48 protein-coding genes and 1 pseudogene (2 of these 49 cut by a window edge) are annotated in these 57671 nt (G+C 63.1%); 20 read left to right on the forward strand and 29 right to left on the reverse strand.

Annotated elements, in window-relative coordinates:
• Positions 1-379 carry the 3' portion of a TetR/AcrR family transcriptional regulator gene (locus GGD66_RS42535; RefSeq protein ID WP_409362402.1) on the forward strand. Its footprint begins 104 nt before the window's first position, so 379 of the gene's 483 nt are visible here — the last part of the coding sequence; its start codon lies off the left edge, out of view; it ends in the stop codon at positions 377-379.
• Between the two features lie 333 nt (positions 380-712).
• On the opposite strand, the gene GGD66_RS39455 is transcribed toward GGD66_RS42535, so the two are convergent.
• Positions 713-2380: a GMC family oxidoreductase gene (locus GGD66_RS39455; RefSeq protein ID WP_183234872.1), complete on the reverse strand. Its 1668-nt coding sequence runs from the start codon at positions 2378-2380 to the stop codon at positions 713-715.
• 156 nt (positions 2381-2536) lie between these two features.
• Here GGD66_RS39455 and GGD66_RS39460 point away from each other — a divergent pair, with 156 nt between their 5' ends.
• The 6 genes from GGD66_RS39460 (at position 2537) to GGD66_RS39485 (ending at position 11032) form a co-directional block, all read left to right on the forward strand.
• On the forward strand, positions 2537-4258 hold the full coding sequence (locus GGD66_RS39460) for an extracellular solute-binding protein (protein ID WP_183233412.1): 1722 nt from the start codon (positions 2537-2539) through the stop codon (positions 4256-4258).
• 386 nt (positions 4259-4644) lie between these two features.
• Complete coding sequence (locus GGD66_RS39465; RefSeq protein ID WP_183233413.1) at positions 4645-5136, forward strand: nuclear transport factor 2 family protein; 492 nt, start codon at positions 4645-4647, stop codon at positions 5134-5136.
• Positions 5137-5333: 197 nt separating this feature from the next.
• On the forward strand, positions 5334-6698 hold the full coding sequence (locus GGD66_RS39470) for an MFS transporter (protein ID WP_183234873.1): 1365 nt from the start codon (positions 5334-5336) through the stop codon (positions 6696-6698).
• Positions 6699-6749: 51 nt separating this feature from the next.
• Positions 6750-7487 (forward strand): EthD domain-containing protein, encoded by a 738-nt coding sequence (locus GGD66_RS39475; protein ID WP_183233415.1) that lies wholly within the window; start codon positions 6750-6752, stop codon positions 7485-7487.
• Positions 7488-7564: 77 nt separating this feature from the next.
• Positions 7565-8617, forward strand: coding sequence for an SMP-30/gluconolactonase/LRE family protein (locus GGD66_RS39480; RefSeq protein WP_183233416.1), 1053 nt, complete (start codon positions 7565-7567; stop codon positions 8615-8617).
• Between the two features lie 975 nt (positions 8618-9592).
• Complete coding sequence (locus GGD66_RS39485) at positions 9593-11032, forward strand: FAD-binding oxidoreductase (RefSeq protein WP_244550582.1); 1440 nt, start codon at positions 9593-9595, stop codon at positions 11030-11032.
• A gap of 246 nt (positions 11033-11278) precedes the next feature.
• Here the strand turns inward: GGD66_RS39485 and GGD66_RS39490 are convergent, their stop codons facing one another.
• The 11 genes from GGD66_RS39490 to GGD66_RS39540 all read right to left on the reverse strand — a co-directional run bounded on the left by GGD66_RS39490 (position 11279) and on the right by GGD66_RS39540 (position 25884).
• Positions 11279-12601 (reverse strand): FAD-binding oxidoreductase, encoded by a 1323-nt coding sequence (locus tag GGD66_RS39490; RefSeq protein WP_183233417.1) that lies wholly within the window; start codon positions 12599-12601, stop codon positions 11279-11281.
• A gap of 147 nt (positions 12602-12748) precedes the next feature.
• On the reverse strand, positions 12749-14221 hold the full coding sequence (locus GGD66_RS39495; RefSeq protein ID WP_183234875.1) for an aldehyde dehydrogenase family protein: 1473 nt from the start codon (positions 14219-14221) through the stop codon (positions 12749-12751).
• A 75-nt stretch (positions 14222-14296) separates the two neighbouring features.
• Positions 14297-15466: an alanine racemase gene (locus GGD66_RS39500; protein ID WP_183233467.1), complete on the reverse strand. Its 1170-nt coding sequence runs from the start codon at positions 15464-15466 to the stop codon at positions 14297-14299.
• Between the two features lie 26 nt (positions 15467-15492).
• Positions 15493-16365 carry a GNAT family N-acetyltransferase gene (locus GGD66_RS39505; RefSeq protein ID WP_183233419.1) on the reverse strand — a complete coding sequence of 291 codons (873 nt, stop codon included), beginning with the start codon at positions 16363-16365 and terminating at the stop codon, positions 15493-15495.
• A gap of 370 nt (positions 16366-16735) precedes the next feature.
• Complete coding sequence (locus tag GGD66_RS39510) at positions 16736-17704, reverse strand: homoserine kinase (RefSeq protein ID WP_183233420.1); 969 nt, start codon at positions 17702-17704, stop codon at positions 16736-16738.
• A gap of 34 nt (positions 17705-17738) precedes the next feature.
• Positions 17739-19166: a threonine synthase gene (gene thrC / locus GGD66_RS39515; protein ID WP_183234877.1), complete on the reverse strand. Its 1428-nt coding sequence runs from the start codon at positions 19164-19166 to the stop codon at positions 17739-17741.
• A gap of 72 nt (positions 19167-19238) precedes the next feature.
• Entirely contained in the window at positions 19239-20549 is a 1311-nt protein-coding gene (locus GGD66_RS39520) for an FAD-binding oxidoreductase (RefSeq protein WP_183233422.1), read from the reverse strand.
• Between the two features lie 53 nt (positions 20550-20602).
• Positions 20603-21481, reverse strand: a complete 879-nt coding sequence (locus GGD66_RS39525) for an ABC transporter permease (protein ID WP_018321788.1) — start codon at positions 21479-21481, stop codon at positions 20603-20605.
• Between the two features lie 38 nt (positions 21482-21519).
• A complete protein-coding gene (locus GGD66_RS39530) occupies positions 21520-22470 on the reverse strand; it encodes an ABC transporter permease (protein ID WP_183233423.1) in 951 nt (316 codons plus the stop codon).
• A 55-nt stretch (positions 22471-22525) separates the two neighbouring features.
• On the reverse strand, positions 22526-24196 hold the full coding sequence (locus GGD66_RS39535) for a peptide ABC transporter substrate-binding protein (protein ID WP_183233424.1): 1671 nt from the start codon (positions 24194-24196) through the stop codon (positions 22526-22528).
• Positions 24193-25884, reverse strand: coding sequence for an ABC transporter ATP-binding protein (locus GGD66_RS39540; RefSeq protein ID WP_183233468.1), 1692 nt, complete (start codon positions 25882-25884; stop codon positions 24193-24195). The genes GGD66_RS39535 and GGD66_RS39540 overlap by 4 nt, the downstream gene beginning before the upstream one ends.
• A gap of 640 nt (positions 25885-26524) precedes the next feature.
• On the opposite strand from GGD66_RS39540, the gene GGD66_RS39545 reads away from it, so the two are divergent.
• Entirely contained in the window at positions 26525-27850 is a 1326-nt protein-coding gene (locus GGD66_RS39545; protein ID WP_183233425.1) for an FAD-binding oxidoreductase, read from the forward strand.
• Positions 27851-27963: 113 nt separating this feature from the next.
• Complete coding sequence (locus tag GGD66_RS39550) at positions 27964-28440, forward strand: Lrp/AsnC family transcriptional regulator (protein ID WP_018321783.1); 477 nt, start codon at positions 27964-27966, stop codon at positions 28438-28440.
• Positions 28441-28468: 28 nt separating this feature from the next.
• On the opposite strand, the gene GGD66_RS39555 is transcribed toward GGD66_RS39550, so the two are convergent.
• On the reverse strand, positions 28469-29845 hold the full coding sequence (locus GGD66_RS39555; RefSeq protein WP_183233469.1) for an aspartate aminotransferase family protein: 1377 nt from the start codon (positions 29843-29845) through the stop codon (positions 28469-28471).
• 343 nt (positions 29846-30188) lie between these two features.
• Between GGD66_RS39555 and GGD66_RS39560 the strand changes: the two genes are divergently transcribed.
• Positions 30189-30878 carry a haloacid dehalogenase type II gene (locus GGD66_RS39560; protein ID WP_183233426.1) on the forward strand — a complete coding sequence of 230 codons (690 nt, stop codon included), beginning with the start codon at positions 30189-30191 and terminating at the stop codon, positions 30876-30878.
• A 112-nt stretch (positions 30879-30990) separates the two neighbouring features.
• On the opposite strand, the gene GGD66_RS39565 is transcribed toward GGD66_RS39560, so the two are convergent.
• The 3 genes from GGD66_RS39565 to GGD66_RS39575 all read right to left on the reverse strand — a co-directional run bounded on the left by GGD66_RS39565 (position 30991) and on the right by GGD66_RS39575 (position 33953).
• Positions 30991-32448: an NAD-dependent succinate-semialdehyde dehydrogenase gene (locus tag GGD66_RS39565; protein ID WP_183233427.1), complete on the reverse strand. Its 1458-nt coding sequence runs from the start codon at positions 32446-32448 to the stop codon at positions 30991-30993.
• Between the two features lie 211 nt (positions 32449-32659).
• Positions 32660-33016 carry a cupin domain-containing protein gene (locus tag GGD66_RS39570; protein ID WP_092252113.1) on the reverse strand — a complete coding sequence of 119 codons (357 nt, stop codon included), beginning with the start codon at positions 33014-33016 and terminating at the stop codon, positions 32660-32662.
• A gap of 13 nt (positions 33017-33029) precedes the next feature.
• On the reverse strand, positions 33030-33953 hold the full coding sequence (locus GGD66_RS39575; protein WP_183234879.1) for a glyoxylate/hydroxypyruvate reductase A: 924 nt from the start codon (positions 33951-33953) through the stop codon (positions 33030-33032).
• Positions 33954-34295: 342 nt separating this feature from the next.
• On the opposite strand from GGD66_RS39575, the gene GGD66_RS39580 reads away from it, so the two are divergent.
• Complete coding sequence (locus tag GGD66_RS39580; RefSeq protein ID WP_183261972.1) at positions 34296-35174, forward strand: GNAT family N-acetyltransferase; 879 nt, start codon at positions 34296-34298, stop codon at positions 35172-35174.
• 436 nt (positions 35175-35610) lie between these two features.
• Here GGD66_RS39580 and GGD66_RS39585 read toward each other — a convergent pair whose 3' ends face one another.
• From GGD66_RS39585 to GGD66_RS39610, 6 genes and pseudogenes are all read right to left on the reverse strand, one after another.
• A complete protein-coding gene (locus GGD66_RS39585) occupies positions 35611-35886 on the reverse strand; it encodes a hypothetical protein (RefSeq protein ID WP_183233429.1) in 276 nt (91 codons plus the stop codon).
• An 81-nt stretch (positions 35887-35967) separates the two neighbouring features.
• Positions 35968-37389 carry a dihydropyrimidinase gene (gene hydA, locus GGD66_RS39590; protein ID WP_183233470.1) on the reverse strand — a complete coding sequence of 474 codons (1422 nt, stop codon included), beginning with the start codon at positions 37387-37389 and terminating at the stop codon, positions 35968-35970.
• Positions 37389-38120: an aspartate/glutamate racemase family protein gene (locus GGD66_RS39595; RefSeq protein WP_183233430.1), complete on the reverse strand. Its 732-nt coding sequence runs from the start codon at positions 38118-38120 to the stop codon at positions 37389-37391. The genes hydA and GGD66_RS39595 overlap by 1 nt, the downstream gene beginning before the upstream one ends.
• 9 nt (positions 38121-38129) lie before the next feature.
• A complete protein-coding gene (locus tag GGD66_RS39600) occupies positions 38130-38906 on the reverse strand; it encodes an ABC transporter ATP-binding protein (RefSeq protein ID WP_183233431.1) in 777 nt (258 codons plus the stop codon).
• Positions 38906-39758 (reverse strand): annotated as a pseudogene (locus GGD66_RS39605) (ABC transporter permease). The gene GGD66_RS39600 and the pseudogene GGD66_RS39605 overlap by 1 nt, the downstream one beginning before the upstream one ends.
• The gene (locus tag GGD66_RS39610) at positions 39742-40746 is read right to left on the reverse strand and encodes an ABC transporter substrate-binding protein (protein ID WP_183233433.1); all 1005 of its coding nucleotides are present in this window, start codon (positions 40744-40746) and stop codon (positions 39742-39744) included. Before GGD66_RS39610 ends, GGD66_RS39605 begins: the two are co-directional and overlap by 17 nt.
• A 174-nt stretch (positions 40747-40920) precedes the next feature.
• Between GGD66_RS39610 and GGD66_RS39615 the strand changes: the two genes are divergently transcribed.
• Both GGD66_RS39615 and GGD66_RS39620 read left to right on the forward strand, forming a co-directional pair.
• The gene (locus tag GGD66_RS39615; RefSeq protein WP_210316766.1) at positions 40921-41652 is read left to right on the forward strand and encodes a GntR family transcriptional regulator; all 732 of its coding nucleotides are present in this window, start codon (positions 40921-40923) and stop codon (positions 41650-41652) included.
• 2 nt (positions 41653-41654) lie between these two features.
• Positions 41655-42404: an aspartate/glutamate racemase family protein gene (locus tag GGD66_RS39620; RefSeq protein WP_183233472.1), complete on the forward strand. Its 750-nt coding sequence runs from the start codon at positions 41655-41657 to the stop codon at positions 42402-42404.
• On the opposite strand, the gene GGD66_RS39625 is transcribed toward GGD66_RS39620, so the two are convergent.
• On the reverse strand, positions 42401-43783 hold the full coding sequence (locus tag GGD66_RS39625; RefSeq protein ID WP_183233434.1) for an amidase: 1383 nt from the start codon (positions 43781-43783) through the stop codon (positions 42401-42403). The two genes, GGD66_RS39620 and GGD66_RS39625, sit on opposite strands and share 4 nt — an antisense overlap.
• A gap of 88 nt (positions 43784-43871) precedes the next feature.
• Here GGD66_RS39625 and GGD66_RS39630 point away from each other — a divergent pair, with 88 nt between their 5' ends.
• The 4 genes from GGD66_RS39630 to GGD66_RS39645 are packed head-to-tail and all read left to right on the forward strand — an operon-like array spanning position 43872 to position 47739.
• On the forward strand, positions 43872-44966 hold the full coding sequence (locus GGD66_RS39630; protein ID WP_183233435.1) for an ABC transporter ATP-binding protein: 1095 nt from the start codon (positions 43872-43874) through the stop codon (positions 44964-44966).
• Positions 44967-45010: 44 nt separating this feature from the next.
• Positions 45011-46057, forward strand: a complete 1047-nt coding sequence (locus tag GGD66_RS39635) for an ABC transporter substrate-binding protein (RefSeq protein ID WP_183233436.1) — start codon at positions 45011-45013, stop codon at positions 46055-46057.
• 3 nt (positions 46058-46060) lie between these two features.
• Entirely contained in the window at positions 46061-46924 is an 864-nt protein-coding gene (locus GGD66_RS39640; RefSeq protein ID WP_183233437.1) for an ABC transporter permease, read from the forward strand.
• Positions 46924-47739: an ABC transporter permease gene (locus tag GGD66_RS39645; protein WP_183233438.1), complete on the forward strand. Its 816-nt coding sequence runs from the start codon at positions 46924-46926 to the stop codon at positions 47737-47739. Before GGD66_RS39640 ends, GGD66_RS39645 begins: the two co-directional genes overlap by 1 nt.
• Here the strand turns inward: GGD66_RS39645 and GGD66_RS39650 are convergent, their stop codons facing one another.
• The gene (locus GGD66_RS39650; protein ID WP_183233439.1) at positions 47740-48075 is read right to left on the reverse strand and encodes a hydroxyisourate hydrolase; all 336 of its coding nucleotides are present in this window, start codon (positions 48073-48075) and stop codon (positions 47740-47742) included. It lies immediately after the preceding gene.
• A 26-nt stretch (positions 48076-48101) separates the two neighbouring features.
• On the opposite strand from GGD66_RS39650, the gene GGD66_RS39655 reads away from it, so the two are divergent.
• The 3 genes from GGD66_RS39655 (at position 48102) to GGD66_RS39665 (ending at position 51633) form a co-directional block, all read left to right on the forward strand.
• On the forward strand, positions 48102-49298 hold the full coding sequence (locus tag GGD66_RS39655) for an MFS transporter (RefSeq protein WP_183233440.1): 1197 nt from the start codon (positions 48102-48104) through the stop codon (positions 49296-49298).
• Positions 49279-50649 carry an amidase gene (locus GGD66_RS39660; RefSeq protein ID WP_183261974.1) on the forward strand — a complete coding sequence of 457 codons (1371 nt, stop codon included), beginning with the start codon at positions 49279-49281 and terminating at the stop codon, positions 50647-50649. Before GGD66_RS39655 ends, GGD66_RS39660 begins: the two co-directional genes overlap by 20 nt.
• Positions 50650-50733: 84 nt before the next feature.
• On the forward strand, positions 50734-51633 hold the full coding sequence (locus GGD66_RS39665) for a LysR substrate-binding domain-containing protein (RefSeq protein ID WP_183234883.1): 900 nt from the start codon (positions 50734-50736) through the stop codon (positions 51631-51633).
• 159 nt (positions 51634-51792) lie between these two features.
• On the opposite strand, the gene GGD66_RS39670 is transcribed toward GGD66_RS39665, so the two are convergent.
• The 5 genes in view from GGD66_RS39670 to GGD66_RS39690 are tightly spaced (at most 21 nt apart) and all read right to left on the reverse strand, a layout consistent with a single transcriptional unit that may run on beyond the window.
• The gene (locus GGD66_RS39670; RefSeq protein ID WP_183233443.1) at positions 51793-53283 is read right to left on the reverse strand and encodes an amidase; all 1491 of its coding nucleotides are present in this window, start codon (positions 53281-53283) and stop codon (positions 51793-51795) included.
• A gap of 16 nt (positions 53284-53299) precedes the next feature.
• Positions 53300-54097, reverse strand: a complete 798-nt coding sequence (locus tag GGD66_RS39675; RefSeq protein WP_183233444.1) for a xanthine dehydrogenase family protein subunit M — start codon at positions 54095-54097, stop codon at positions 53300-53302.
• Positions 54098-54108: 11 nt separating this feature from the next.
• A complete protein-coding gene (locus GGD66_RS39680; RefSeq protein ID WP_183234885.1) occupies positions 54109-56496 on the reverse strand; it encodes a xanthine dehydrogenase family protein molybdopterin-binding subunit in 2388 nt (795 codons plus the stop codon).
• Positions 56497-56498: 2 nt separating this feature from the next.
• Positions 56499-56990, reverse strand: a complete 492-nt coding sequence (locus GGD66_RS39685) for a (2Fe-2S)-binding protein (RefSeq protein ID WP_183233446.1) — start codon at positions 56988-56990, stop codon at positions 56499-56501.
• Positions 56991-57011: 21 nt separating this feature from the next.
• Positions 57012-57671, reverse strand: partial view of an ABC transporter ATP-binding protein gene (locus tag GGD66_RS39690; RefSeq protein ID WP_183234887.1) — the 3' portion only. It continues 447 nt past the right edge of the window; the window shows 660 of its 1107 coding nt (coding positions 448-1107); its start codon lies off the right edge, out of view — the gene reads right to left on this strand; the stop codon is at positions 57012-57014.

Here is a 57671-nt window from a genome sequence, read left to right on the forward strand (position 1 = left end):
CGGCGACTTTAGCGAATTGAATGCCTTCTCGAGCGGGAGAGAGGGTTTAGGGTCTCTCATCGGTGCGATGGTGAACCGGCAACTGAAGCGGCCGACGCTTACGTGTCTGCTCAACATCGAACGAAAAAGACTGTTTGCAGATGACAGGGACAAACGCCTCAAAAACGAACTCGTCCGCATTGTTTTGAGTTGCTTGGAACGATCTGACCTGCCGGCAACTGCTCGACATTCCCCCGCAGCCGCCGATTTAATCGCAATCATTGGCGGCATAGTCGATTCTGCGGCGCAGAGAGGCGATGCAAATGCACCGCTTTTAATCTCCCGCGTTAGAAGGGCGATCTTTGGATATCTCCAGATCACATGCGACGGCTTGGAGTAGCTAGATCAAACAGGAAAATGTCGAGCGCGTGCGCGCCGAGACGCTCTAGGCTTATCAGCAGCAGCTGTCGGGATACTACGTTCCCTCCGAACTTTGGGACGACGGAGTGATCGATCCTGACGACACCGAAATGCGCTCGGTATCGCCATCACCGCTTCGCTCAACGCGCCGCTGGCGGATGCCGGCTATGGGGTCTTTCGTTTTGACCCCGGCGCTGACGACGCGAGCATGTCACGACGCATGAGAGACGGACGAGGTCAGACGAATGCTCAGGAATACCTGCTTCGCGAGACCGATCGCAATTTATCACTGGTCGAACATCGATCATCCGGTCTAGCGGACACAGTCGCGTCGGATGAGGTCGGCGGCCTTCTCCGCGACCATGATCGTCGGCAAGTTGGTGTTGGCGCTGGGCACGCAAGGCATGACCGAGGCGTCGACGACGCGCAAGCCCCCGAGCCCGATAACGCGACAATGCGCATCGACGACCGCATTGGCATCCTCGAGCCGTCCCATGCGGCATGTGCCGGCGACATGTCCCATCGGCGCAATGGCACTCAGGATGTCGTCGTCGTTCAGCATCCGCCGGCGTCGGCGGTTGGCGATCCAGAAACCAGGCGCTAACCGGCGCGACAGAACGAGACGTGAAATGGACGGCGGCGCGTTCAGCACCAAGGATGCGCCCAGCGCGGTCAACGCACCGGCAAGCCCGGTCTTTCCGAATTGATTGAGCGACATCACCGGCGGCAGCAGAAAGGCGTCATGGTAGTGCTGCCCGAAGAGGGGATCGGCGAGCAGGCTTTCAGCGAAACGAGCGGCCTGCAGAATCCGCGGCGCATCGCGCGGATCATCCAGGAAGCGGAAATCGATGGCCGGAGGCGCTTCCGGCGCGGCATTGGCCAGGGCCACTGTGCCCTGCGAAAACGGCGCATACAGCGCCGCGCTGAACATGGCGAGATCGACACCGAAACTGTGGGAACTGACCCGGCCAATCGCCGTCAGCACCAGATCACCCGCCGGGCAATCCGCCAAACCCGATGAATGCCGCACCCCGGCCAGCGCAAACCGGCGCAACGCTGCCGGTAGCCGCGCGCGCGCCGGCAGCGTCATCGCGATATGCAGATAGGGATGGTTCTGCAGGTTCTGCCCGACGCCGGGGCGGTGCAGGCGCGGCTCGATGCCAAGGTCGCGCAGCGACTCGGCGTTACCGATGCCGGCGCGCATGAGCAAGGCCGGCGAATGGATGGCGCCGGCACTGAGGATGACCTCGCCTGCCGCGAGTTCGCGGCTCGAGCCCGCCTGCTCGACAGTGACGCCCGTGGCGCGACCATTCTCGATTCGCAGTGCCCGCACCGTGGCGCCCGCAAGAATGGTCAGGTTTGATCGAGCGCGCACGGCAGCGGTCAAGTAGCGGGACGCGGTCGAGGAACGCTTATGTGCCGTTGCGGCATTGGGCATAGCGAAGAAGCCGCAGCCGGGCGTCTCGTTGATGTCCTCGATATGCCCAAAACCACGGGTCTGCATCGCCGCCTCGATGGCACGCACAAAGCCCGGCCATTCCGCGCGCGGCGGGATACGGATCGGATAGGGACCGCCCGACGATGGCTCATCGGCATGCGCCTCGGCCCGATGGAAAAAGGGCAAGACGTCCGGCCAGTCCCACCCCTCAGCACCGGCCTCGGACCAGCGTCGATAGTCCGACGGCATGCCGCGTAAGGCCCACATACCCATGATGCTGGATCCGCCACCCATGATTCGTGCCTGGGGATAGGGATGGAGCCGTCCGCCCTCCCGTCGACGCGCCTGCAACTCCGGCCAGAAATATTCTGGGTTGAGGCTCGAACTCGGGAAGGTGTCGTCGATATCAGCGGGCGTGGCATCCGGCGGCGTATCGGCCCCTGCCTCAAGCAGGACCACGCGGTTCGCCGAGTTCTCGGATAAGCGCGATGCCAGCACCGCGCCGGCACTGCCGCCGCCGACAATGACATAGTCCGCGATCATGCCGGATACCCGCGAGCCGTCAGCGCTCCCGCCCATTCCGCCATGAACTGTCCTCCCTCTTCCCGGCAAGACCACAGTCCACGTCGCACCGGCTTGCGGCAAATAAGAATTAGTCCATACTGGATAAAAATAAATTCAGCATGGATATTCTGCGGCATGAACGAAGGAGAGCTGCTGAGAGTCATCGGTTTCCTCGACCGGCTCCGCGAGCCGTTCGGCGAGCTATTTCCTGTTACCCAGCAGGATCCGACCTGGGCCATCGCCACCAGCCTGGTGACCGCGCAGCTGCGCGGCGAAATCCTGACCGTCTCCGCACTGGCCCAGGTCTCGGGCGTGCCTCACGCGACGGCGCTGCGCCGGATCAATGAGCTGATCGCGAGCGGCTGGATCATTCGGCTGCCACGCACGCGCACGGGCAAGAGCTTCACACTGCATCCAGGCGAGCCGATGATGGCCGCCTTCACTGGCTATGCTCGGCACATCAAATCCGTGCTGGCGCAAACCGTCGGCGTGCGGTCGAGCGCCGAGAACGACGAGGATTTCAGCTTCGGCGTCAACCGCATCGACACCTTTCTCGCGCCGCCCCCGAGCATCATGCAGCGCACGATCGACAGCGGCCGGACTCTGCGCTTCCTGCTGCAGGACGATGCCTTCTTCGCTGCGATGCGCGACCTCTGGGCCGATTGGCGCAACAACCTGGCATCTCGCCGCGACTTCGATCTGCTGAAGCTGGACGACATGTATGAGCGCGCCGTGGCCAATGCACAGCGTCCAGTCTCCGAATACGACGTCATCACCCTAAACGCGCCCTGGCTCGGCTCCTTCGCCGAGAGCGGACGAGTGCAATGCCTCGATGCACATCTGCTGAATGTCGGCATCGATTCGCTGGACTTCGACCCATCGGTCTGGGCGACCGGGCGGTGGGACAGCCGTCAGTACGGTGTGCCGATTGTCTCTTCGATCGAGCTGTTTGCCGCACGCACCGATCTGTTCGCCGAGAAATCGCTCAACTTCCCCCGGAGTTTCGACGAGGTGATCGCGGCGGGGCGGAAGCTGCACGCGCCCGCTGAAGGCCGTTTCGGCATAACCTGGAACGGTGTGCGCGGCATGCCGATCGCGTCCAGCTTCATGTCACTGGTCGGCTGCTGTGGCGGCGCCGTGCTGGAGGGGCCACGTGGTCCCGCCACACACCGGGCGATCGACTGGAGTGCAGCCGAACTGATGCCGTCCCTGGACAGCGACGCCGCGCGCGCGGCGCTCGACTATATGCACCGGCTCTGCACCATTTCGCCGCCGGACGTTTTGGATCTCAGTTGGGATCCCTCCGTCGAGCTGTTCCTGACCGGTCGCGCGGCGATGGCCTATGCTTGGTCCATGCGCGCGGTGCGCTTCGAGGCGGACATGCGCTCGCGGGTCAAGCGCCGCGTGCGCTACCTGCCGCAGCCGGCGGGGCCGCGCGGCGGCAATATCACGCCGCTCGGCGGCTTCCTGCTGGCGATCCCGGCCAATCTGCCGTCCGACCGCGTCGAGGCCGCCGCGGCCGCGATCGGCAGGATGACCTCACGCGAATCTATCCAGAGCCAGATCAACAATGGCTTCCCTGTCCTGCCGCGCTTCAGCATGGCCGCCAATCCCGACACGACCGCGGGCTCCCCGATCGTGCGCGCCATTGATCAGATGGCTCGGCGCGGGCAGCTTCAGGCTTGGCAACGTCCAGCCGTGCCGGGTTACATCGCCGTCGAAACGATCATTGGTGAGGAAGTGCATGACGCGCTGACCGGTCGTAAACCAGACGCGGCGGCTCTGAGCGATGCGCAGCACCGCATCATGGCAGTTCTGAAGCGGGAGCGGCACCTGACCAACGTCAAGCGGTCATGACCGCCGTGTCCGATCCGGCGGGATGTTGGCGGACTTGGCTCGATGACTTTCATTCGCGAACCATCACACGAGATATCGCATCGCGGTCGTATAGATGACCTCGGGAGGGCGCGGCTTCGTCGTCGCCTCGCCCCTAACATCTCACCAACCAGAAAGTCGCTCCAGAACTGACCGGTCGAAGGGCGTCCGAAAGGCCCGGCGCTTCGCGCGATACGTTCGACGATTCGGACAGACGCGAGGTCTCTTATCCATCGTGCCTCGCTGAAAAGTCCAAAACGGACAATTCCATCGTTGCGTCTCCTGCGGTGGGCTGTTGTGCTCCCGCCTGACGGACCAAGAGCTATTGCAACGGGTCCGTGTCGCAACAAGAAAGTTGGAGTGAGGAAATGTCTCAAGACGATCTTGCGACGCTCAAGACGCGTGTCCAGGCATTGGAGGATCGAAACGCGATACTCGACACGCTGAAGCAGTATGGTCACGCCCTCGACTACGGTGACTTCGACCGGTTGACGGACTGCTTCACGGCCGACGCGGTGCGGGAGACGAGGCGACCGGATGGCTCGGTCAATCGATGGGAAGGCGTTGCTGGCACCAAAGATTTCGCGAGCCGCCATTCGCATGCTCCTGAAATTTTTCATAAGCACCTCGTTCTCAATAGCCTGATCGAATTGCACGGCGACACTGCAGATGTCGTGAGCTACATGTTCCGCTTCGATCCGCGTGACGGCGAACCGTCGTTCGTCTGGGGGATGGGGCGATATCTGGATACGCTGAGGCGAGATGCCGATGGCCGCTGGCGCATCATGCGGCGCGTTTCCGAGATCGAAGATCAATGGCCTGGTCGATTTGTATTGACTGGACATCAGGTGAAAGCTTGAGCGCCCGAAGGCCAACGAGCACTGTTGATTTCCAACGATTTCCGGCCCTATTCGCCAACTGGCGCCGGAAGCTGCTGCCGCGTCCATTCCTACATCACAGCGGGCTCTGTCCAAGCAGGGTACTTACGTGCGGACACTGGCAGTGAATATCGACCTGCCGTCCAAGCAAAAGCAGAACAACGATGAGGGAAACGTCCATGATGCTTCAGGAAGCGAATACCTACTCGATCGCCGGGACGGCTGCCGTGGCGGCAGTCTCGGACGACATACGCCATGCAAATTCGGACCGACGCGAAGTGAGGCGCGTCATCATCTCCGGCTACCTCGGATGTGCAATTGAGTTCTACGACTTCCTCTTGTACAGCACTGCTTCTGCGCTCGTGTTCGGGCCGGTCTTCTTTGGCAACCTCTCGCCGCTGATGAGCACGGTTGCTGCCTACGCGACGTTTGCCGCTGGGTATTTGGCTCGGCCCTTGGGCGGCATCATCTTTGGCCACTTCGGCGACCGACTCGGGCGTAAGAGCATGCTCGTCATCACAATGTGGATGATGGGCATCGCTTCGACATTGGTGGGTCTTCTGCCTACGCCCCAGACCATTGGCTGGGCGGCTCCTGCGCTATTGCTGCTCATGCGCATCATCCAAGGCCTCGCGGTGGGCGGCGAGTACGGTGGAGCATTGATGATGGCCATCGAACACGGTGATCAGAAAAGGCGGGGGCTTTTTGCGTCGCTCATCCACATCGGTGCGCCGACCGGAACCTTGCTCTCGGCGCTCGCATTCGGGCTCGTCAAACTGCTACCCGAGGACCAGTTCCTGCAATGGGGATGGCGCGTGCCCTTCCTCTTCAGCGCTCTGTTGCTGATCATTGGCGTCTACATCAGAAACCGGATCAGCGAGTCACCGCTTTTCCTCGAGGCTTTGAAGCGCGAAGGTGAAATGAGCCGATTTCCTCTCGCCCATCTACTGCGCTTTGAGTGGAAGGCCGTTATTCTCGCTGTCGTCACGGCAGCAGGACCCCTTGCCGTCTTCATCGTTGGGGCAACCTTCACACAGACCTATATCCGGAATCTGGGGTTGGACTCGAGCATCGCGCTGTTCGCGCTCGCGTTCGCAAACGGTGTCAACCTTGTGTGGTTCCCGGTCTGCGCTCATCTCAGCGACAAGTATGGACGCAGGCCAGTGTTAATCACGGGCTTCTTGCTTTCGATTCTGCTGATTGGGCCCAACTTCCTCCTGGTCTCGACGGGTGATCCGATCCTGACTGTCCTCGCCTTCTGGCTTTTGGGTTCGTTTGCAGCAGGCCTGCTCTATGGACCCATGGGCGCCTTTCTGAGTGAGAAGTTCAGCACCAAGACGCGCTACACCGGCGCCTCCATCGGCTATCAGCTTGGCTCGACCCTGGGCGCTGGCCTCACCCCACTGATCGTGACGTGGATTTTCGCCTCTACGGGGGGAACCAGCGTTGTCGGAGTTGGTGCCTTCCTGGCAGTGTTCTGTCTCATCTCGATGCTTTGCGTCGTGCTGTCGCCAGAAACACGCCAGACCGACATCTCGCACTGACGCCGGTTGCGCATCAACTCAGTCCGACATCCGCTTCACCAGGGGAACACAATGACATCATCCGAGCTGCGGCAGAAGCCATTGTATCTGCTGAAACGTAATTCGATGATCAACCAGGAGCAATTCGGCAAACATTGGTTCGAGGTCCACGCAGCGGTTCTTAAGTCGATCCCGGAATGGCCTCGGTTGCGCAGCGGTTACGTGCAGAATCATCTGATTGGTTCGGGTCTCCTGGGCCAATTGCCGTTCCCCTATGACGGGGTGGCGCAGGTCTACGTTCGTCCAGGCACCGAGGGTGGCCCGTCCTTTCCCGAGATGCCGGTATTCCGGGAGCGCGTGATCCCGGATGAGGAGGCTTTCCTAGATCGTAGCCGCGTTGTCGTTCTCAAGACGCTCGAGCACGTGATCCTTCCGGGTGCTGGCGCCGTGAAGGTATTCGTCTTCCACCGCCGGCGTGCAGGTCTGTCGCAGCAGGACTTCAGCAACCGCTGGCGCACCGTGCACAGGGATATCGTGCTGGCTCAGAGAGACTTCGTGCAGGGACTCCGCGGCTATCGGCAGGATCACACGATTTCAGGCGCAACGCGGTATCTGGCAGGCGGAGTCGTGCCTGTCGATGAGGAATTCGATGGTGCCTCCGAATTCTGGTTCGATTCGTCAGAGGCAGCAAAAGCGGCCTTCAATGCGTCGGGCTACACGAGGGGAATTCGTGATGATGCATCGAACCTCTTCGATTTGAGCCGCGAGATAGCATGTCTTGTCGCCCCCCGGGTGATCCTTCCTGAATGAGCACGCAACGCTGAAGACTGGGTCTTACAGTCAAAGTCGGCCGACCCACTCTCGCCCTTCCAGTCATGGAGAAACGGATGACATCGCCAATGAGTTTGGAAACGTCACGGAGCGCTTGGCGTTTGATGGCCGTGGCGGCCGTGACAACTATGATAGGAATCACAACGACTGCCGGCCAAATGGCGGCGCCGTTACAGGTCCCGGGGCCGATTGTGGCGTCAGGCGCCAAGCTGGAAAAACTATTCGATGGGGGCTTCTGGACTGAAGGCCCCGCGGTTGGCCCCGATGGTAGGATTTATTTCTGCGACATCACCATGACGTTCGCAACTCGGATGGATGCGGGGAGTATTTGGGTCTTCGATCCTGCCACCAACAAGACCTCTATCTTCCGTTCACCAAGCGGCATGGCCGCTGGGATCAAATTCGATCGCGAAGGACGAATGATCGTCGCGCAAGGCGCCGATTTTGGGGGCCGTTCTATCGTTCGCACGGACAGCAAGACCGGTCGAACAACGATAATCGCAGGGCTCTATAAAGGACGCCCTTTCAATGCACCGAACGACCTCGACATCGACGATCAGGGTCGTATCTACTTTACGGATCCCCGCTATTTTGGTCATGAACCGATCGAGCAACCGATTCAGGGAGTCTACCGCCTCGACACGGATGGCTCCGTCCATCTCATCCTTGCCGATGTTGCCAGGCCGAATGGCATTGTGATTTCGCCCAATCAAAAGACCCTGTACGTTGCCGAGCTCGATTCTTTGGTGTCCGACTTTCGCATCGACAAGGTCCCGCAGCGGAACGGCGCCATGAGACTATTGGCATATGACTTGGCCGCGGACGGGACGGCGAGCAATCAACGCGTTCTTGCTGACTACGGCAGTGAGATCGGCCCTGACGGCATTACCGTTGATGCGCGGGGAAATGTCTACGCTGCGGTGTCGGCGGCGAGTCGTCGCGGCGTGCGTGTCTACGCACCGAGCGGCGAGGAGATCGCATACATTCCCGTGCCTGACGAACCCGCGGTGTCTAACGTCGCGCTTGCCACTCGTGACGGCCGAACGTTTCTCTACATGACAGCGAAGAACAGTCTTTATCGGATCGAGACGTTGATCCCCAGTCGATGACGTGAGCGGCATTCGATTTCGCGTTGCATCCAACCTCTTCTATATGAACCGCTCGATTGCATGTCTTGTCGACCCCGGGTGATCCGTGAACTGCACGGCGACCACGAAGTGGGGTGGTATCGTTCCGCCACTGCCGAGTCCTATTCGACTGCACAGATCATGGCGCTTGTGGCTGGGTCCTCTGACATGCTCTTCGGCGCGCGGTTCAGGTTCGAATTCTGGCGACGCCCTCCGCGATACTCTGATCGCGCGCAGTCGACGTGTACCAATGACCGGCATTGGGCTACATTCGGCACGATTGACGAGCCAAGCGCGGGGGATCGTAGTTTGGCGTACAAAATCGGGCGACTGCGGAGAGAGTGGGAGTCAAACCCACGATTTTCGACTATTCCGCTTCGAACAGCCGAGGCCGCGCATAAGCACTCGCCCGCCTTCTGCCCTCGCAAATTCGGAATCATGCACATGCGCCACAAGCTCGCTCAAGTTAGTCGTAGCGAGATTTTTCTTGATATCCCGGTGCACACGTCGTGCACACGTCGCCCTCTAACCAGTTGAACAACTTGAACTCTCGGTCCAATCCATCATGGGCAAGTTTGAGCTAGCTCCAGCAATCGATGTCCAATTGGAGCCAATTCAAGGAGGTTTCGTCCATCACCTCTTCCCATGAGCCACGGCACGGAGAGAGTGTCAGTCAACCTCCATTGAAATATGTACCGTTTCTCAATTCAGCACAGAGCAACCTACGATCTTGGCTACGGTAGCGACGCCCCACTTCAAGCATCAGGGATAGATGACCCGTGAAGTCATCGACTACTTCTCTCAAGTCCCAGACGCCTCGCGAGAAAGTGTTCGACGGCGGCGCAAGCTGCCGACAATCGTAGTAATTCAGCATTGGTTTCTTCTGAATGACCCTCCAACGGCAGCCAATGCGGCACAAACGCGCAAAGATGGCCCGATGCCAATTGGGAGCTGAGCATGTCCCAGTCAGTACACGTTCGGGCCTTTCGCGACCTTGTCGGCGACGGAGGCGTCGTTGACGACCCGGAGCGGATGGCTACCTACACGACGGATCAACGCCAGCTCTCCACGGGCTCGACGTTTGCCGTGCTGAAGCCGGCGACGACGAAGCAAGTCGCCGACATCGTGCGGCTGGCGGCGCATCATGGTATCGGAATCGTTCCGCAGGGCGGCAATACCAGCTACTGCGGCGGTGCGACACCGGACGCTTCCGGACGCCAGATTATCGTGAGCCTCGAGCGGATGGACAGGATTCGCGAAGTCGATCCCGTCTCCATGAGCATCTCTGTGGACGCCGGCGCCATCCTGAAGAACGTACAGGACGCCGCGGCGGCCACCGGACTTCTGTTGCCGCTCAGCCTCGGCGCGGAAGGCAGTTGCCGGATCGGCGGTAACATCGGGACGAATGCCGGCGGGCTATCGGTCGTCAGGTACGGAATGACGCGTGATCTGCTGCTCGGAATTGAGGCGGTGCTGTCGGACGGCACGGTGGTCTCCGACATGCGCAAGCTGCGGAAGAACAATACCGGCTACGATGTCAAACAGTGCTTCGTCGGAAGCGAGGGGACTCTGGGCATCGTTACGGGCGCAGTGTTGCGTCTCGCGCCCCTGCCAACCCGCCGCGCGACTGCCTGGCTGAAGCTCGCGAGCGGCGCGCCGCTCGCCGAGCTTCTCGCTCTGGTCCGTCGCGAGTCCGCGGACCTGCTGACCACTTTCGAATTCATGGCGGCCCGATCCATCGCGCTTGCGACCGACGCAATGACCGACCCGCGCTCCCTTGGAGCGGGCCCAGCTGGCGCCGTCCTCGTCGAGTTAGCCTCTTCCTCACGTCATCTCGATCTCGACGAACTGATGGAAGCAGTACTGGCCGAGGCGATCGAGTCCGGATGGATCGAGGACGCACTGCTGGCGCAGAGCGGATCGCAGCGGACCGCGATGTGGCGGCTCCGCGAGACCATCCCCGAGGGCGAGAAGCGCCGGAACGGGTCGGTCAAGCACGATATCTCGGTACCGCTTTCCTCCATTCAGCGCTTCCTAGATCTGGCCGGCTCACAGGTGCGAGCATATGACGCCGACCTTGAGCTTTCCGTGTACGGCCATGTCGGCGACGGCAATCTGCACTACAACGTGCTCGTTCCCGCCGGCGTCGACCGCATCGAGTTCACCAAGCGGATCGAAAGCAGCCTGTCTCTGCAACTCTACGATACAGCCGCAGCGCTCGGCGGCACGTTCAGCGCGGAGCATGGCGTCGGCCGATTCAAGAAGCATCTTCTGGAGCGGTACGGCGATCTCGGGCGCATCGCGGCGATGCGCCGGATCAAGACCGCCTTTGATCCGGCGGACATCATGAACGCTGGCGCGATCGTCTGCCCATTGGGAGAGAAGTCTGCCCGTTGAACCATCGGCCGGCGAGTTGGCGATCCTTTCCAAACGGTGGGTCTTCGGCCGATGCACCTCGATCAGCCAAATCGTCTTGTCCATAAAGAAAGAGCCACTCCGAAGGAGTGGCTCAAGTTGGGGAGGAAACGCCCCTTAGGGACTGCTAAATCGCGATCAGGTCCCGCACGCGGATAAGGATCTTCGAGCACAGCTCCGAGTCCTTTGCTCGCCACGGTACGTCGGGCCTGACGTCCGGCTCGATCTTCAGATGGCGGCGATGTCCAGCTTGGAACCATCGACCAGACGCGACAGCCGGAACGGCGTCGGATCGACGCAAGGCGTGTCGTTTACGACAAGCTCTGCGGCCAGATAGCCGAGCCCCGGGCCCAGACCGAAGCCGTGACCCGAGCAGCCCGCCGCGAGGACGAGGCCATCCACCCCGTCCACCTGCGATACCACGGGCACTGCGTCCGGCGTGCAATCGACGAAGCCGCCCCAGGCGCTATCGATCTCTATTTCGCCGAGTTGGGGGAAGGTTTTCCGGACACTCTCCACCACTTGGCTCTCCAGCCATTTCAAGGGCGGAGGGTCCAGCACGCGATTCTGTTCGAAGATCCGGTCGTCGTTGGTCAGCAGCGCCGGCAATGAATCCGGCCCCGAAACGAACGATTGGCCGATGCCGAGCCTGACGTTCTTCAGGCGACGCAAGAACTGCGGCATGAATTCCCGGCTATACCGGATGGCCTGGGGCGTGATTTCGAGGTTCGCCTTGCCGCTGATCGCAAGCGTGTAGCTGCCGTCCAGTCGGCGCGTAATCGTGCAATAGGGTGTGGAGACCGCCTCGCCTATGTTGATTGTCGGCGTGGAACGCAGCGCGGTCTGCCGGATGCTCGCTTGGGGGAAACTGATCCCGAGCGGCCGAAGGAAGCGCGAGGACCAGGCGCCGGCGGCGCACAGCACAGCACTGGTTCTGATGTAGCCCTTCTCCGTGTGCACGCCCGCAATCCTGCCATTGGCCAAGTCGAGCGCCCGCGCGGCGCATCCCTGGTGGATCGTGGCGCCCAGAACTCTAGCCCCCTCAGCGATAGCCGGCGCGGCGAGCGCAGGTTCGGCCTTGCCGTCTCGCGCCGAATAGGTCCCGCCGACCCATTTGTCGCGCGCTTCGGGGACGCGCTCGGCCACCTCGGCCCGGCTCAGCACGCGGGTATCGACGCCGTACTCCCTGGCGACCTCGCGCCACTTTTCCCAGCCCGCGAGCACAGCCTCGTCATGGGTCGCATAGACGAGACCACAGCGACGAAATCCAAGGTCCCGATTGATATCGCGCGTGAGCTCGTCCCACAGCCGCATGGAGAGCACCGATAGCGGCAGTTCGCGCCGGTCGCGGTTCTGCTGGCGGCACCAACCCCAGTTTCGGCTCGATTGTTCACAGGCGACGTGCCCCTTCTCGAGGAGCGCCACGGAGAGGCCACGCTTCGCCAGGTAATAGGCGGCCGTAGAGCCGAGGATGCCGCCGCCGACGATGACGACGTCGGCCTCGGCCGGGAGACGCTCATCGCTGTGAATGCGATCGACGTGGGGCGACATGGTCCAACGAACCTCGGCTGCCAAGAATGCGGAAGCAACGTTTCCGATCAGCCCTTCATCGCATCGTGCGCTCGGTAGAATGTGCTGAAATCATCCAGGACTTCGCAAGATGTTCGGTTTTCTGGCCGTTTGAGCGATACGAGATGCTCAAGCGCGAGAGTGATAAAATCCGAGAACGGCCTTGGTCTCGAGATACTCCTCCATGCCCTCGATGCCGTATTCGCGACCGTTGCCGGAGCGCTTGTAGCCGCCGAAAGGTGCGTTGGGGTCCCAGTCAGGATAATTGAGATGGACTTGACCCGACTGGATCTGCCCGGCGACGGTTCGCGCCGTCTCCATATCAGTGCCCTGCACGTGGGCGCCGAGGCCGTAGACGGTGTCATTGGCGATCGCGATCGCTTCGTCCACGGTGTCGTAGGGAATGATAGACAGCACCGGGCCGAAGATCTCCTCCTGCGCGATCCTCATGTCGGGACGGACGTTCGAGAAGATGGTCGGCCGCGCATAGAAGCCAGTCCGGAGATCGTCGGGCCGCCCTCGCCCGCCGATGACGAGCTTGACGCCTTCTTCCAGTCCGACGCCGATCATGGTCTGGATGCGCTCGAACTGCGGCCGGTTGGCGATCGGACCATGGGTCGTGCTTTCCGCAAGGGGATCGCCGACCACCAGTTCAGAAGCGGCCGCCGCGGCCAAGGTCTCGACCTCCTCGATCCGTGAACGGGGCACGAGCATGCGCGTCGGCGCACTGCAGGATTGGCCGAGATTGCGGAAGGCGGCGGCGACGCCAAGCGGAACAGCACGGCTGAGATCGGCGTCCGGCAAGATGATATTTGGCGACTTGCCGCCGAGCTCCTGGGCAACGCGCTTGACGGTGGGCGCTGCCGCTTGCGCGACGAGAACGCCGGCGCGCGTCGAGCCGGTGATCGAGATCATGTCGACCAACGGATGCGACGCGAGAGCGGCGCCCACGATCGGACCTGTCCCATTGACGAGGTTGAAGACGCCGGGTGGGCAACCGGCATCGTCCATCAGTTCCGCGAATAGCAAAGCGCTCAGCGGCGATAATTCGCTCGGTTTCAACACCACCGTGCAACCGGCCGCAATCGCCGGGGCCACCTTCGCAGTAATCTGATAAAGTGGCCAGTTCCATGGCGTGATGAGGCCGCAGACGCCGATTGGCTCGCGCATGATCGCGGTGCTGCCGCGCGCGGCGATGAACGGATAATTCGCGAGATTGTCGCGGGCGACGCGGATATGCTCGGCGGCCAACGGCACCTGAGCGCGGCGCGCATAGGTGATCGCAGCTCCCATCTCACACGTAAGCGCCTGCGCGAACAGCTCCAGCCGCTCAAGGAGCAAGGCGTGCATCCGGTCGAGCAGCGCCGCTCTCTGAGCAGGCGGTGTCATGGACAAGGCGGCGAAGGCTCCTCTGGCGGCTGCGATCGCGCAGTCCACATCATCGTCGTCGCCGAGCGCGACGTCGGCGATCGGCTGTTCCGTCGCCGGGTTGACGACAATTGCGGCTGCCGTGACTGATCCGATCGGCTTCCGCCAGTCTCCGTCGATGTAGAATTTTCCGAGAAAGCCGGCTTCCGTCAAATGTCGAATGGGCGAGGTCATTGGAAGCGATCCTTGATCCGGGAATAGGCGCCGATCGGCGGCGGGAACCAGGGGCTGGGAATGGCCCGGCCAGTGCTACCAGCCGCGCATCCGGGGCCATCGGGCGTGAGTCGCGTCGCCGCCGGCGGAGACGACGTTGTACAACTCGTGTTGCGACGCCGTAGCACAGGCGTGATTGGGGAGAATCCTGACCTTCGCGCCGATCGGAAGATTGGGCAAAGCGTGCGCCGACCCGGGCCTGATGGCGAGGATCCCGTGCTCCTGGCTTGCTTGCGAAACGATCAGGTCCGGATAGACCTTGCCGGCCACGTCGCAGACCAGACCATATCCGTGGTCGACCCGCTGCGCCGCGGTGCCGCGGTCGCGCGACAGCGCCATCCATCCGGCATCGACCAAAATCCAGCCCTTCTCGGGCTTCGTGCCGATCACGGTGGCGAGCACCGAGATCGCGATGTCGTCCGTCGTGCAGACACCAACACCGTGCATGACCAAGTCGAAGAACATGTAGACGCCCGCCCGCATTTCCGTGACGCCGGTCAGGTCTTCGGCGAAATGCGCTGTCGGGGTCGAGCCGACGCTCACGATGGGGCATTGGTGCCCGGCCGCCCGCAAGGCCTCCGCCGCGGCAACCGCTACCGCTCTCTCATTCTCCGCGGCCGCGACGAGAGCCTCGGGCGTGAAGAGGCTGTAGGATTCGCCTGCATGGGTGAGAACGCCGGCAAGCTTGATGCCGGCCTCGCCCAGCGCGACCGCGACTGCAATGAGCTTTGGATCGTCCGCGGTCAGCCCGCCGCGGTGACCATCGCAGTCAATCTCGATGAACGCAGTGGGTGTCACACCAGCGTCACGACCGGCGGCGCCGAGCATCCTCGCCTGCTCCGGCGAATCGAGCAGTACCTTGAGGTCAACGCCTGCTTTGCGCAGACGCATCGCTCTTTCAGCTGTGTGGGGCGCCAGACCCACCGCATAAGTCATGTCGCGAAAACCGTGCCGCGCGAAATACTCGGCTTCCGCCAGGGTAGAAACAGTGATCGGCCCCGATCCGGACGGATAAGCCCGTCGCGCCACGTCGATGGATTTCGCGGTTTTCATGTGGGGACGCAGCACGACGCCCCGCTCCGCCATGCGCGAGGACAGGCGGGCGAGATTGCGATCGAGCCGATGCACGTCGAGCAGGAGAGCCGGCGTTGCCAGCGTGCCGAGCGTTGCGGCCGTCTCGGAGTTCTGGTGATCCGTTCCGCTCATCTCCTCGCGTCGCACGTCGATGTCTCCTAGCCGAACGACTGATTGGGAATCGCAAACACGCGCGCCGGCCCGCCTGATGGTGCCGGCGTGCCCAAGATCATTGTGGTGGCATCGCCGACCTGCTCCAGGCCGATGCCTTCAAGCCAACTCCCGAGCTGCGATGTGGCAGAGGTGTCGATGCGGACAAAACCACTGCCGAGCCGCGCGAGCGCAGCCTCGATCAGCGCCTGTGCATCGGTCTCGGTTTCGGCGACGACGGGACCGATGACATGCCCGCGGCCAAAAAGCCGGGAGATGGCGTAGCCGCGGGCCATGCCGTCACGCTGCAGGAGATAGCTATCACCGCTTTGGAGTAGCTTTTCGAGCATCTGTCGTCTCTCCAAGCCCGTAGCGTCGCGATCGAGTCGCATGATCACCTCGAAATCCGAGGCAGCCATTGGCCTGACGAGCCCCGGCGGCGACTCATGGCGTCCTCTGGGAATTCCCTGATGCTGGTGGATGACCCCGATGGGGACGAAACCGCGCCGCTGGTAAAGCGCTTGGCCTTCGGCGGTCGAATTCAGCGCAATGCTTCGTGGACGCGCGGACGTCAGCAACGCATCCATGAGCCGGGCCCCATAGCCACGGCCCTGAGCGGTCTTCGCGACGATGATCATACCAGCGGAAGCATGGGTTTCGCCATACGGCCACCATGCCGCGGTCCCGATCACCGTCCCACCGTGTTCCAGAACAAAGCCTTTGCCCAGCTGCAGCGCGACATCCCAATCTTCGAGCCGATAGGGCCAGGACATCTCCTGCGAGAGCTTCAGGGCGCCTTCCAGGTGTGATCTGGCGAATGGAACCAGCACCGCGGCTCGATCGTCGCGATCTCCGGCCTGGTAAGCTGCGGGCTTCATCATTGGTCGACGTTTCTCTTGCTCGCGGTACTTGTCGCCAGTACCTGATTGACGGCGAGGTCCACCTGATCCTCGCATCGTCCGCACTGTACGTTTCACCAGACAGCATTACACAATTGGACTGGAGCAAAGTTCGGCATAGAATTTCATTGTTCGCGGCTCGACGCGGCCAATCTGCCGTCAGCGGCGGGCGCGCCAGGACGGCGCTCGAAAGCGGGCCGTCAGAGCTGACGCCTCACATGCGGCGGGAGCACCACTGCAAGCGCCAGACGGTGCGGATTGACGTCGGTTATCACGACGTGTCGCGCGCCGACGCGTCGGGCGCCGCGGCGCGGCCTTCGAGAGTCGGCGTCATAATTCCCTCCAATCTCCGCTAGGGCGCCATTTCGGCGATCATCATGGGGATCTCTCCACGCAGCACGCGCAACATGCGCTCGAAGTGACCCGGATCGTGTGGCTTTAGGAGCGTAGCTTTGCGGGGCAGATATACGTCCCACAGGCGCGACAGTAAAAACCGAAATGCCGCAGCGCGCTGCATCGCGGGAAGCAGCAAGCGCTCCGAAGGAGTCAATCTCCGGACGCTCTCATATGCGTCGAGGAAGGCGATGACTCGCTCCTCGTCGTAACGGCCGGCGGGACCATCGATGCACCAATCATTGACGCACACTGCAATGTCGAACAGAAGCGCGTCGCACCCGGCGAAATAGAAATCAAGAACGCCGGACAGTTGCCCCCGCTCAAACAAGGCGTTGTCGCGAAAGAGATCAGCGTGCACCGGTCCCCTGGGCAGTTGCCGGTAGGTCGAGGACAAAGCGACCTGGTTCTGAAACGCCAATTCACTCGCGAGCAGCGAGCGCTGTCCAGCAGATGCATAGCGGCTGACCACCGGCACAACCTCGTTCCACCACTGGAGGCCGCGCGGATTTATCTGTTGTCGCGGGTAATCGGCCCCAGCCAGGTGCACCTGCGCGAGGAATTTTCCGACGGCACCACAATGCGCGACCGTAGGCTCCATCTCGCTTGCACCGGGAAGCCTGGTAACGACGGCGGCAGGCCGCCCCTTCAGTGAGTGAAGGATTTCGCCGTCACGGTTGGCGACCGGATTGGGGACGGGCATGCCCCGCACCGCAAGATGCTTCATGAAGTGGAGGTAAAACGGCAACTGCTCGAAGGGGAGGCGCTCAAAAATGGTGAGCACGTACCCTTCCCGATCCGTATCGACGAAGTAGTTGGTATTCTCAATTCCGCTGGTGATCCCGCGAACGGAGCGAGGCGCGCCGAGACCCCGCGCTCGAAAGAACGCTGTGACTTGGTCGAATGACAGCTCCGTGAATACGGCCATGGGTTGACGCGACCTTCGTTCCGATATCTGCCGTTCAGCAGGCTTTATCACGCACAATCTCGGTGATGTAGTTCTTGACAGCCTGGGCATTCGCGGGAAGGACTTTGACCCGCCTCGGCAACTTCTCAATGCCATCGTAGCTTTGCGGGCGATCGGGCTCACGGCCCAGAGCTTCCTTGATCGTCGCGGCGAATTTGATCGGCAGAGCAGTTTCGAGCACAATCATCGGCATCTCGGGACTCGCGTGCATGCGCCCGACCTTCACGCCATCTGCCGTATGTGGATCGATCACGGTGTTCCGACGCTTCCACGTGTCACGGATGGTCGCGAGCCGATCGGCATGTGTGCTCCTTCCGCTACGGAAGCCGAAACGGGCTGTAGCCTCTGCAAATCTGGATTCTCCACTCAGATCGAACGAGCCTCGCTCCCCGAGCTGATCAGCAAACAGCGATTTCGTTCGCTCTGCGTCCCGATCTAACAAGTCGAATACAAAGCGTTCGAGATTTGAAGCCTTGGAGATGTCCATGGACGGGCTTGAGGTTTCGAGCGTGTCTGCGCGACTTCGGACGCGATACACCCCGGTACGGAAAAACTCGTCGAGCACGTCGTTCTCGTTGGTCGCAAGGACCAACCGGGATATTGGAAGCCCCATCATGCGCGCAACATGCCCCGCGCAGATGTTGCCGAAATTCCCCGAAGGCACTGCAAAGCTTACACTTGTCGTCCCCCGTTCGGACGCCTGCAGATAACCGGAGAAGTAATAGACGACCTGCGCAAGGAGCCTCGCCCAGTTGATCGAGTTCACCGCACCGATCTTGTATTTCTGCTTGAACTCCAGATCGCTCGCCACCCGCTTGACGATGTCCTGGCAATCGTCGAAGACGCCTTCTATCGCGATGTTGTGGATGTTGTGGTCCTGGAGGCTGAACATCTGAGCTTGTTGAAAGGCGCTCATTCGTCCGCGGGGCGAGAGCATGAACACCCGCACCCCTTTCTTGCCGCGCATGGCGTATTCTGCCGCGCTTCCGGTATCGCCACTGGTCGCACCAAGAATGTTCAAGTTCTCCTGCCGGCGCGCCAGCTCGTACTCGAGCAGATTGCCGAGCAACTGCATGGCCATGTCCTTGAACGCCAACGTGGGACCATTCGACAGTTCCTGGAGGTAAAGTCCCCTCTCCAGCTTTCGCAGCGGCGCGATGTCAGGCTTTCCGAATATCTCCGGCGTGTAGGTCTTTGCACAGATGGCATTCAGGTCGGCGGAGGGAATATCGCCGACATAGAGCGACAGGATCTCGAAAGCCAGGTTGGCGTAGGACAGCGTACGCCACGCATCCAGCGTGGCGTGGTCCACACGAGGATAGGTTTCCGGGACGTACAGCCCGCCATCCGGGGCGAGGCCTTCAAGCAATGCCTCGCAGAATTGCTTGCGGCCTGAATGGCCGCGCGTGGACACGTACTGCATCGTCAATCTTCTTTAGAGAGGCGGAAGTGCCTCCGGAACTCAGACCTGGGTTGTAAGCTGTGCTGCCGGCCGTCAACGGCTGGCGCGCCACATCGCGATCCGGTCACGCATCCGGTAGCCTTGAATGAAGGCAGGCATGAACCACGGATTGCCTCGATAGAACGGGATGAAGGCCGGAGGCCTGAAGTCGAACGCGGTGCGCGCCCTCTCCTCGTGTCCCATGAGCTTGTGGGCCGCATGCATACCGACCCATGGCGCCCAGACCACGCCCGACCCGCAGAAGCCGCTGGCATAGACGATACCTTCCTTCTCGAAAATGCGCGGAATCATGTCGCGGTTCATGGCCACATGGCCGAACCAGCTGTGTGAGAGGCGAACGGGCTCCAGCTCAGGGAACAGATTCACCAGGCCCTTGCGCAGAAGCAGCTTCGGGGCGACGGGGTCGCCGACACGAGAGCTGTCGCGGCCGCCCAGCAAGATGCGTTTGCCATCAGGCGAGGGCCGATAATAGAAGCCGACCTCCCGGTTCTCCGTGATCATCATGCGTTTCGGCATCAGCCGCGCCATGACTTCGGGCGCAAGCTCCTCCGTCGCAATGATCCGGCTGCGAACCGGGACCAGCCGACGGCGCAGGAAGGGCACGGCGCCATCGGTGTAACCGTTGGTACACACCAGCACCTGACGCGCCTGCACCGGACCGGCCGCGGTGACGACGCGGAAACCGGAGCCATCTCTGTCGATCGAGATCACGGGCGTCCGCGCGTGGACTCTCAATCCGGAAGCGAGCGCGACCCGCAGCAGTTCGGCGTGAAACTTCGCCGGGTGCAGTCCGCCGATGTCGATCCGAACCGTACCGCCGCGATAGACATCGGTGCCGATATACTGGCGCTGCTCGGCATAGGGAACTGCGTAGGCTTCGATCCCAAGCTTCTTTGCCAGCCTCTCCGCGGTGCGCGCCATGGCCTCGTATTGCTCGTAGCCGAAGGCGCCTTTGAACTGCCCCACCGGCTGGAAGTCGCAGGCGAGGCCTTCCGTCCTGATGAAATCGTACAGGAACTCGCGCGCGGCCTTGCCTTCCGCCTCGATCGCCAGCGCCCTCTCCTCTCCGAACCGGCGCGTGAGCGTCGCGTAATCGGGCCGAATGGATCCGCTGGTGATACCGCCGTTGCGCGTCGAAGCTCCTTCACCAGGGTCCATGGCGTCATAGGCCGCAACCGAGCGGCCCTCGCGCGCCAGCACCAGACCGGCCGAGAGCCCTGCATAGCCCGCGCCCACGATCAACACGTCGAGCTTCCTGGCTATTGGCTGCTGAGGCGGCGGCTTAAGCGGCGCGGCTTCCCACCAATAGGGCGTGGCCTTCTCGGCAACTCTCGGCGCGTGCATGGCTTTGCTTCTCGTATGGTCGCTGGTTTCTGCCGCGACTCAGTTGAAATCGTTCAGATGTGGTCGTTTCGAACGTCGAGGGCATCTCGCAAGCCATCGCCGATGAAGTTGAAGCTCGTCACCGCCATCGTAATGGCGGCACCGGGAATGATGGCAAGCCAGGGAGCGCTCGCCAGATATTGCTGGGCGCCATTGAGCATGTTGCCCCAGCTGGGCAGCGGCGGCTGGATGCCGTAGCCGAGAAAGCTGATATAGGCCTCCAGAAGGATCGCGCGCGCGACGGCCAGACTTGCGGCGACGATGATGGGACCCATGGCATTGGGCAGGATCTCGCGGAACATGATGTGCGCCCTGCGAAGCCCGACCATGCGCGCGGCCTGGACGAACTCGCGCTCGCGCAGGGAACGGACCTCGGCCTCGACGATTCGCGCAGTCTCCATCCAGCTCGTGACGGCAATGATCACGGTGATCATCGCCGGGCTCGGCCGCAGCGTTGCGGCCAGCGCCAGCACGAGAAAGATCGAGGGATAGGACAGGAAGCCATCGACCGTCCGCATCAATGCCGCCCCGACCCAACCCCCGCGATAGCCGGCCGTCACGCCAATGAGCGTGCCGATCAACGTCGACAGCAACATGGCGGAGAACCCCACCGCCAGCGAGACGCGCCCGGCCATCAACAGCCGCACCGCGAGGTCTCGCCCTAAGGGATCCGTGCCTAAGTAATGGTTGCCTGTCAGCGGCGGAGCAAAGCGGGCGCGCAGATCGATGTGGAGCGAATCGTAGGGCAAGGCATAGGGACCGATGGCGCACGCCAGCACGAGCAGGGTGATCATCGCGATTCCCAAGAGCGCCAGGTGGTGACGCATGAAGCGGATAACGGCACGGCTGTGCCACCAGCGGGCCGGAGCTGCGTGCGCGACGATGGCGGTCATATCTACTCGCTCCTCTTATCTGTCGTGAGTCTGCAGGCTCAGGCCAGGCGAATGCGCGGATCGACGGTGGCGATCACGATGTCTGCGATCAGATTACCCAACAGGACCAGGATGGCCGAGAAGATCAACAGCCCCATCACGACCGGATAGTCGCTGTAACCAAGGCTGTCGAGAAACAGCCGCCCCATGCCCGGCCAGGTGAACACGGTCTCCGTGACCAGCGCGCCGGTGAGAACGCTGGGCAATTGCATCCCTGCCAGCGTGATCATCGGCAACAGCGCATTGCCGATGACATGTTTCAGCAAGATGCGGCGTTCGCTCACGCCCTTGGCCCGGGCCGTCTTGACGAAATCCTGACTGAGCGCATCGAGCGTTGCCGTCCGCATGTAACGGCTCCAGATAGCGACATGAACGAGGGACAGCACCAGGCTCGGCAAGATCAGGTGATGCAGATAGTCCAGTACCGAGCCGTCGCCAATCGTGTACATGTTGCCTGCGGGCACCCAACCCAGCTTCAGGGTGAAGATGTAGATGCCGATCAGGCCAAACCAGAACGTCGGAACGGACAGCGCCACCATGGCGCCGACAGTCGCGCAGTAGTCGAACAGCGAATAGCGGTGGGTGGCGCCCCGGATTCCGATCCAGGCACCCACCCCGATCGCAAATACGGTGGACGTACCCATAAGCAGTAGCGTCGCCAGCAAGTGTCGACCAATCACCGTCAGCACCGAAGAGCCATCGCGGAACGAGTGTCCCCAATCGCCCTGGAGCAGCCGCCAGGCCCAATCGAGATACTGCATCCATAGCGGCCGGTTCAACCCGAGCTGCGCTGCGAGCCGCTCCACATCCTTCTGGGTCATCCCCGGATCGAGCCCGAACTGCGCCAGAGGACCACCCGGCATGAGGTTGAGAACCGTGAAGCCGATGATCGAGACGATCACCAGCAGCACGATGCTCTGCAAGAGACGATTCAGCAGGAAGGCGGACATTCGAGTCCTCCATTAGCGTGACAACACCGTCCGACGCGGTCCGTCCGGCGAGACATCAGCTCGCCCAATACCAAGCGAGCGCGTTCCAGGACTCCGTGCGCGTGTTGCCATTCGGCACGAATCCATTGATCCCTTTCTTGAGACCTTGGACCGAGTTGCTCTGATACAACGGCAGGAAAGGCAGATCGCGGCGCACGAGTTCCTGTACGCGAGAGTAGATCGCGCGCCGCGCTTCGGGATCGAAGGTGCGGGCGCCTTTGTCAAGGAGGGCATCGACCTCCGGATTTGCGTATTGGGCATTGTTCGAGCCGCGGCCGCCCTTCGCTGCGATCGAGCGCGAGTGGAGGCGATTGGTGACGTCCGGATCGGCGCCAATCAGATACGAGCTGCCGACGATCACGGAATCGAACTGCGATTGCACCCAGAAATCGCCCCACATCACGGCGGCGGGCAGGTTCGATATCTTCATCTCGACCCCCAGTTGCGCGAACGTCTGCTGCAGGAACTGCTGCACCTGTTCACGAAGGGGATCGCCCGACGTGGTCGAATTGGTAAAGGACAGGCGAACGCCGTTCTTGGCGCGAATGCCGTCCGCGCCCTTTGCCCAGCCGGCCTGGTCGAGGATCTTGCCCGCGCGATTCACATCAAATTTGTGCAGGGGCAGATTGGCGTTGAAGAAGAAGGACTGCCGCGGCATGAACGTCTCTGTCGGGGTCGGCACGCCGTAATAGAGCCCCTGAATGATCGCCTCCTTGTCAATCGCCGCGTAGAGCGCCTCGCGAACGGCAAGCTCCTTGAACTGCGGGCGCTCGAGGTTCAGATAGAAGGATTCGAACGAGGTCCTTGGGACGAGCGTCACCACACGGTTTGGCAGCGTCTTGGCTTCCCCGTGATGATCGGGCGTGATGTAAGGCTGGCCCACGAGATCAATGTCGCCGCTCTTGAACTGGGTGTAGAGGACCGTGAGATCGGGAATGTATTTGAAGACCAGCCTCTCGATGTGAGGGCCATCACCGAAGTATTCGGTGTTCGCAACGAGTTCGAGATGATCACCAGCAACCCTCTTGCTCCACTTGAAGGCGCCGGTTCCGACCGGTGCCTGGTTGAAGGCGGCGTTGTTCGGATTGGCCTCTTTCTCGAGGATGTGCTTGGGGACGATGAATGTTTCGGTCAGGAACGACAGATACGGCGCAAAGGCCTCCTCCATTCGCCACGTGATCTCCGTCGGCGAGACCACCGTGATGTCGCGCACGAGAGCATGGCCGGCCGTGCGCCAACTCCGGAAGTTCGGATTCGTAATCAGCTCGAGCGTGAACTTCACGTCCTCGGCGCTGAACGGTTTGCCGTCGTGCCAGCGGACATCGTCGCGCAAACGAATACGCCATTTGAGACCGTCTTCCGAAATGCCGCCATTCTTCTGGTTCGGCACTTCCACGGCCAAGTTGGGCTGGATAACGCCTTGAGGATCGATGCGGAACAGCGCGTCGAAGACCGAGAAGTGCACGCCATCATCGACTTCAATGTGTACCATCAGCGGATTGAAGACGGTGGGCTCTTGTCCAAGCCCGACGATCACGCGGCCGGTTGGCTTTGTCGGAGAGGTGCGCGCGTGGGCCGGCTTGCCCAATAGGTTGGGCGCGATCAGGCCGGCAGCTCCGCCGATCGCCACCATTCGCAGAGCATCACGCCGCGAGTAGCTCGATGTCGTTGCAGAACCCTTTCTCATAACGTCTCTCCTCCCTTGTGCTGTCCGCCGTACTCTGCATGTTCGGGCATGCTCAGGGGTTGCTCGCCCGGGATTGCTGCCACCAGTTCTCGCGTGTAGGTGGATTTCGGATCGAGGAATATCTGGGACGGCGGTCCGCGTTCCACGATTTGTCCTCGATGCATGACGGCGATTTCATCGCAGATTTGGCTTGCGACGCGCAGATCATGCGTGATGAAGATCATCGAGACGCCGGTCTCCCGCTGGATCTGGTCGAGCAGCTTCAAGATCTGGGCCTGGATCGATACGTCGAGCGCTGAGACCGCTTCGTCGGCAATCAGCAATTTTGGCTTGAACATCAGCGCCCGCGCGATGCCGACGCGCTGGCGCTGCCCGCCGGAGAACTCGTGCGGATAGCGCTCAAAGGCGCCTGCATCCAGGCCGACATGGGACAGAAGCTCCCGCGCACGCTCGCAAGCTTTGTCATAAGGCATGCCATGCGCGACCGGGCCGACAGTGAGAATTTGACCGACCGTCGATCGCGGATTGAGCGATGCGAAAGGATCCTGAAAGATCATCTGGATGTTCGGCCGTAGCGGCCGAAACTCGGCTTCGGAAAGCCCAGCGATGTCGCGGCCTTCGAACAGAATCGAGCCGCCGTCGCACTCCATGAGCTTGATCAACAGCCGACCGAGCGACGACTTGCCCGAACCGCTTTCCCCGACGACGCCGAGCGTGCGACCCGACGTGAGGTCGAAGCTGACCCCATTGACCGCAGGCACGATGCGCTGCGTACGGAAAAGCGCGCTGCCGCTGCGATAAGTCTTTGCCAGGCATTCGACCTTCAGGATCGACGCTCGCTCCCCGGCTTCCGAGGGAACGCGGTCCTTGCCGGTCAGGTGGGGCACGGCTGCGATCAGGCGGCGCGTATAGAGATGACTGGGCGACTTCAGCACCTGCGCGGCACTGCCCTGCTCCACGCAATGGCCCTTCTCCATCACCACAACGTGGTCGGCAATCTCCGCGACGACGCCGAAATCATGGGTAATGAACATGACGCTCATTCCCTTGCGGCGCTGAATGTCGCGGATCAATTGCAGGATCTGCGCCTGGGTCGTCACGTCGAGTGCGGTGGTCGGCTCGTCCGCAATCAGGATCGCTGGTTCGAGAGCCAGAGCCATAGCGATCATCACCCGCTGCCGCTGCCCGCCCGAAAGCCGGAAGGGATATTGGTGATACATGAGCTGCGGATCAGGCAGACCCACTTCAATCAACAAGTCTATGGCCCGGCTGCGGCGCGAGGCCGGCGTGCCCACGTCGTGCGCGGCCATCACCTCCTCGATCTGCGCGCCCACGGTCATCAGCGGGTTGAGCGCCGAGAGAGGATCTTGAAAGATCATCGAGACGACTCGGCCGCGCAGACTGCGGAGCTTTTCTGGCGCGAGGCCTACGATGTTCGTCCCATTCAGGTGGATCGCCCCCGAGGTGACCCTGATCACCTTCGGCAGAAGCCCCATGATCGCATTGGCGGTGACCGACTTGCCCGATCCAGATTCTCCGATGATGCAGAGAATCTGTCCACGTTTGAGATCGAAGGAGATGTTCTCGACGGCGTGGGCCCGCTCCATTCCTTCAGGCAGGCTCACGGTCAGTTCGCGCACCGACAGCGCGACATCGGCGGGGGCTGCAGCCGGCTCGCCAGAGGCCATCGGAACATCCTCCCTTTTTAGCTTCGTTCGGCCATCCTGCTGCGAGCCGCGCTTTCGGTTCTTTGCCTTGCCACGCTTCTTCGACAGGTCGACGATTTGACGTTCGACGTGCCATTCCTCCATTGGAGACTGCGACATGATTCAGGCCTCCCCGCGCAAGAGGCAAGAACTCTTCTTCGCAGTGCGGCGCCGACCGAACAGGTCAGTTCGATCGAAGCGAAGCATGGATGGTGCCGAGCTCATAGCTTGATCGCTTCTGCCAAGATCTGCTCCTCGACAAGGCTCATGCGGGTTGCCTCTATGGACTTCGATCCTTCGATCCGTTCTGCCGATCTTGACGATTTGAATCACCCTGGAGTCGCCGAAAGCCGGCATCGAAGCAGCAGGAACTTCTGAAAACGAAGTCCGATTTGGCATTTCAGTCTGCGCCGCCAGCCCTGCCGCGGCGGCGCGCGACGGATCGCAGGAGCACGTGCATCAGTCTCGCCGCCTGCAAGCTGCGATCCAAGCAAAGTATTTTCGCAATAATAGCCTGTGTCAAAGGCAGTAAACCGCAGGATATTCGGTCTCATGGCCAAAGTCCGCGGGGCCTGCCGCAATTCCCCGGTTACGCTACGCAACCACCGGAGATCCCTGTCGGATGAGCGCGCCGCTCCTGCATATCGAATCCAGTCCATCCCTGCCTCGTGAGGCGGACGTCGTCGTCATCGGCGGCGGCGTGGTGGGCGTGTTCACAAGCTACTATCTCGCCCGGCGCGGGCTCAAGGTTGCCTTGCTCGAGAAGGGCCGCATCGCCGCCGAGCAGTCCAGCCGCAACTGGGGATGGTGCCGTCAGCAGAACCGCGACGCGCGCGAGCTCCCGATTGCAACCAAGAGCCTCGATCTCTGGGACAGAGTTGCCGGAGAGACCGGTGAAGATACGGGTTTTCGCCGCTGCGGGCTTTTGTATTTGTCGAACGACGAAAATGAGCTGGCGGGCTGGGCGAAGTGGCGAGACTTCGCCAGTACGGTGGGCGTCACGACGCACATGTTGAGTGCGGAAGAAGCGAACGAGCGCGGCAAGGCGACGGGCCGCAAATGGAGAGGCGGCGTCTTCTCGCCGACAGACGGGACGGCGGACACTTCAAAGGCCGTTCCCATCGCCGCGCGTGCGATCATGGCGGCGGGCGGCACGGTGCACCAGCTCTGCGCCGCGCGCGGCATCGAGCTCAGTGCCGGCCGGGTCAACGGCGTGGTGACCGAGGCGGGCACGATCCGGACGAAGACGGTGGTCATGGCAGGAGGCGCATGGGCATCTTCGTTCTGCAACCAGCTCGGAATTCGCTTCCCGCAGGCATCCGTGTGCTCTTCGATTCTCGCCCTGGCCCCGGGCGCGGCCGACCTGCCTGATGCCCTTTACGCAGGGCTCGTGTCGGCCACGCGCCGCGGCGATGGCGGATACACGCTGGCCATCAGCGGGCGCGCGCGACTAGATCCGACGCCGCAGCAGGTCAGGTTCGGCCGCGAATTCCTCCCCATGTTCGCCCGCCGCTGGCGAAGCCTCAGCCCCGGCGCCTTCGAGGGCATGCGGCAAGGCCACGAATCCCTGGCGAAATGGAGGCTCGACGAGGTGACCCCGATGGAGCTGAACCGAACGCTCAACCCCCGCCCCGACATGGGGCAGATTCGGCTGACGCATCGACGCGCGTGCAAGCTGGTCTCCGAGCTGCGGCACCTCGCCATCTCAAACGTCTGGGCCGGCTACATCGACAGCACACCGGACGGCATTCCGGCAATCGGCGAAGTTGAATCCATTCCAGGCTTCATCCTTGCGGCGGGGTTCAGTGGGCACGGCTTCGGGATTGGGCCCGGCACCGGGCACATGATCGCCGACATCATCACCGGTCGAGCACCGATCGTCGACCCGCGTCCCTACAGGCCGGAACGGCTGAAAATGAGCGCCTGGGGGAAGGTCAGCGAGTTCTGAATTGCAGTTTCCGCCTCGTTGGGAAAAGCTGCTGGTTGATGCTATGACAATGCATATGACGCTGAAGACTCAAAGCCCTGACGCCGTTGTCGGCCCCATCTGATGGCATTGCTATGAAGCTCGATAAGATCGACATCAGGATTTTATGCGAACTGCAGAAGAACGGGCGCATTTCCAACGTCGAGCTCGCAGAGCTGATAAATCTTTCGCCGAGCCCGTGCCTGATGCGCGTCAAGAGGCTCCAGACGGAGGGCTTCATCACCGGCTATTCCGCCCAGATCGATGTTGCCAAGCTCGGACAAACTCTGACGGTCTTCGCTGAAATCACCCTGAAGAACCACCGGCAGATCGATTTCGCTCGCTTTCTCACGACGATCGAAAAGATCGATTCGGTCGTCGAATGCCATCTGGTTTCGGGTGGGTACGACTATCTCGTGAAGTTCATCACGGCGGGGATCAGCGAATACCAAGCGGTCATGGAACGCCTGGTCGAGATGGATATCGGCATCGACAAGTATTTCAGTTTCGTCGTGCTGAAGTCCCCGATCGTGAAATCCCATCTGCCGCTCGAAAGCATCTTCGATAGCTAAGAACAATCTCCGACCGGCAGCGCGGTGATCATCCCTTCATCGCCGCGCGGACGTCCTTGTCTTCGAGCGTCTGGTCGAGCGTCGTCTTTGTCCGCTCAATAATGCCGTCGATGTCGTCATCGGTGCAGCACAGCGGCGGCGCGTAGCCCAGCACGCCTTGCGCGAAGGCGCGGATCACGAGACCATTGTCCCACGCGCGGTCGAAGATGCGGCGCACCGCGTCGGCTTCCGCCGGCAGAGGCGTCTTGAGCTCCTTGTCAGTCACGAGCTCGATTGCAGCCAGCATGCCGCGACCCCTGATATCGCCGACAAGCGGATGATCGGCAAGCGCCCGAAGACCTTCCATCAGCCGGTGCCCGGCCTTCCGGCCGTTTTCCAGCAAGCCGTTTTCATAGAGATCAAGGCACGCGAGCCCAACGGCTGCGCTGACGGGATGAGCGGAATAGGTGTAGCCGTGGCCGACGGCCGCCTTGCCGGCGCCATCGGCAATCGTGTTGTAGACGCCGTCGGACATGAGAACGGCCCCCATCGGCACGTAGCCAGAGGTTAGCCCCTTTGCCGTGGTCATGAGATCCGGCACGACGTCATCCTCTTCACAGGCGAAGAGCGGACCGACACGGCCAAAGCCGGTGATGACCTCATCGGCAACGAACAGAATATCGTGCTCCTTGCAGACCGCATGCATCGCCTTCAGCCAGGACGGCGGCGGAACGAGGACGCCTCCTGACCCCTGTATCGGCTCGACATAGAAGGCGGCGACGCGTTCGGCGCCGAGCTCGGCGATCTTGGCCCGCAAGGCCGCGACCGACGCCGCAATGATAGCCTGGGGATGGGAACCGACAGGGTTGCGATAGGCGTAGTGCGAGGGGATCTTGTGTTGCCAGTTGTATGGCACCCCAAAGCCCGCATGAAAGGCGGGCAGCGCCGTCAAGCCAGCCCCTGCCGTCGACGATCCATGGTAGCCAGACTCGACGGAAATGAACTGGTCCTTCTGCGGCCGCCCTTTGGAATGATAGTAGTACCTGATGAACCGGATCGTACTGTCGATGGCATCGGAGCCACCCAGCGTGAAGTAGACATGGTTCAGATCGCCAGGCGCCAATTCAGCCAACCTGGCCGCCAGCCGGATCGCCGGGTCCGAGCCCAAACCGAAATAGCCCGTCGCATAGGGAAGTTCACGCAACTGCCTCGTGGCCGCCTCGACGATGCTGTCCTGCCCGTAGCCGGCATTGACACACCACAGACCCGCGAACCCGTCGAGCAATTGACGTCCCGAGGCATCGGTCAGGGTCGCGCCCTTCGCTGATTTCAGCATGCGCACACCCGACGCCTCATGGCTGCGATAGGATGAGACCGGGTGAATCAGATGCGCGCGATCGAGTTCAATCAGCGAGTTGCTCAACATATTGTCCTCCAGATCGGTCGCGATGTTTATGCGAGCAGGCCGTCGTGTCTGGGCCAACATAAGCTGCCGAAGACAGCACTTGCTCCCAGGCAGGACATGGACGGAGGGCGTTTTGACTTTGATTGGGCACCAGTGCGGCATCTTATGCCGGCATCGGCCCGCGCCAGGCATTGGCGCTCACGTCGGATGCGCCTATTTCGCACAACTCTCTGCCACAGCTCCGATCCGATACGACACAATCTGCTCCCGGTCACCGCGACAGCGGTGCTTTATCCGGTCGTCTGCCCGCTATGATCCCTGTCGTACCGGAGCGCGGTGCGTGAGGACCGAAAAGGATCGAGCCATGGCAACGTTTAGACCGAAATACATCACCTTCGACTGTTACGGCACGCTGACCAATTTCGACATGGCCGGCGCGGCAAGGAGAGTCTACGGATCTCAACTTTCTGCCACGACGATGGCTAGTTTCATCAAGGATTTCGCCGCCTATCGCCTGGACGAAGTTCTTGGCGCGTGGAAGCCGTACTTCGAGGTCGTGCATAATTCAGTTGAGCGCGCTTGCAAGCGCAACGGTATCGTATTTCGGCCGGAGGATGCCCAGCGCATCAATGAAGAGATCCACACATGGGGTCCACATCCCGACGTCCCAGCGGGTCTGGCCAAGGTTGCCAAAGAGATCCCGCTGGTCATCTTGTCGAACTCCATGAAGAACCTCATCATGTCCAACGTGGAGAAGCTCGGCGCTCCCTTCCACATGGTCATCACGGCCGAGGAGACTGGCGCCTACAAGCCGCACATGAAAGGCTTCGAATACATGTTCGACAAGCTGGGCTGCGGCCCGGAAGATATCACCCACGTCTCCTCCTCGTTCCGCTACGATCTGATGACCGCCTACGATCTGGGTATCAAGAGCAAGGTATGGGTGAACCGCGGTCACGAGCCGGCGAACCCCTTCTATGAATACACCGAGGTCTCTGGCATCGGCGGCTTGGCTGCCGCAGTCGGCCTGGAGCCTCTTCGTAAAAGCGCCTGAGCGCAGTTCTTTCGGGATCGCTCGCGGCACTTCAGCAATAGAGATCTGCGCTGGTCAAAGAAAAGGGGGCGGTTCAACCGCCCCCTTTTCTTGTTTCAGATCCGATGGACGCTCAATCCAGGCCGCCGACATGAAGGGCCTTGCTCTCGAGATATTCTTCTATGCCGAGCTGAGATCCCTCGCGTCCCAGGCCCGACTGTTTGACACCGCCGAAAGGCGCGACCTCCGTCGAGATCAGGCCGGTGTTCAGGCCGACCATGCCGAACTCCAGCGCTTCGGCAACACGCCAGGAACGCTTCAGGTTTTCAGTGTAGAAATACGCCGCAAGACCGAAGGGCGTACCGTTTGCGATCGCTATCGCCTCGTCCTCCGTCTCGAACCGGAAAAGCGGCGCGACCGGCCCGAAGGTCTCCTCCGAAGCCAGGAGCATCTCGGTCGTCGCGCCACCGAGCACGAGAGGCCGAGCAAATTGCCGGCCCTCCGGCACCGCCTCACTCTCAGCGATGATCTTTGCGCCTTTATCCAGAGCGTCCATGACGTGCCGCTTGATCTTCTCGATCGCTGCGCCATTGATCATCGGCCCGATTGCGACCCCATCTTCCGTACCGGCACCGACCTTCATTTTCGCGACCTTGCCGGCGAGCTTCTGTGCAAAGGCATCGTAGACACCCGATTGGACAAGAATGCGATTGCAGCAGACGCAGGTCTGTCCGCCGTTGCGGAACTTCGACGCAATTGCGCCCTCGACGGCGCGGTCGATATCGGCATCGTCGAAGACGATGAACGGCGCGTTGCCGCCGAGCTCGAGACTGAGCCGCTTGATGTTGTCGGCGGCGCCTTTCATCAGCAGCGCGCCGACGCGGGTCGATCCCGTGAACGAGATCTTGCGGACGGACTCATTGGCCATCAGTTCCTGGCCAATTTCCGCCGGCATACCCGTCACGATGTTGATCACGCCAGGTGGAATTCCTGCCCGCTCCGCCAGCACACCGATCGCGAGGCCCGAAAACGGCGTGAATTCAGAGGGCTTGATGACGACGGTGCAGCCCGCGGCCAGCGCAGGCGCCACCTTGCGTGTAATCATCGCGTTGGGAAAATTCCAGGGCGTGATGATCCCGCAGACGCCGACCGGCTCTTTCAAAACCAGAATGCGGCGATCGACGGTGGGAGACGGGATCGTCGATCCGTTGATCCGGCGCGCCTCTTCCGCAAACCATTTGACGAAGGAGGCCCCATAGCGGATTTCGCCGAGCGATTCCGCCAGTGGCTTGCCCTGCTCCAGCGTGAGCAGAAGAGCCAAATCCTGCTCATGGTGTCGCATCAGCTCATACCAGCGCTCCAGCAGCGCGGCGCGCTCTGCATGGGCCTTGGTCTTCCAATGCTTGAACGCGTCGGCCGCAGCGCGGATGGCAGCCCTGGTCTCCTTGCACCCCATATCGGGGATGGTGCCAAGAACTTGCTGGCTGGCAGGATCGATGACATCAACCGTCGCCTTCGCACTCGCGTCGCGCCAGTGGCCGCCGATCAGTGCCTGCTGGCGAAACAGATCCTTGTCTTTCAATGCAACCATGTATTTGTTCCCTTACTCTTCGGGGTCAAACCGCCAACACTGCCGGATATGCGATTGGCGAGACAAGCCGTCTCATCTGGGCCATACAGCACCGCGCGCCGCATTTTTCATCGAAAAGGAAGCGTCTGACCGCGTTGAGTCCGGTCAGACGGGCACTCGAAAGTCGATTGTTCTGGCCGTCGTTTAGTGAGGCCGCCGTCAGGCATCGTGCTCAGTCATAGTGGCAGACATAGATCTTCCGCACGGTCTCGATCGTGCGCCAGACGCCAACAAAGCCCGGCTTCATCACAAAGCTGTCGCCGGCGCGGAAAGTCTTCGTCTCACCACCTTTTTCCTCGATTTCGATAAGACCCGAGATGATGTGGCAGAACTCGAAGGTGGTGCCCTTGATCGAATGGGTCTCGCCGGGGGTTGCCTCCCAGACGCCCGTCAGCACTTTCTCACCCTTCGAGGCGTCCTGCGCCCAGGTCTTGAAGGACGGATTGCCCGAAATGAGACGTTCCGGATCCGGCACGGCCTTCTTCGGTACAAAATCCGGATTGGTGTCGATGGCAATCAGAAGTGACATGGCATCTTTCCTGTTAGTAACCGAGCGCTCGATCGACGAGGCCGATCGGATTTCGTCCAGCGCGGTGGCGCCGGATGTTCTCTATGACGGATTGTGCTGCCGTATGCGGTTGCGTCACGGACGCGATATGCGGCGTGATGATCACCTTCGGATGGGACCAGAGTGGATGGTTCTCTGGCAATGGCTCGGGATCGGTGACGTCAAGCATGGCGGCCGCAAGGTGCCCGCTGTCGAGCGCCTCGATGAGTGCACCCTGGTCAAGCTGCGGGCCGCGGCCGACATGGAGCAGTCTTGCTCCCGCCGGCACGAGAGAGAACAGCTGTGCGCTCAGGATGCCGCTTGTTTGCTCCGTCAAGGGCAGAAGACAGACGAGAATGTCCGCACCTTTCAGGAAGCTGCCAAGCTGATCTTCGCCGTGGAAGCAGGTGACACCCTCGATCGTCTTGTTGCTGCGGCTCCACGCGGCAAGCGGAAATCGAAACGGCTTGAGGCGATCAATCGCAGCTTGCGCCAACATGCCGAGGCCCAGAAAGCCGACGCGCCGATCGGCCGCCTGGGGCGTTGCAAGAGCCTGCCATAGGCCTCTTCCCTGCTGCTCCCGATAGGCAAGCATCTCGCGATGGAGTGTCAGCACCCCAAGCACGACGTACTCCTGCATCATGCGTATGATGCCATCCTCGATCATGCGCACGAGCTTGACGTGGCCAGGTAGGGTCTCCGGCTTGAATTGATCGACCCCCGCACCGGTGGAAAAGAGCATTTCCAGATTTCGAAAACGCGAGAGATCGTCGGGCGCGTTCCAGGTTATCAGGTACCGTACCTTTTCCGGCTCGAAGCATTCGCTGGAATGATAGAATTCGAGATCAGGGAGCTCGCGCGCAAAGGCCTGCCGGAATATAGCCGCCCGAGCAGCATCGGAATTGAAAAGGAACGCCATCGACGTGGTCCTCTCAGGTCCTCGCCCGGGATGCGGCGCGTTGAGACCGGACTGGCCGGCCACCGAGGGCTGGAAAGGCGGCGAGCCCTACGAAGCCTTCAACGTTCACTGGGGTCACCCTGCCTGCTGTTGCCGGATATCGATAGGCCGCAACCAGTAGCTTTCCCTGCTGAATCGAGCTCCACTGGCGGCGAAACATTCCGAGTACCGCCCGCCAAACAGGCGAAACCTGCTGGCCTTCCGCGCTATGCTGCTGCAAAAGAGGGCTTGTGCGGCACGCAGCAGAAGGTCGGCGGGGGATAGGCCGCGGCCTTTGAGCCCGCAAAGGAATGGATGAGCTGAATGGGACGAACGGTACGCGTGAAGTCCTTTGAACTGGTGGCCAAGGACATAAACGACGTTGATGTGAAGCTGCTCCACGCGCTTTCGATCGGTGTCGGCTGGCCGCATCGCCCCAAGGATTGGGATTTCCTACGCCGCGCCGGCCACGGCATCGTCGCCGTTGACGGCATAGGCCGCGTTTTCGGCAGCGCGATGTGGTTCCCTTATAGCCAGGAATTCGCGACGATTGGCCTGGTGATCACATCGCCCCGAACCCAGGCACAAGGTACTGGCCGCTGGCTCATGGAGCAGGTTTTCGAGCGGTGTGGCGACCGGAATTTGACCCTCAATTCAACCCATGTCGCCTATCATCTGTATCTGTCGCTGGGGTTCACGAAGGAAGCCACCGTGCATCTGTGGCAAGGAGAGATCGTCTCACCACCCCCGCCGGTGCCGGGTCTGGCCGGTGAGTTGAGCTCGCTGTCCACGGCTAACATCGGAGAGATCGCGGCACTGGACGAACGCGCGTTCGGAACTAACCGGCAGAAGCTGCTCGCGTTGCTTTCTGAAGGTGCGTCAATCTCCGTCCTGCGCCGCGGCGGAGAGACCGTCGGTTATTCCATGAAGCGCGAATTCGGGCGCGGTCATGTGATCGGCCCGATCATCGCCAGCAATGATTGTGACGCGATCCATCTCACGGCCGTGCATCTCAGGGATCTCGCGAGACAATTCGTCCGCGTCGATACGCGGGAGCAGACGGGTCTGTTTGCCGACTTCCTTCAACAGAGCCGCCTCGGGATGACCGACACCGTCACGACGATGTCTAAGGGCCGGCGATTCCTGAACCGAAAGGAAAATGAGCCGTGGGTGTACGGGCTAGCTGGTCACGCGTTGAGCTGAAGCTATGAAGCGAAGCTCCGTGGGGACTGGTGCCAACGGCCGATCGCGACCCTACAGAGACGGGCCGTGGCTAGGGCGACCAGCAGAGGGACGAGTCGCTCGCGAAGCGGCCCCAAGCGCACGAAATCGTAGTTTGGCGCACACAATCGCGCAATTGGCGGAGAAAGTGGGAGTCAAACCCACGATTTTCGACTATCCCGCCTCGAACAGCCGAGACTGCCGTAAGCAATCGCCCGCCTCCTGGCCTCGTAAATTCAGATCATGCGCATGCGCAACAAGCCAGCTTACGTTGGCCGTGGTGAGATTTTTCTTGATCTCCCGGTGCACGCCGCGCACACGCAGCCATCTAACCAATTGAAAAATTTGAACTCTCGCTCCAATCCATCATGGGCGCCACGGAAAAGAGATAGGCTTGCGAATTCAATTGGTTATTCTTTCATCGAACCGGCAGCATGGAGATGTCCTCGCGCACTCGAACCAGCAATTTGCGTGGCGCGCACATATCATTCGCCTGAATGGGCGTCTCGTGCAACTGCAACAACAAAGTGGTCCGGACAAGAGAAAGCGACAATGATCCCGCATGGCATAGGGCCAGGCAGATCGGTCCGAGCTGGACACAGCTGATCCGGCGCTTCAACAGACGGTGAATAGCCGACCCAAATTGGACAAGGGTGCCATCCAGGGCCGCATCGGCGCAATCACGGTTGAGCATGCTCTTTCGACAGTTCGGCCGCTCGATCCCGTTCCGTATGATCCGCCGTACGACAGACACGGCACGACAGGCTGCGCCTGATCAGATCAGGCTCGACTTGCCACGGCTCAGCACCTCGCCGGCGCCCTTGTCGCCGACGATCTTGCCCTGGTCGTACACGACCCGGCCGCGGGCAATGGTGGTGACGGGCCAACCGGTGACGTCAAAGCCTTCCCAGGGTGTATAGTCTGCGCCGTGGTGAAGATCGGCCTGCTGAATCTTCCTCTTCAGCTTGGGGTCCCACAGCACGATATCGGCATCGAAGCCGACGCCGATCGAGCCCTTGCGCGGATAGAGACCGTAGATCCTCGCGTGGTTGGTCGCCGTCAGCTCGACGAACCTTTGCAGGGTGATGCGGCCCTTCGAGACGCCTTCGGAGAACAGGATCGGCAGCCGCGTCTCGACGCCAGGAATACCGTTCGGCACCCAGCGGAACGAGGTGCGGGCGTTCGGCGTCAGCTTACCCTTGGGATCATCGTAGCGGAACGGGCAATGATCGGACGAGAAGGTCTGGAACACGCCGGTCGTGATGCCTTCCCAGATCGCCTGCTGGCTCTCGGCATTGCGCGGCGGCGGCGAGCAGACATACTTCGCGCCCGTGATGTCCATGTTCAGGCCCTTCATGTCGTCGGCCGTGAGCGTGATGTATTGCGGGCAGGTCTCGGCATGAACCGGCAGTCCGCGCTGCTGGGCCCAGCGCACCTGCTCCATCGCCTCGCGCCCGGAGACGTGCACGATCATGATGGGAACGCCGATCACCTCGGCATGGCTGATGGCGCGATGTGTCGCCTCGCGCTCGACCGCCTGGGGCCGCGAAGTGCTGTGATAGTAGGGTGCAATGTGGCCCTCGCGCTCGAGCTTGCTGGTGAGGAAGCGAATGGCGTCATAGCCCTCGCAATGAACCATCACCAGCGCCTCCTCGCGGCGCGCAACCTCGAATACCTCGAGCAGCTGCTTGTCGCTGAGCACGAGGTCGTCATAGGTCATGAACACCTTGAAGGAGGTGTAGCCGTCCTTGACCAGGGCCGGCAGCTCCTGCCCGAGCACGACCGCGGTCGGATCAGAGATGATGAGATGGAAGGCGGTGTCCACGTAGCACTCGCCTTCGGCAAGCTTGCGATAGTTCTCGACGCAGGTGCGCAGCGAGGTCCCCTTCTCCTGCAGCGCGAAGGGCAGCACCATGGTGTTGCCGCCGGCCGCTGCCGCGCGTGTCGCCGAGGCAAAATCGTCGGCCATCACCACGTCGGGGCCCGAGGCTTGCGAGATGTGGACGTGGCTGTCGATGCCGCCCGGCAGCGCGAGCAATCCGCTCGCATCGATCTCGCGCGCCGCGCCCTCGATGCGGTCGGAGATGCTGACGATGCGGCCGGCGCGAATTCCGATATCGGCGCGAAACTCGTCGCTGGCCGTCACGATAGTGCCGCCGCGAATGGCGAGATCGAGCTGCGTCACTGATGTCTCCATCACTTGATGACTGGCATTGTCTGGAAGATCCGCCCCCACTGCGCAAGAGCCGAGAGGTCGCCGCCGGCGAGGCAGAGCGTCCGCCATAGCGTGACCGCGACCGAATCGAGCACGGCGATGTCCAGCTCCCGCTCCAGCGCGGTTGCCAGGGCTGCACCGTCGAGATTGGTGCATAGGATGACGATAGCGTCGGCACCCTCACTAGCCACGGCGCGGATCATGTCCGCGATCGTCGCCGGCGCGACCTCGCCGAAGGAAAAGTTGTCGCGCAAGCGGAGGTGGCGCTCTGCGTGCGGGGCAACGCCCGCCTCGGCCCAGACATCGCCGATTCGCCGCTGCACGTCGTCGGTATATGGCGAGACGAGGCCAATGCGTTTGGCGCCGAGCGCGCGGGTGGCCTCGATGCAGGCCAGCGTCGACGTCGTTGCCGGCACACTTGTGCGCGCCGTGATCGCTTCACAAAGGCTTCGATCTCGCCCGATTCCGAGCCAGCTCGCCGAGGTGCCGTTCCAGGCAATCGCATCGACCTTGGCATCGGCCAGCAAGTCCGCGGCGGGAAGCATCGCGGACGCGTCAAATTGGCTGAGCGCCGTTGCGTCGAGCGCGATCTCGGTGACGCGGAAACGCGAGAAGTGCGCCGTGACGCCAGGGACGCCGGCCAGCATCGCACTGGTGACAGGCTCCAGCACCGAGTTGGAGGACGGCGTGATCATGCCGAGACGCTTGCGCATGGCGCTACCCTACGACGCCTGCGCAAGGCGCGTCGACTCCTCCCGGATCAGGGACAGGACGTGGCGCTTTGCATCGTTGAATTCGGGGCTCGTGATGTCGCGCGGGCGCGGCAGGTCGAAATTGACGGCCTCGCGGATCCGGCCGGGCCGCCTGGTCATCACCACGATCTTGTTGCCGAGCACCAGCGCCTCGTCGACGCTGTGGGTAACGAACACGATGGTGCAGCGCCGTTTCTGCCAGATCGCGACCAGCTCTTCCTGCATTTCGAGCTTGGTCTGGGCGTCCAGCGCCGCAAACGGCTCGTCCATCAGGATGACGCTGGGGTTCATGAGCAGCGCGCGTGCGATGCCGACGCGCTGGTTCATGCCGCCGGACATTTCAGAGGGATGATGGTGCTCGAAGCCTCGCAGGCCGACGAGATCGATGAATTCCATGGCGCGGTCGTGCCGTTGGGCCTTGGCAACGCCCTTGAGCTTGAGGTGGAAGGCGATGTTGTCGATCGCGGTCAGCCACGGCATCAGGGTCGGCTGCTGGAACACCACGCCGCGGTCCGAGCCGGGCCGCTCCACCTGCTTGCCGTCGACCAGCGTGCGGCCGGAGGTCGCCTGCTCGAAGCCGGCGATGATGTTCAGGAGTGTCGACTTGCCGCAGCCGGAGGGGCCGAGCAGGCAGACGAAATCGTTGGCCTCGATGTCGAGATTGATGTTGTCCAACGTCAGCAGGTCGCGGCCGCGCCGCTTGTCGGAGAACACCTTGACGATGTTGCGAAGCTCGATTGCCGCCATCAGCCCGCCCTGCCCTGCACGGTGGTCGTCTGCTGCCAGCGCAGCGTGCGCGCCATGATCGCCTTGAGGCCGAGGTCGGAGAGATAGCCGAGCAGCCCGATCGAGATCATCGCCGCGAGCACGATGTCGTAGCGCAGAAAGTAATAGGAGTCCCACAAGACGTAACCGAGGCCGCTCTTCACCGCGACCATCTCGGCCGTGACCGTCAGCATCCAGGCCGATCCGACCGCGATGCGCAGGGCCTGCGAAGATCGAGGGCAGCGCCGCCGGCAGCACGATGTCGGTCAGCATCTGCCGCCCGTTCGCGCCCATCATCGCACCAGCACGGACGAGATTGTGGTCCACGGTCTTCACGCCGTGGATTGCGTTCATTAGCACGGGGAAGAAGGCACCGAGGAAAACGAGGAAGATCGCCGGCTTGTCGGCGATGCCGAACCAGATGATGGCGAGCGGAATCCAGGACACCGGCGGGATCGGGCGCAGCATCTGCAGGGTCGGCTCCAGCGTCTTCTCGAACAGGCGCGACCAGCCGATCGCGACCCCGGCGAGGATGCCGAGGAGGCTCGCCAGCGCAAAGCCGCCGAACACGCGAAGCGCGCTGGCGAGCGCGTCGCGCAGCCAGTGCCCGGAATAGGTCTGCGTGGTCTCGTCGAAGCCGAACACCCAGTCGCCGAGCGCATGCAGCACCGCGCTCGGCGCCGGCAGCAGCGCGGGCGGCAGCACGCCACTGCGGGCAAAGGCCTCCCAGCCCGCGATCAGCAACGCGGGCACGACGAGGCGTTCGAGCCCCTGGAACGCCCGCGTCAGCCGAAAGGCCGTCCTTGCGGGCGAGACGTCAATAACCGAGGTCATTCTTGGCCTTTCCGGTGGCATGCGCCAGGAACGAGTAGTCCATGTTCTTCTCCGCTTCCGCGGAGACGTCCTTCGAGATGTATTTGAGGTCGCGCATCATCGCGGCGATCGCGAGCGTCTGCGACCGATGGATCGCCGGATCGGGCGACGCGTTCTTCAGCGCTTCCGTCGCCACATTCTTGTCAAGACCGGTGAGCTTGTTGATGACCTCGATCCACGGCGCCTTGTCGGCAATCAACTTGTTGTCGAGCTCGACCACGGCGCTGACGACGCCCTGCACACCGGCGCGTTGGCTGGCGATCACGTCGGAGCGGGTAACGATGAGATTGGTGAGATTGCCGGCGGCCTGGTCATAGGGCAGCACAAAATGCTTGCCGGCGCCCGCAAGCCGGATCTGCGAGGCGAACGGCTCGACCGAGCAGATCATGTCGACCTCACCGCGCTGCAGGGCCGCGAGATGGTCGGACGGATTGGGGATGTTGATGAACTGGACGTCCTTGTTGGGATCGAGGCCCTGCTTGAGGAATGCGCCCCGCATGTGGATGTCCTGCGCATTGCCGCGCGACGCCGCGACCTTCAGCGGCTGACCGTCGCTCTTCGCCTTCAGAGCGGTCGCCTTGAACGTGGTCCAGTCCTCAGGGGGAAGGTTCAGCTTCGCGGAGGAGAGACACTCCGAGCCGCCGTTGATCTGGCCTGATACGGCGACAACGTCAAAACCTTTGTCAAGCGCGGTGATGTAGTGGAGATAGGTGACCTGCGCGACGTCGATGCTCTTCGACACCAGGGCCGTGAGCACGTCATTGCCCGAGTTGAAGCCGGTAGCCTCGATCTCGACGCCTTTCGCCATGCCCGGGATCAGCGACATCGGCAGGCAGTGCGCACATTTGGCGTAGCCGAGCTTGATCTTCGGGGCTTGCGCGGAGGCAAAATCGCCAGCCCCGAACATCGCCGCCATCATCACAAGGCCCAGTCGCAAACTCGTCCGCATCGCAAACTCCGTTTCGAAGGCGCGAGATCTCGCGCGTTTCGCGAGATCATCGGTCGGCCTTCGCCGCAGCGCAACGGGGATTCTGCATGCTGCATACAATTTGCGCGCTATGCCATTGTTTTCAGCTACATGCGTCGGTATTTTGGGCAAGCCAAGGAGCCGGAAACGGCTAGGATGAACTGTAGCAATGAGGCGCGCGTGCAGCAGAAGTCGGAAATCCCGAAGGGGCGAAAGTCGCCCAAGCTCAAGAGGATGGGCTTGCACGAGCGCGCCGCCGCGCGGATGCGGACGATGATCATTCGCGGCGAGCTGGCGCCGGGATCGCAGACCCAGGAGACCAGGTTGTCAAAGGAGCTGGGCGTATCGCGCACGCCGCTGCGCGAGGCGATGAAGGTGCTGGCGGCGGAGGGATTGATCGAGCTTCGTCCCAACCGCAGCCCGCGCATCGCCGACATCGCGGTTGACGGCATCTCGGAGTTGTTCGAAGCGCTCGCCGGCATCGAGCGGCTGGCCGCCGAGCTGGCGGCGGAGCGCGCGACCGAACGCGACCTCGCCCGCCTGCGGACGCTGCAGACCCGCATGGAGGGTCATCATCGCAACGGCAAGCTCGACGATTACTTCGCCATCAACGGCGAGATCCACAACACCATCGTCCGCATGGCGCGCAACACGCCGCTCCGCGAGGCGCACGAGACGCTGATCTCCCGCGCCGAACGCGCGCGCTATCTGGCGCTGGGCGCCGACAAGCGCTGGAGCAATTCGGTGGATGAGCACGCCGGCATCCTCGCCGCCCTCGAGGCGCGAGACAGTGAAGCCGCGGGACGCCTGCTCGGCGCCCACGTCCGCCAGACCGGCACCGCTTTGCTCGAGACTCTCGCCCCCAAACCCAGGCTGACGGCAGCATGACCATGAAGCTGCTGCTGCTCAACCCCAACACCAGCACCGCGGTCACACAATTAATGACCGATGTCGGACAGCGCGCGGCGGCGCCCGGCACTCAGCTGGTCCCCTGCACCGCGACCCGCGGCGTGCCCTATATCGCCACGCGCACCGAGGCGCAGATCGGCGGCGCCATTGCGTTGGAGATGCTGGCCGAGCAGCACATGAAGGTGGATGCCGCGATCATCGCTGCCTTCGGCGACCCCGGCCTGTTCGCCGCACGCGAGACATTCGACATTCCCGTGGTCGGCATGGCGGAAGCGGCGATGCTGACGGCCTGTATGGCCGGGCGCCGCTTCGCGATCGTCACCTTCGCGCAGGCGCTGGGCCCCTGGTACGAGGAATGCGTCCGCGCCCACGGGCTGTGGGAACGCTGCGCCGGCATTCGCATGCTCGATACGCCGTTCAAGGCGATTTCGGAGGTCGGCACCGAAAAGGAGGATCTGCTCGTCGACCTCGCCCAGCGCGCGATCGTCGATGACGAGGCCGATGTGCTGATTTTTGCCGGCGCGCCCCTCTCCGGCCTTGCCGAGCGCGTTGCGGACCGAATTCCCGTCCCCGTCGTCGATCAGGTGATCGCCTCGGTGAAGCAAGCCGAAGCGCTTCATGCGCTACGCCTGCGCAAGGCGAGCGCGGGCACGTACCGCCGGCCCGCAGCAAAGCCCACCATCGGCCTTCCCGGGGCGCTCGCCGCCCGGCTCGAGCATCGCGACAGCTAGGGGAGCTTCGGCCGGCGATGCGAAAACCCCAATTCGTTCTCGGTGCTACGGCCGAAAGCAAACAGGCGGGATTCGCAGCCCGGCGGCGCGATGATTTGGATGCCGAAGGGCAGCTCATTCTCCCCTCGCCGCACCGGCAAGGTCAGGACCGGAAAGCCGACCAGCGACACCATGAAGGTGACGGCGAGATAGTCGATCGGCGTCTCCAGCGCTACGCCGTCGATCGCGGTGACATCACTGATCTCGTTCGGCCAGGGGAAGACCGAGGCTGCGGGCGCGATCAGGAAATCGGCACGCGCGAACAGCGCGCGAAAGCTGCGGTAGATCGCGGTGCGGCGGCGCTCGGCGTTGAGATAATCTTCGGCGGAAAGCTCTGCGCCCGCCTCGATGTTCCAGATCACGGTAGGTGTGAGCTCGGTGCGGCGCGTCCGCAGCAGCTCGCCATAGCTGTTGGCGATGTGTGCGGCGCGGAGCGTGCGGAAGGTCTCTATCGCGCCGCTGCAATTAGGCGAAAACGGCAGCAGATCGGCAACGCCGGCGAGGGCGTCGCAGGCGGCAGCAAAACGCGCACGAACGTCGCGCGAAACCGGCGCAACGCCAAAATCGGGCGTGACGGCGATCCGGGGGCGTCCTGCGAGCGGCCGATCGTCATTGTAAACGCCGGTCGAGAGCGGATCCTTCGCGTCGTCACCAGCACAGACCGACAGGGCGAGCGCGAGGTCATCGACGCCGCGGGCAAGAAAACCGTGGGTCGCCAGCATATCCCAGCCGAGCGGGCGGCGCGGCGACGGGATGCGGCCGGGCGTCGGACGGATCGAGGCGACTTCGCAGAAGCTTGCGGGCGTCCGCACGGAGCCACCGAAATCGGTGCCGTGCGCCAGCGGCACCATGCCGGCAGCGACCCCGACGGCAGAGCCGCCGGACGATCCGCCGGAGGTCAGCGCGAGATCGAAGGGATTGCGCGTCGGTCCTCGCAATTTATTGGTGCAGACCGCGCCAAAGCCAAACTCCGGCGTGTTGCTCTTGCCCAGAATGATGGCGCCGGCGCGACGCAGCCGCCCCACCACGAGATCGTCCTCGGCCGGCACGTGATCGCGGAACAGCACGGATCCATAAGTCGTTGCAAGTCCCGCAGTGTCGGTGAGATCCTTGATCGCGATCGGCACGCCATGCAGCGGGCCGATTGGCGCGGACGCGGCATCGCAGATTTGCGCGGCACGGCGAGCGCCGTCCGCATCGACGGTGACGAATGCCGCCAATTGCGCATCCTGATCCACGATCCGCGCCAGATGCGCCTCGACGACGTCGCGCGAGGACAGCTCACCGCCGGCAATGGCGCGCGCGAGGGCTGTGGCACTGAGGTCGCATATCGATGTCATCGCACCACAATGCCCGAGTGCGCTGCGAAAGGCGAGCGCCGCGGGCACGAGACTTGCTTTCTCCCTTCGGGCAACGGGAGGCAACATCATGGCTGAAGCGCAAGGCGGCCGTTCGCTCGTCGTCGATGCGGTCACCCACCGCTATCCGAGTGGCGCGCTCGCGGTCGAGAACATCAATCTCGACATCAAGGGCGGCGAGATCATCGCCCTGCTCGGCCCGTCCGGCTGCGGCAAGACCACCCTATTGCGGATCATCGCCGGCTTCATCGCGCAGAGCCAGGGGCGCATCATCATCGGCGATGACATCGTCGATGCGCTGCCGCCGAACCGCCGCGCCGTCGGCATCGTGTTCCAGAACTACGCGTTGTTCCCGCATCTTTCGATCAGCGAGAACGTCGCCTACGGCCTCGCCGCCCGCGGCATCGACAAGGCGACGCGCCAGCGCGAGGCGCAGCGCCTGTTGGAGCTGGTGCAATTGCCCGCGATGGACGAGCGGCTGCCTCGGCAGCTCTCCGGCGGCCAGCAGCAGCGCGTCGCGCTCGCCCGCGCGCTCGCGATCAAGCCGTCGATCCTGCTGCTGGATGAGCCCTTTGCGGCGCTCGACAAGAATCTGCGCCTCGACATGCAGATCGAGGTCAAGCGGCTGCAGCGCGTCTCCGGCATCACCACGCTGATCGTGACGCACGATCAGGAAGAGGCGCTGTCGATGGCCGATCGCGTCGCCGTGCTGAGCCACGGCAAGCTCGAGCAATTCGGCTCGCCGTCCGACGTCTACGACCGGCCGCAGACGCTGTTCGTGAACACTTTTGTCGGCTCGACCAACCGCATGCCAGGAATTGTGGTCTCGACGGACCGCACCGCTGCAAAGATACGCCTCGATGCCGGCGCGGAGATCATCGCGCGCCCCGCGGCCGGCGCCCTCACCGAAGGCGGCCGCGTCACCGTGTGCATCCGACCCGAGCATCTGCAATTCGTCGGCGACGAGACCGGTTTTGCCGGCGTGGTCGGCATGTCGCTGCCGCTGGGCGCCACCGTCGTTCACGAGGTCACGACGGCCGACGGCTCCGGCGTCAAGATCTCCCAGGCGCGCATCGGCGAGACGCGCGCATTGGAGAGCGGCGCCGCCGTGCGCCTCGCACCGCTCGCCCCATCGCTCGCCAACGCCTTTCCTGCATCGCTTTAGGTCCAGTCCAAAACGCTTTTGATCCAGTCCACACGGAGTTCGACATGATCCTCAATCGCCGCAGCCTGATGACGACCGCCCTCACGCTCGGGGCCATGAAGGCGTTTCCCGGACTGAGCTTCGCCCAGGCCCGCCCGCTGGTGTTTGCGACCTTCACCGGAAGCTGGGAGGAAGCGCACAAGGCCGTGCTCGTGCCGGCCTTCCGCAAGGCCAACGCCGATGCCGCGATGGTGCTCGATCCCATGCTCTCGGTCGACCAGATCGCGAAGGTTAACGCCGCCAAGGCCAATCCGCCGATCGACGTCATGCTGCACGATCCGGGTCCTGCCCTCGTCGCCATCGGCCAGGATCTGGTCGAGTCCTATCCGGTCGACAAGAGCGCCTATTACAAGGACCTGATCGCCGAGGCGCAGGAGCCGACGGGCCCCGTCCCCTTCTTCCAGGTTGTCGGCCTCACCTACAATCCGGAAGCCGTCAAGACGCCGCCGACCTCATGGGCCGATCTCTGGAAGCCCGAGTTCAAGGGCCGCGTCGGCATCACCAACCTCAACTCGACGCTCGGCACCGGCTGGCTGGTCGAGATCGCCAAGATGCGCGGCGGCTCGGAAGCCAATGTCGATCCCGGCTTCAAGGCGCTGGAGGAGCTGAAGCCCAATCTCGCCGCGGTGGCAGCCAATCCCGGCGCGCTCGCCACCCTGTTCCAGCAGGGCCAGATCGACATCTCGCCCGGCAATTTCAACGCCATCCAGATCCTGAAAGCCCGCGGCGTGCCGGTCGAGTTCGTGGCGCCGAAGGAAGGCGCCATCGCCTTCAAAACCACGATCCACATCGTCAAGAACTCGCCGAACCGCGAGCTTGCCTTCAAGCTGATCGAGGCGGCGCTGACGCCGGAGGTGCAGACCACGCTGATGAACCCGCCTTATCTGATCGTGCCGACCAACTCCAAAGTGACGATGGGCGGCGAGATCGCGCGCGTGCTGGCCAAGGACACCGCCGAGCTGAAGAAGAAGTTCGTGTTCCAGGACTGGAAGAAGATCAACGAGCAACGCTCGGCCTGGATCGAGCGCTTCAACCGCGAGATCAAGATCTGAACGATGGGCGCAGCACCGGCATCGCGGGACGTCACCTCCTACGGCATGGGATTGGCAGCGCCGCTGGCGCTGTTCTTCCTGCTGTTCTTCGTCGCACCGCTGCTGCAACTGTTCTGGCTCTCCCTGCACAACGACACGGCCGGGCTGCATTGGGGGCTCGGCCAGTACCTGCACTTCCTCACCGACCCCTTCAGCCTCAGCGTGCTCGGCTCGACGCTGCTGCTGGGCGCTGAGGTGACGGCCGTCTGTCTCGTGCTCGGCTTTCCCATCGCCTGGCTCTATCAGCGGGTCGGGCCCAAGCTTCAGACCATCATCATCCTGATCGTGCTGCTTCCGCTTCTGACCAGCGTGGTGGTGCGCACCTTCGCCTGGATCGTCATCCTGGGGCGGCAGGGCATCATCAACGCGACGCTGCAATCCCTTGGGATCATCGATACGCCCCTCAAACTGCTCTACACCCAGTTCGGCGTCGTGATCGCACTGGCGCAGGTGCAGATGCCGCTGATGACGCTGCCGCTGATCACCGCGCTCGGCCGGATCGACCCCAATCTCGACGATGCATCCTGCTCGCTCGGCGCCGGAAGCTGGCGCACCTTCTTCAAAATCGTGCTGCCGCTGTCGCTGCCCGGCGTGATCGCCGGATGCACGTTGACTTATGCCGCCGCGATCACGGCTTTCATCACCCAGTCGCTGGTCGGGGGTGGGCAGATGCTGTTCATGCCGATGTATCTCTATCAGCAGGCTTCGACGCTGCAGAACTGGCCGTTTGCGGCCGCGATCTCGATCATCTTCCTGCTGGCCGTGCTCGCGGTCGTCTCGGTCTTCACCACGCTCGGCCGCATGTCGCGCGGCTATGGAGGCGTGTGATGAGTGGACGCAAGCGCACCCTGGAGGCGTTCAGCTTCGAGCTGGTCATGACCGTGATCGCGATCATCGCGCTGATCCTGATCATCGCGCCCTCGCTCGTGGTCCTGATCGTCTCCTTCACCAGCGGCTTCTCGCTACGCTTTCCGCCGCCGGGCTATTCGCTGCGCTGGTACGCCGAGCTCGGGAATGCGTGGCAGCTGCACTTCGCGGCCAAGAACAGCTTGATCGTCGCGTCGTGGGCGACGGGCCTCTCCGTCGTGCTCGGCGTTGCCGCTGCGCTCGCGATCTCGCGGTCGCGGGCGCTGTCGGCGCGGCTGCTGGATTCCCTCTTCATGTCGCCGCTCGTGCTCCCTGCACTCGCCTTCGGCCTTGCGGCCTTGATGCTGTTCTCACTGGTCGGCCTGCCGGTGTCGCCGCTGACGCTGGTGATCGGCCACACTGTGGTCTGCGTGCCCTACGTCGTGCGCAACACGGTCGCCGCGCTTGCCCAGTTGGAGCCGACCCTGCTCGAAAGCTCGGCGGTGCTGGGCGCGAGCCGCCTCTACACGTTCCGGCGGATCGTGTTGCCGCTGATCCGGCCGGGCGTCATCGCGGGCGCCTTCATCGCCTTCATGTCGTCGTTCGACAATGTGCCGGTCTCGCTGTTCCTGCGCGATGCCGCAACCGATATGCTGCCGATCCGGATGTGGCAGGATCTCGAGGGCAAGCTCGATGTCACCATCGCCGCGCTGTCGGGCGTGCTGATCATCGCCACCGTCGCACTGGTCGCCGTCATGGAGCGCATCACCGGCCTGTCGCGGCGACTGACCAACTGATCAGGCCCCACGAAACAGCGAATAGCCCCAGCGCGTGAATTTCAGCGGCAGATGAAAATGTTCATGGACGTTCTTGATACGGAAGCGGAACGGCGCCACGGTCAGGAAGCCGTCGCTGTCGCCGAAGAATTCGCCGAGATGAAACAGGACCTCATACTCACCGGCCGTCACGCCTGCACCTTGCGCGACGGAATGATCGAGCACGCCGTTTGCGCCGAGCCGTCCGTCGGCGATGCACAGCGAATCCGGATCGATCCGCCAGATCTCGACGCGCAGGCCCTGCGCCGGCCGGCCGGTCGCCACGTCGACTGCGTGAATGGAAATACCGCCTGCCACCATGTTCCTCCCGTGAGTGCAGCTGCATGGTAGACGGAAACAATGCCGTTCGGCCAGCGCCCGCACTGCCGCCGGCTCTGGGGGCGATGACCTCGCTCCAGGCGCTGGTGGCGCTCGCGCTGTTCGCGCCGGGCGTGGTCGCGCCGCGCGCCCAGATCGAGGTGTGGCAGCTCTCAATGTTCTCCTGCGCGGTGTTCGCCGTCGGCATCCCCGCCTCGTTCTGGGGCGGCGGTTTCATCGCGCGCCTGGGCTCGCTCCGGATCGCCAGCCTCTGCGCGGCGGCGATCGTCCTCAGCATGGCGCTGGCCTCGCTCGGCTCGACGGCCGCACTGCTTGCCGCCGGCCTCTGCCTCGGCCTTGCATTCGGGCCGGAGACGCCGGCGAGCGCGGCGCTGCTGGCGCGGCTCGTGACGGTCGAACAGCGCGCCTTCGTGTTCTCGGTCCGCCAGACCGGCAACCAGATCGGCGCCGTCTGCGGCTCGCTGGTTCTGCCCGCCATCGCCATCTCGCTCGGACCCGCCTGGTGCTATGCGGCGGTGGGCACCTGTGCGCTGTTGGCGATCCTGATGTTCGAGCGGCTGCGGCCGGCCTATGCCGGCAAGGCAACCCCTCCTCCGGAACTCAGTCTCCGTGCACGGCTGGGCCTCGTCACCGCGGACCGGCGCATCGCGATGCTGGCGCTGGCCTCGATGCCGTTCAGCGCGATGCAGGTGTCGCTCAACACCGTCTTCGTCACGCTCGGCACCCGCGAGCTCGGCCTCAGTCATATCGAGGCCGGGATGGCGCTCGCCTGCGCGCAGACCGGCGGCCTGGTCGGCCGGCTCGGCTGGGGCTATGTCGCCATGCGCCTCAACGCTTCACGTGTGGTTCTGATCGTCATCGGCCTCGGCATGGCGTTCTGCGCCGCGCTGCTCGGCCTTGATGGCGCATCGCTCGGCCGCACCGGCCAGTTCGCGATGGCCGCGCTGCTCGGCCTGACGGCGTCGGGCTGGAACGGCGTCTTCATCGCCGAGATCGCCCACCTTGCGCCACAGGACCGGATCGGCGAGACCACGGGCGCGGTGCTGACCGCATCCTATGCGGGCCTGCTGGCCGCGCCGGCACTGATCTCAATGCTGGACGCCACGGTCAGTCTTGGCGCGGCGTTCGTTACCTTGGCCTGCCTTGTGCTCTGCGGCACATTGGCGTTGATCTGGGGAGGCCATGACAAAACCAGTCAATAGCGCGCGCGGGATCGCCGCCGACGTCACGGCCGGGCGGACGAGCGCCGTCGAGACCGCCGAAGCCGCGCTCGCGCGCATCGAGGCCGCCAAGGCGCTCAACGCGGTGGTGACGATCGATCCCGCGCGGACGCTTGCCGATGCTGCGAGGGTCGACGATCGCCTGCGCGCCGGCGAGACGATGTCGCTCGCCGGCGTGCCCATCGTCGTCAAGGACAACATCTGGGCCAGTGGCTGGCGCGTGACGCAGGGCTCGCGCCTGTTCGCCGATTTCGTCGCGCCGCAAGATGCGGTTGCGATCGAGCGACTGCGCAAGGCCGGTGCTGTCATCGTCGGCATCGGCGCGACGTCGGAATTCGCCTGCAAGGGCGTCACGACCTCACAGCTCTACGGACCCACGCCCCATCCGCTCGATCCCGCGTTGACACCGGGCGGCTCGTCCGGCGGTCCCGCCGCTGCGGTCGCAGCCGGCCTCGTGCCGCTCGCGATCGGTACCGATGCCGGCGGCTCCAGCCGCAGGCCGCCGGCCCATGTCGGCGTCGCCGGCTTCAAGCCGTCCTACGGCGCGATTCCATATGGGCCCGGTTTCGCCGAGCCGTTCTTCGGTCTTTCCGTCATTGCACCGATCGCATCTGATGTGGCCGATATCGCATTGGCGTTCGAGTCCATGGCCGGCGCCGATCCGCGCGACCCGGATTCCGCCCTCGTTGCACGGCAGGCGGAAGACATAGGCGGCGTGCGCATGGCATTCTCACCGCGACTTGGCTTAGACGTCGCGGTCGACGACATCGTCGAGAATGCCCTCGCCTCCACTGTCGACCGCCTCTCCGCGGCAGGCTTGCGCATCACTCGACGCGATCCCGTCTGGCCGACGGGCGCGACCGAAGACGCCATCATGCCACTCCAACATGCCGGTCTCGCTGCGCTCTATGGGGACGCGTTCCGCAAGGACCCGGCCATCTTTGATCCTGATGTCGCCAAGCAGATCGAACGCGGCCTTTCCTGGTCGGGTGCCGAGGTTGCTGGAGCTCTGGTCGCGAGCGCCGCGATCGCCAATGCTTTCGCGGCCTTCCTCACCGACGTGGACCTGCTGCTGACCCCAACTGTCCCCTGCGTCGCTTGGTCACTGACGCAGCTTGGTCCCGACATGATCGGCGGAAAACCCGCGAGCCCACGGGGGCACGCGGTGTTTACTCCTTTTGTCAATCATGCCCGCCTGCCGGCGATCTCGATCCCGTGCGGAACGGATCCGCGCGGACTTCCATTCGGCCTGCAAATCATCGCGAGGCGCGGGCAGGACCTGACGCTGCTTGGCGCCGCACACCAGATCGAGGCCATGCTGCAAGCGTGTTGAAGCCGGCTTGGCTCGTCACTATGAGCATGGGCCAGCACGCGCTAGCATGGAACTTGCATAAATTCTGGGCGACATGGACGCCGCATGAACCTCATCAGTCTCGACATCCGCATGCTCCGGTCGCTGATCTCGGTGGTCGAGACCGGCAGCATCACCGAGACCGCCCGACGGCTGGGCCGCACCCAGCCGGCGATTACCCTGCAACTGCAGCGGCTAGAGGAGCTGACAGGCAAGCAATTGTTCGAGCACGCCGGCCGCCGGCTGACGCTGACCGATGACGGCACCACCGTCCTCACCTACGCCAAATCCATCCTAAGGTTGCATGACGAGCTGATCTCGCAACTGGCGTCGCAGGAGATCGAGGGTCAGGTGGTGCTCGGCACGCCCGACCTCTACGCCGCCTTCATGCTGCCGCAGATCCTCAGCGTGTTCCGAAAATCCTTTCCGCGCGTGCAGGTCGAGCTCAATTGCGCGCTGTCGACGCCACTGGTCGGCCTCGTCAAGCGCGGCGACGTCGACATCGCGCTCGTCACCCGCATGAACGATTTCACCGGCGGCCAGGTGGTGCGGCGCGAGCAACTGGTCTGGATGACCGGTGATCAATCGGTCGCGCACCAGGAGCGTCCGATTCCGCTGGCGCTGCTGCCCCCCGGAAACATCTATCGCGACTACGCTATCGACACGCTGGAGCGTGCCAATCTGCGCTGGCGCATCGCCTGCGTCAGTGAAAGCGTCGGAGGTCTCCAGGCCGCGGCTTTCGCCGGCATGGCCGTCACCGTGCTCGGCCGCAGCGCGCTGGTGCCGGCGATGCGCGAGATCGGACCGAACGAAGGCCTGCCGCCACTGCCGAAGATCGAGCTGTTGCTCTACAAATCGAGCGGCGCCACCTCGAAGGCCGCGACCGCGCTGCACGACTATCTCGCGCATTATCTGCGCCTCGACGAAGAGCTCAGCGGCCGCGGCCCGCCGATCGAGCTGGGCTAGGCCCACAAAAACGCGAAAACAACCCCATGCACAGTAGAACGGCCTTTGTTTGCAAAGGGTTTTTCGCGCGTCACTTTACGGAGCACCGAGCCCACGATTCCGGACCGTGCCTGCGCGATCTGACACGTCGGGCAAAACACCAATCGTATCATGACCGCTTCACCCCTTGGCGCGCTCCCCACCCGCCTGGCGTAGCGCCAGCTGTGGCCAGAATTTCGCCCAGGGCTGCGCCTGCTCGAACGCCGCGGCGATGCGGAAGATCGTGGGCTCGTCGAGCCAGGGCGCGACAATCTGAAGACCGATCGGCATCCCGTCACGATCGAAGCCGCAAGGCAGTGTTGCCGCCGGAAGACCGGCGAGATTGACCGGCCAGGTAAACGGCGACCAGCCGAGATGCGGATCGACCTTGCGGCCATCGATGGTGTCGACTCCGATCCGGCCAGCTTCGAACGCAGTGACCGCGACCGTCGGCGTCACCAGCACATCGACGCGTTCGAACAATTTGACGAAGGCACTGCGCGTCTGGCCGCGGCGGTAACTCGCTTCGATGTAATCCGTGCCGCTGTAGCGCCGGCCGGCGCTGACGACATTGCGATAGTCGGCCTCCGAGCTTGCAAGATCGGTTGCGGACTTGCTCGCAACCGCCGCCGCCTGTTCGGTAAAGGCGATCGGCTTCAGCGTGTGCTCCAAAATGCCGGGATCGAGACCAGGCCCGTCCATGGTGACCTGCGCACCGCAGGAATCGAGAATGGCAAGCGCCTTGCCAAATGCTGCGCACACGTCCGGGCTGACGGCGGCGTAGCCGAGATCGGCGCTGGCTCCGATACGAATGCCGTCCAGGCACCCAGCATCCGTATTGAAGCGGCGTGCGGACGCGGGAAGGCTCGCGGCATCACGCACGTCGTAGCCGGCTATGATCTCCAGCGTCAGCGCAGCATCCGCGACCGTGCGCGTGATCGGGCCGGTATGGGCGAGCGAGGCCCAGGATGGCGGCGAGAAGCCGGGCGAGCGCGGTACGAGACCAAAGGTCGGCTTCAGGCCGAACACGCCGCAGAAGGAGGATGGCACCCGGATCGAGCCGACGCCGTCGGTGCCGATCGCGATCGGGCCGCAGCCGGCAGCGACGCTCGCCGCGGCGCCGCCGCTCGACCCGCCGCTGGTGCGACCAGGGTTCCAGGGATTGCGCGTGATGCCGGTGACGGGGCTGTCGGCTGTCAGCTTGTAGCCTGACTCGCAGGTCGTGGTCTTGCAGGTGATGATCGCGCCGGATGCCTTCAGGGCCGAGACCACGGCAGCGTCGGCCTCAGGCACGAAGCCCTCGTTCATCGGCGAACCTGCATAGGCCGGCACGCCCGCGACGAAGACGAGGTCCTTGATCGTGACGGGCACACCGGCGAGCGGTCCCTTCGCTTCGCCCGCCCGCATTTCCCTGGTGAGACGGTCGGCCTCCGCCCTCGCCTGCTCGTACATCGGCGTCACCACCGCGTTGCAGGTCTCGTCCGCCGCCTCCAGCGCGGCGATGGTGTCGTCAATGACATCGCGCGGGGTGAACGCCTTGCGCCGGTAACCGGCCATGATCTCGGTTGCAGAAAGCGCGCCAAGGCCAGTCGGCGCCGGCGGAAAGGCCGTTCGGCCGGAACCATCAGTCATCATCAACCCTAAGGAGCTAGTTGAGCGCCGCGTCGACGGCGCGCTTGGCCATGACCGTGACGAGATGCGCGCGGTAATCGGCTTCCGCATGGATATCGGAGGTGAGACCGTCGGTGTCGATCTTGATCGCCGCGATCGCGGACGGATCAAAGTTGCCCGACAGCGCCGCCTCCATCGGCGGCACGCGGAACACGCCGGGACCCGCGCCCGTTACGGCGACGCGGAAGCCGTCGGCAAATTTCGCGACGAACACGCCGACCAGCGCATAGCGCGACGCCGGCGCTTTGAACTTTGCGTAGCCCGCTTTCAGCGGCACGGGAAAACGGATCGCCGTAATGATCTCGCCGGGTTCAAGCGCGGTTTCGAACAGACCGAGGAAGAACCTGTCGGCGGCGATCTCGCGCGTGCTGGTTACGATGGTGGCACCGAGACCGAGCACGCCGGCGGGATAATCCGCAGCAGGATCGTTGTTGGCGACGGAGCCACCGATGGTGCCGCGGCTGCGCACGGCGGGATCGCCGATCATCGAAGCCAGCGCCGCGAGCCCGGGAATTTTCTCCTGCACCAACTTTGAAGCTGCGACCACCGCATGCGGCGTCATCGCGCCGATCGTGACAATGGCACCGTCGTCAGCGATGCCCTTGAGATTTCCGAGCTTCGAAAGATCGACCAGCGCCGGCGGATTGGCCAGTCGCTGCTTCAGCGTCGGGATCAGCGTCATGCCGCCCGCAACAAGCTTGCTGTCCTCGATCGAGGTCAGAAGCTTAGCCGCATCTGGAATCTGGTGAGGCTGGTGATAGGCAAATGGTTTCATTGTTGTCCTCCCTATTCCGCGGCGACCGGCAGCGACGCATTCTGCAACAGGCGCCAGATCCGGTTCGGCGTCGCCGGCATGTCGACATGGGTGACGCCCAGGTGCGACAGCGCATCGACCACCGCGTTGATGACGGCGGCGGGCGAGCCGATGGTGCCGACCTCGCCGCAGCCCTTCACACCCATCGGCGTATGCGTGCAGAGCGTGGAATGGGTTGCCACTTTCATCATCGGCAGATGGTCGGCGCGCGGCATGCAGTAATCCATCAGCGAGCCCGACAGAAGCTGGCCCGAGCCTTCGTCATAGACCGCGCTCTCGAACAGCGCCTGGCCGACGCCCTGCACGATGCCGCCATGCAGCTGGCCCTCCACGATCATCGGGTTGATGACCGTGCCGACGTCGTCCACCGCGGTGTAGTTGACCAGCGTCACCGTGCCCGTCTCGGGATCGACCTCGACTTCAGCGATGTGGCAGCCGCCGGGATAGGTGAAGTTGACGGGGTCGTAATAGGCCTGCTCCTCAAGCCCCGGCTCCAGCACCTCAAGCGGATAATCGTGTGGCACGTAGGCAGCGCCCGCGATCTCCTCGAACGTCTTGGCGCGATCCGTGCCCGCAACCGAAAATTTGCCGCTCTCGAACTGAATATCGACCTCAGCCGCTTCGAGCAGATGGGCCGCGATCTTCTTGCCCTTGGCGATGACCTTGTCCGTCGCCTTCGACAGCGCCGCACCGCCGACCACCAGGGAGCGCGAGCCATAGGTGCCCATGCCGAACTGCACGCGGTCGGTATCGCCGAACACGATGTCGACATTCTCGAAGGCGACCCCAAGCTTGTCCGAGACGATCTGGGCAAACGTCGTCTCGTGGCCCTGGCCGTGATTGTGGGTTCCGATCATGACCGTCACCTGGCCGGTCGGATGCACGCGCACCGTGGCGCTTTCGTACAGACCGCCGCGCGCGCCCAATCTCCCGGCGAAGCGCGACGGCGCAAGGCCGCAGGCCTCGACGTAGGTGGAATAACCGAGCCCGCGGAATTTGCCCTTGCTGGCAGACGCCGCCTTGCGGATGCCGAAATTCTTGACGTCGGCCGCGACGAGGGCGCCGTCGAGACAGCCCATGGGATCGCCGGAATCGTACTGCACCAGCACCGGCGTCTGGTACGGATAGGCCTCCTTCGGGATCATGTTGCGGCGGCGGATCTCGACGCGGTCGATCCCCATCTCGCTGGCGGCGACATCGACGATGCGCTCCAGGACGAAGGTCGCCTCGGGACGGCCAGCGCCGCGATAGGCATCCACCGGCACCGTATTGGTGAAGACCACCTTCACGTTGCAGTAGATCGCAGGCGTCGTGTAGACGCCGCCGAGCAGCGGCCCATAGAGATTGGTCGGGATGTTCGGCCCGAAGGTCGAGAGATAGCCGCCCATATTGGCGAGCGTGTTGACGCGGAAGGCCAGGAATTTTCCGGTCTCGTCGAGCGCCAGCTCGGCCTCGGTGACGTGATCGCGGCCGTGACGATCGGAGACGTAACCTTCCGAGCGGCTCGCGACCCATTTCACCGGCCGCTTCACGCGCTTGGCGGCCCAGGTGATGACGGCCTCCTCGCCATAGTGGAACTGCTTGACGCCGAATCCGCCGCCGACATCGGGCGCAACCACCCGCAGCTTGTGCTGCGGGATGTTCAGCACCAGCGCCCCCATCAGGAAGCGTACGACATGCGGGAATTGGCTCGTGGTCCACAGCGTGAATCGGTCCGTGCCTGGCTCGTATTCCGCGATCGCCGCACGCGGCTCCATCGGATTGCCGATCAGGCGGTTGTTGACGAGGCTCAGCTTTGCGACATGCGCAGCTTTCCGGAACGCGGTCTCGACGGCGGCCTTGTCACCGAGCTCCCAGTCGCAACAGATGTTGTTCGGGACGTCGTCGAACAATTGCGGCGCGCCGGGCCGGACGGCTTCGAGCACGCCGACGACTGAAGACAGCACTTCGTAGTCGATCGCGAGCAATTCGGCTGCAGCATTTGCCTGCTCCGGCGTCTCCGCCACGACGAAGGCCACCATGTCACCAACGAAGCGCACCTTGCCCTGCGCCAGCATCGGAAACGGCGGCTCCTTCATCGGCACGCCCTGCGCATCCGAGATACCCCAGCCGCAAGGCAGTGATCCCAGGCCATCGGCCTTGACGTCGTCGCCAGTCAACACGGCAATCACGCCTGATGATGCCAGCGCCGCACTCTTGTCGATGCCGCGCAGCAGCGCATGGCCATGCGGAGAGCGCACGAATACGCCGGCCGTCATGCCCGGACGCTTGATGTCGGAGACGTAATTGCCGCGGCCGGTGAGGAAGCGCTGGTCCTCTTTGCGCTTCGGCGCGGCGCCGATGCCGATGACATTGCCCATGGTCACTCTCCCTTGGCGGCGTTCATGGCGGCAGCGCCAGCCAGCACCGAAACGACGATGTTCTGGTAGCCGGTGCAGCGGCAGATGTTGCCTTCGAGGCCATGGCGGACATCGGCCTCTGTCAGGTCAGACTTCTCCGCGGCGAGCGCGACCGCGGTCATCAACATGCCGGGTGTGCAGAACCCGCATTGCAGCCCGTGATGCTCACGAAAGGCCTCCTGCATGGGATGCATTTGGTTCGAGCCCGGCGCACCTTGCAGACCTTCAATGGTGAGCAGCGTCGCGCCATCAAGCGCCGGAGCCAGCAGCGTGCAGCTCTTCACCGGCAAACCGTCGAGATGCACTACGCAGGCGCCGCACTGGCTGGTGTCGCAGCCGATATGGGTGCCCGTGAGATGGAGCTGCTCGCGCAGCAGCCCGGCGACGAGCGTCGCCGGTTCGACGTCCACGGTGGTTGGCCGGCCGTTGAGTGTGAAGGATATCTGCACGGTCATACTCCTGTGCGCGATTGGTCTTTAGGCGAGAGGCAAGGCGCTGCCGGCGGCCCATGTGGCCATCACGACATCGCCGACTGTGAAGGGGTCCGCAAAGAAGGTCTTTTCCGGCACATAGGCGACGAACTCGTCGTCCGGTACGGTGTCGAGCATCACCTTGACGAAGTAGCCCTGATATTCGATCGCGAGCACCCGGCTCGGCAGCGACGTGGTGCACCCGGGCGGCAGATCCCTGCCCGGCCGCACCAGCGCAACATCATCGCGGCGCACGGCGATATCGACCTTGTCGCCGACGTTGACGGTGGGCCGCGCCAGAAGCGGCACCTCGATGCCGTCAGGCGCAGCCTGCGCAAGCGTAAAGCTTGCGCCGTTGACCTTCTCGACCCGGCCGGACAGCACGTTCTGCCCGCCCATGAACTCGGCGACGTAGCGATCGTGCGGGTGGGCGTAGACGTCCCGCGCCGCTCCCGCCTGCTTGATCTTGCCCTGCTCCATCACCACGACGAGATCGGCGAGCGCGATCGCCTCGAGCTGGGTGTGGGTGACGTGGATGAACGTGATGCCAAGCTCCTGCTGCATCCGCCGCAGTTCCTGGCGCATCTGCACACGGAGCTGCTCGTCGAGCGCCGACAGTGGCTCGTCCAGCAGCAGCACCCGCGGCTCGGTGATCGCCGCACGCGC

Source organism: Bradyrhizobium sp. CIR48 (assembly GCF_014198315.1).
Classification (GTDB): domain Bacteria; phylum Pseudomonadota; class Alphaproteobacteria; order Rhizobiales; family Xanthobacteraceae; genus Bradyrhizobium.

Coding starts and splice junctions, on each gene's coding strand:
- GGD66_RS39550 (WP_018321783.1), top strand. CDS start 27,964: ATGAAGCTCGATAAGATCGACATCAGGATTTTATGCGAACTGCAGAAG.
- GGD66_RS39620 (WP_183233472.1), top strand. CDS start 41,655: ATGAAGCTGCTGCTGCTCAACCCCAACACCAGCACCGCGGTCACACAA.
- GGD66_RS39500 (WP_183233467.1), bottom strand. CDS start 15,466: ATGAGCGGAACGGATCACCAGAACTCCGAGACGGCCGCAACGCTCGGC.
- GGD66_RS39525 (WP_018321788.1), bottom strand. CDS start 21,481: ATGACCGCCATCGTCGCGCACGCAGCTCCGGCCCGCTGGTGGCACAGC.
- GGD66_RS39530 (WP_183233423.1), bottom strand. CDS start 22,470: ATGTCCGCCTTCCTGCTGAATCGTCTCTTGCAGAGCATCGTGCTGCTG.
- GGD66_RS39475 (WP_183233415.1), top strand. CDS start 6,750: ATGACATCATCCGAGCTGCGGCAGAAGCCATTGTATCTGCTGAAACGT.
- GGD66_RS39660 (WP_183261974.1), top strand. CDS start 49,279: ATGACAAAACCAGTCAATAGCGCGCGCGGGATCGCCGCCGACGTCACG.
- GGD66_RS39630 (WP_183233435.1), top strand. CDS start 43,872: ATGGCTGAAGCGCAAGGCGGCCGTTCGCTCGTCGTCGATGCGGTCACC.
- GGD66_RS39615 (WP_210316766.1), top strand. CDS start 40,921: ATGAACTGTAGCAATGAGGCGCGCGTGCAGCAGAAGTCGGAAATCCCG.
- GGD66_RS39505 (WP_183233419.1), bottom strand. CDS start 16,365: ATGATGAAGCCCGCAGCTTACCAGGCCGGAGATCGCGACGATCGAGCC.
- GGD66_RS39685 (WP_183233446.1), bottom strand. CDS start 56,990: ATGACCGTGCAGATATCCTTCACACTCAACGGCCGGCCAACCACCGTG.
- GGD66_RS39670 (WP_183233443.1), bottom strand. CDS start 53,283: ATGACTGATGGTTCCGGCCGAACGGCCTTTCCGCCGGCGCCGACTGGC.
- GGD66_RS39675 (WP_183233444.1), bottom strand. CDS start 54,097: ATGAAACCATTTGCCTATCACCAGCCTCACCAGATTCCAGATGCGGCT.
- GGD66_RS39560 (WP_183233426.1), top strand. CDS start 30,189: ATGGCAACGTTTAGACCGAAATACATCACCTTCGACTGTTACGGCACG.
- GGD66_RS39680 (WP_183234885.1), bottom strand. CDS start 56,496: ATGGGCAATGTCATCGGCATCGGCGCCGCGCCGAAGCGCAAAGAGGAC.
- GGD66_RS39580 (WP_183261972.1), top strand. CDS start 34,296: ATGGGACGAACGGTACGCGTGAAGTCCTTTGAACTGGTGGCCAAGGAC.
- GGD66_RS39595 (WP_183233430.1), bottom strand. CDS start 38,120: ATGCGCAAGCGTCTCGGCATGATCACGCCGTCCTCCAACTCGGTGCTG.
- thrC (WP_183234877.1), bottom strand. CDS start 19,166: ATGCAGTACGTGTCCACGCGCGGCCATTCAGGCCGCAAGCAATTCTGC.
- GGD66_RS39570 (WP_092252113.1), bottom strand. CDS start 33,016: ATGTCACTTCTGATTGCCATCGACACCAATCCGGATTTTGTACCGAAG.
- GGD66_RS39640 (WP_183233437.1), top strand. CDS start 46,061: ATGGGCGCAGCACCGGCATCGCGGGACGTCACCTCCTACGGCATGGGA.
- GGD66_RS39485 (WP_244550582.1), top strand. CDS start 9,593: ATGTCCCAGTCAGTACACGTTCGGGCCTTTCGCGACCTTGTCGGCGAC.
- GGD66_RS39520 (WP_183233422.1), bottom strand. CDS start 20,549: ATGCACGCGCCGAGAGTTGCCGAGAAGGCCACGCCCTATTGGTGGGAA.
- GGD66_RS39625 (WP_183233434.1), bottom strand. CDS start 43,783: ATGACATCGATATGCGACCTCAGTGCCACAGCCCTCGCGCGCGCCATT.
- GGD66_RS39645 (WP_183233438.1), top strand. CDS start 46,924: ATGAGTGGACGCAAGCGCACCCTGGAGGCGTTCAGCTTCGAGCTGGTC.
- GGD66_RS39655 (WP_183233440.1), top strand. CDS start 48,102: ATGGTAGACGGAAACAATGCCGTTCGGCCAGCGCCCGCACTGCCGCCG.
- GGD66_RS39490 (WP_183233417.1), bottom strand. CDS start 12,601: ATGTCGCCCCACGTCGATCGCATTCACAGCGATGAGCGTCTCCCGGCC.
- GGD66_RS39565 (WP_183233427.1), bottom strand. CDS start 32,448: ATGGTTGCATTGAAAGACAAGGATCTGTTTCGCCAGCAGGCACTGATC.
- GGD66_RS39510 (WP_183233420.1), bottom strand. CDS start 17,704: ATGGCCGTATTCACGGAGCTGTCATTCGACCAAGTCACAGCGTTCTTT.
- GGD66_RS39585 (WP_183233429.1), bottom strand. CDS start 35,886: ATGCTCAACCGTGATTGCGCCGATGCGGCCCTGGATGGCACCCTTGTC.
- hydA (WP_183233470.1), bottom strand. CDS start 37,389: ATGGAGACATCAGTGACGCAGCTCGATCTCGCCATTCGCGGCGGCACT.
- GGD66_RS39610 (WP_183233433.1), bottom strand. CDS start 40,746: ATGCGGACGAGTTTGCGACTGGGCCTTGTGATGATGGCGGCGATGTTC.
- GGD66_RS39480 (WP_183233416.1), top strand. CDS start 7,565: ATGACATCGCCAATGAGTTTGGAAACGTCACGGAGCGCTTGGCGTTTG.
- GGD66_RS39555 (WP_183233469.1), bottom strand. CDS start 29,845: ATGTTGAGCAACTCGCTGATTGAACTCGATCGCGCGCATCTGATTCAC.
- GGD66_RS39635 (WP_183233436.1), top strand. CDS start 45,011: ATGATCCTCAATCGCCGCAGCCTGATGACGACCGCCCTCACGCTCGGG.
- GGD66_RS39545 (WP_183233425.1), top strand. CDS start 26,525: ATGAGCGCGCCGCTCCTGCATATCGAATCCAGTCCATCCCTGCCTCGT.
- GGD66_RS39470 (WP_183234873.1), top strand. CDS start 5,334: ATGATGCTTCAGGAAGCGAATACCTACTCGATCGCCGGGACGGCTGCC.
- GGD66_RS39600 (WP_183233431.1), bottom strand. CDS start 38,906: ATGGCGGCAATCGAGCTTCGCAACATCGTCAAGGTGTTCTCCGACAAG.
- GGD66_RS39665 (WP_183234883.1), top strand. CDS start 50,734: ATGAACCTCATCAGTCTCGACATCCGCATGCTCCGGTCGCTGATCTCG.
- GGD66_RS39535 (WP_183233424.1), bottom strand. CDS start 24,196: ATGAGAAAGGGTTCTGCAACGACATCGAGCTACTCGCGGCGTGATGCT.
- GGD66_RS39575 (WP_183234879.1), bottom strand. CDS start 33,953: ATGGCGTTCCTTTTCAATTCCGATGCTGCTCGGGCGGCTATATTCCGG.
- GGD66_RS39495 (WP_183234875.1), bottom strand. CDS start 14,221: ATGACCTCGCCCATTCGACATTTGACGGAAGCCGGCTTTCTCGGAAAA.
- GGD66_RS39465 (WP_183233413.1), top strand. CDS start 4,645: ATGTCTCAAGACGATCTTGCGACGCTCAAGACGCGTGTCCAGGCATTG.
- GGD66_RS39460 (WP_183233412.1), top strand. CDS start 2,537: ATGAACGAAGGAGAGCTGCTGAGAGTCATCGGTTTCCTCGACCGGCTC.
- GGD66_RS39455 (WP_183234872.1), bottom strand. CDS start 2,380: ATGATCGCGGACTATGTCATTGTCGGCGGCGGCAGTGCCGGCGCGGTG.
- GGD66_RS39540 (WP_183233468.1), bottom strand. CDS start 25,884: ATGGCCTCTGGCGAGCCGGCTGCAGCCCCCGCCGATGTCGCGCTGTCG.